Genomic DNA, 55,955 nt, shown 5'->3' on the forward strand with positions numbered 1-55,955 from the left:
GGCGCGGGCGGGCCGTCATGCCCAGCAGGACGGGGCCGCCGACGGCGGCCGGACGCTGGTGGCTGCTGCCCGAGATCGACGAGGGAACGACGCGGCGGGGGCACGCGCTCGCCGAGTCGCTGCTCGAGCGGTACGGCATCGTCATCCGGGGCGCGGTCGCCGCCGAGCACACGCCCGGCGGATTCGCCGCGGTCTATCCGGTCCTGCGGGCGTTCGAGGAGAACGGCCGATGCCGGCGCGGGTACTTCGTCGACGGGCTCGGGGCGGCGCAGTTCGCGCTGCCGGGGGCCGTCGACAGGCTGCGGTCCCTCCGCGACGCCGGTGAGGGCCACGCCGTGGTGCTGGCCGCCGCCGACCCCGCCAACGCCTACGGGGCGGCCCTGCCCTGGCCCGAGACCGAGGGCGGCCACCGGCCGGGACGCAAGGCGGGAGCACTGGTCGTCCTGGTCGACGGTGAGCTGACCCTGTACGCCGAACGCGGCGGCAAGACCTTCCTGACCTGGAACGCCGAGCGGACACAGCCGGCCGTCGAGGCGCTCGCCCGGGCCGTCCGCGAGGGCTCGCTCGGCCAGGTGACCGTCGAGCGCGTCAACGGGACGACCGTCGCGGAGTCACCCCTGGCCGAAGTGCTGGAAAACGCCGGATTCCACCCCACCCCGAAGGGATTCCGCCTGCGCCGGTAGAGAAAGTACGAGAAGCGAGGCAACGTCGGGCGCCATCTGAGGCGTCATCAGGGAGAAGGCTTTGGGCCTGTCTCGAAGTCGGCGCCCGTGGCGAGCGGCGTCCAGGTGCGCCCTGGAGGTGCGGAGGAGGGCAGTTGACTTCGAGACAGGCCCTAGTCCGGACGGCGGAGACGGGATCGTTCTCACGGCCGATGATCTGGCCGCCGCCTTCTGACAGGCTTGTGATCACAACGGGGAATCGGCGGTTTCGCGACCGCCCGTCAACTGGGGAGTTGGCATGACATCGACAGCAAGGTGGGTGATGGCCCAGCGCCGCAAGCGCTTGATCATCAGCCAGACCCTCCGCGACCGCGCCCAGACGGACCCGCGCCGCACCGGCTTCACCGTCCCTGAACCCGCCGACGCGGAGTAGCGACGCCGAGCGGCACTGAGCGGAGGCTCCGGCGTCCGCCCTGCGCTCGTCCGGGTCCCCGCACCCACGCCCGCGCCCGGACCCCGGGATCAGTCGGCGGTGGTGGAGAAGACCTCTTCGCGGGCCTGGGAGAGGGCGGCGTGGAGGGCGCCCCGGAGGACCGGGTTGCCTTCGACCTGGCCGAGGACGATCTGGGGGCGGGTCGGGGAGATGCGGCCGACGGCCCGTTCGATGCGCTGGGCCAGGCCCTCGCCGCCGGCGGTGCCCAGTTCTCCGGTGATGACGACGAGACCGGGGTCCAGGACGATGTTGACCGAGGCCACGCCGTAGGACAGGCGGGTGGCGAGCTCGTCGAGGAAGGCGCCGCCGCGCTCCTCGTCGGCGGCCGCCAGCCGGACGGCCTCGATGGCCGACACGTCGGAGAAGCCGTGGGCGACGGCCAGCTCACGGACGGCGTCCGCGCCGACGAGCGAGCCGAAACCGCCGGCCAGCGCGGGCTGCCCGTAAGTGAGGGATTCGGTCACGCCCTCGGGGAGCGGCACCCCGGGGACGGGCAGATAGCCGATCTCGCCGGCGCCACCCGAGATGCCGCGGTGGAGACGGTCGCCGATCATGACGGCCAGGCCGATGCCCCGGTCGATCCAGATCAGGGCGAAGTCCTCGGCCTCGCGGGCGGCCCCGTAGGCGCGCTCGGCGACGGCCACGAGGTTCACGTCGTTCTCGATCACCACCGGACGCCGCAGATCGCGGCGCAGCCCCTCCAGGACGCCCTCGTGCCAGGCCGGAAGGTCGAAGGCGAACCGGACGTCCCCCGTCCGCGGATCGACGACACCGGGCGTCCCGATCACGAAGGCGTGCAGCCGGGAGGCGGCCACCTTCGCCGAGCGGCAGGCCTTCGCCACCGCCGAGTGGACGACCGCGACCGGGTCCTCGGCGCCGTCCAGCGAAACCGTGATCTCCGCGACGACCGCGCCGGTGATGTCGGCGATCCCTGCCGTCACCCCGCTCGGACCGACCTCGAGACCGGCGACGAAGGCGCTGGCGGGCACGACCCCGTAGAGCGCGGCGTTGGGTCCGCGGCCCCCGGCCTGCTCGCCCACGACCTCGACGAGGCCTCGTTCTTCCAGCCTGGCCAGCAGCTGGGAGGCCGTCACCTTCGACAGTCCCGTGCGCTCACCGATCTGCGCGCGGGTCAGCGGCCCCTCGGAGATCAGGAGCTCGAGAGCGGCGCGGTCGTTGAGCTCACGCAGCAGGCGGGGCGTCCCCGGACGTCTGGCCATGCTCGGTCTCCTGTCGGTCAATCCGGCTGAACGGGTTTTGTATAGGAAAGTTTCTTGTTAGTTTACTGTCCACAACTCCGCGCGAGCCAGAGCTCGGGTGGAGCCCACGCCAGTGAGCACGGGGCGCGCCGCGATCAGGGCCTGACGCCGGGACATGTTGGGAACTTTAAAGGTTCTTGACGGCTCCGGGAGGCCACACCAGCTGATCACTGCGCGAAGAAAGCCTGAGAGGGGATCCCTGACCATGACCGACGCGCTGCACCGACTCGCCCGGGCGACCCTGCTCGCCCCCTTCGAAGGGGCGACGCCGCCGGGATGGCTTCTGGAAGAGCTGAAGAACGGCCTCGGCGGGGTGACCCTCTTCGCCCTCAACGGCAACGTCCCCGACGTCGAGGGGCTGGCCGCGCTGACCGCCGCCCTCCGCGAGGCCGGTGACCCGATCATCACGATCGACGAGGAGGGCGGCGACGTCACCCGCCTCGACCACACGACCGGCAGCCGCTACCCCGGCAACGCCGCCCTCGGCGTGGTCGACGACCTCGAGCTGACCCGCCGGGTGTTCCGCTCGATCGGCGCCGAGCTGGTCCGGGCCGGGGTCAACATGGACTTCGCGCCGTCGGTGGACGTCAACAGCGCCACCGAGAACCCGATCATCGGCACCCGCGCCTTCGGGGCGACCGCCGACGTGGTCGCCCGGCACGCCGCCGCGTCCGTCGCGGGGCTTCAGGAGGCGGGCGTCGCGGCGTGCGTCAAGCACTTCCCCGGCCACGGCGACACCCGCGACGACTCCCATCTGTCGGTTCCCGTCGTCGACGCGGACCTGGCTCTGCTGCACGAACGCGAGCTCGCCCCGTTCAAGGCCGCGATCGCCGCCGGGACCCAGGCGCTGATGACCGCGCACCTGATCGTCCCCGAGCTGACCGGCGAGACCCCGGCGACCCTCTCCCCCGCCGCGATCACCGGGCTGCTCCGCGACGAGCTGGGCTACCAGGGCGTCGTCGTCACCGACGCGCTCGACATGAAGGGCGCCAGCGGGGAGATCGGCATCCCCGAGGCGGCCGTCCAGGCGCTGATCGCGGGCGCCGACCTGCTCTGCCTCGGCTCCCAGGAGTTCGCCGACTCCATCCGCGAGATCACCGCGGCGATCGTCGCCGCGGTCCACGAGGGCCGGCTGCCCGAGGCGCGCCTGGAGGAGGCGGCCCAGCGCGTCCGGCGGCTGAAGACCTGGCTGGCGACCCCGCGCACCGTCGAGCTCGACCGCGCCACCGGGCTCGAGGCGGCCCGCAGGGCCGTCCGCGCCCAGGGCCGGATCAGGCTGGCCGACCCGCTGGTGATCAGGCTCGAGGCCCCCGGCAACATCGCCGTCGGGCCGGTCCCGTGGGGCCTGGCGCCGTGGACCGAGGAGATCCAGCTCGACCCCGCGACCACGACCCGCGAGGACCTCCTGGAGCGCGCGGGCGACCGCCCGCTGGTCCTGGTCGTCCGCGACGCCCACCGCCACGAGGCCCAGCGCGCCCTCGCCGAGTCCCTGACCGCCGCCCGGCCGGACACGGTCGTCGTCGAGATGGGCCTGCCGGTCTGGCGCCCCGAGACGCCCCACCTGGCGACCTTCGGCGCCGCCTACGTCAACGCCTGGGCCGCCGCAGAGCGCCTCGGCCTCACCTGATCCCACCCCAGACCGGCGCCGGTTCCCGCCACTCCCTTCGAGCGGGACACCGCCGCCCTCCCCGGCCGGTCGGCCGCTCCCGGACGGCGCGCGTCCAGGGGCGGCCACCGGCCGGATCCACGTCGCCCCGCTGACGCTCCGTGTCCTCCCGCTCCCTCATCCATGCTTCCCGATCAGAAAAAGGGAGAATTTCATCGCGGGCCCCCGGGCCCAGCCCCTCAGTTCCGACCCATGACCTGTCTGAACGGTCAGAGCCCGGTCGGACGGTGGCCGGGGGTGGACAGCCTTGGAACGGGCCATTTCATGATCTTGAGGAGAATTCCGGGTTCTCCGAGGGGGTAAATCGGGGCAGTGGTGAAATGTGGCTCCAGAGAGAGGGATACTTACAGCATGCGATTGTCTGCTCGGGTTGATTACGCACTGCGCGCGGCGGCCGAACTCGCCGCCGCCGCGGCTTCGGGGGCGGCGGGGCACCCGGTGACCGCGGTGCAGCTGGCGGAGGCACAGCAGATCCCGCCCAAGTTCCTGGAGAACATCCTCGGGCAGCTGCGGCGGTCCGGCATCATCCGGAGCCAGCGCGGCCCCGACGGCGGCTACTGGCTGGCCAAGCCGGCCGACCAGATCACCCTCGCCGACATCATCCGCGCGATCGACGGCCCCCTGCTGGGCGTCCGGGGCGAGCGCCCCGAGCACGTCGGGTACAACGGCGCCGCCCAGTCGCTCCAGGAGGTGTGGATCGCACTGCGCGCCAGCGAGCGCTCCATCCTCGAAGAGGTCACCCTCGCCCACATCGCCGCGGGCGAACTTCCCCCCACGGTCCAGCGCCTCACCTCCGACCCGAAGGCCTGGGACAGCCCCGCCTACTCCTGAGCCCATCTCCGGCAAGCCCCTCCGCCCTCAGGCCGAGGGGCTTTTCCGTCCCCGCCTTTGAACGCGTTCATATGGTGCGCTACGGTCTCACCGGAGCGCTTCTTGAACGCGTTCAGAAAGTGGTGACACCGCATGATCCCCCTGGTGAACCTCCTGATAGCCGTCGGCATGCTCGCCGTCGTCCCGCTCGGACTCGCGCTCATCGAGGACGGCGGACGCCTGCGGCCCCTCTGGTACGCCGGGGCGCTGCCCGGGGCCCTGGCCCTCTGGCTGCCCCGTGGCGCCCTCGCCGTGGCCCTGGCCGCCCTCTACGCCGCCGCGACGGCGGTCCTGGCCTCCCGGGCGCTCCCCCGGGCCATCGCGGCCCTCAGCAGCCGTGAGGACGCCGCACGGGAGGCCGCCGTCGCCACGGCGCTCGCCGCGCCCGTCGTCGCGGGCGTGGCCCTGGTGGCCGAGCGCGGCGGGTACGCGCTGTTCGGCTACGACCCGGTCATCCTGCGGCTGACGGTCGCCCACTTCCACTTCGCGGGATTCGCCGCGGCGCTCGTGGCCGGCCTGGTGGCGCGGGCCGACGGCGGGCGGCTCGGCACGTTCGCGGCCTGGAGCGTCCCGGCGGGCACCCTGGCGGTCCTGTCCGGATACTTCGTCTCCCAGTGGGCCGAGTTCGCCGGGGCCGTGGTCCTGACCTGCGGGATGTGGGCTGTGGCCGCGGTCAGCCTGCGCGGCGGGGTGTGGCTGCGGGTCTCGGGGGCAGTGCTCGCCGGGGCCATGGTGCCGGCGCTCTGGTACGCCCTCGGGGAGGCGAGCGGGCTGCCGCATCCGGGGCTCGCCTGGACGGCCGCCACCCACGGCGTCGCGAACGCCCTCGGGTTCGGCCTGTGCGGAATGATCGGATGGCGGATGACGAAGGAGCCGGTGCTGTGAGCTTCACCTACGCCGAGGTCGGTGCGACCAGGACCGGAGACCTCCCCGACGGCTACCAGAAGCTGCGCGTCAGCCGGGTCGTGGGCCACGGGCCCGAGGCCTACCGCAAGGCCGGCGAGGCGCTGATGACCTTCCGGATGCACCGGCGGATCCCCGTCGGCCTCGTCCTGGACCGGCCCCGCGCCGCACCCGACGGCCTGGTCACCGTCCGGCTCGCCGGGGTGATCAAGGCCCCCTGCCGGATCATCTGGACCGTCGAGGACGAGACGGAGACCGGCTGGGCCTACGGCACCCTCGAAGGCCATCCGGAGCGGGGCGAGGAGAGTTTCCTCCTCGAACTGAGGCCCGACGGGGCCGTCACCCTGACGGTCACCGCCTTCAGCCGCGCCGCCCACCCCCTGGCCCGCCTGGCCGAACCGCTCATCCCGGCGATGCAGCGCCTCTACGCGCTCCGCTGCTGCGCCGTCCTCAGGCGACTCGCCCGCTGAACGCCACGGCCCCGGAAACCGAAGAGCCGCGCCCCGCGGCGGTGCGGGGCGCGGCCGTCCCCGAAGGCGTCTGCGTTCACCTTCGGTGTGGGGCTCCAGGGTGGTCCTTGATCGGGGCTACTGCTGCACGGAGAACATCCAGTGCTGCTTCTCCAGCCCGGCGGTGATGCCGATGAGCAGGTCCTGCGTCACCGGGTCGGGCTCGGTCTCGGCGATCCGCACCCGCATCCGCCCGATGACGGCGGCGAGCTGCTGGGTGATCGCGGCGATGACCTTGTCCTCGGGGAGGTAGCCGGGCTCCAGGGCCGGGAGGCTCGTGGACCTCGCCACGGTCTCGACCCGTCCGTCCGGGTTCAGCCCGATCATCACGGCGCGCTCGGCCACGGAGTCCGAGGACTCACGCGTCTCGGCGATGAGCTCGTCCAGGTGCTCGTGCACCTGCTTGAACGTGCGGCCCGTGACGTTCCAGTGCGCCTGCTTACCGGTCAGCGACAGGTCGATCAGGTCGACCAGCGCTCCCTGCAGGGCCGAACCGGTGACCTGCTGGACGTCGTCGGCCAGCACGCTCTTCACGGTCCCCATGGGTGATCCCCTCCATGTCGCTCAGAATTTCTCGGTCACCCTGAACAACACGGAAGGAACCCGGCCTATGCCCCGTAAGGGATAAGAAAGATCCCCGGACGGGTCAAGCCGCGACCATGTCCCCCCGTACGATCGCTTCCGGAGAATCCGGCACCGAGGCCGCGGGAACGGCGATGCGCTCGTGCTGCGGGGGCGGACCGGCGAGAACCGGTTCGGCCTGCAGTTCGGCGAGCGCCAGTAGATCGGAGACTTCTCGGAGGACGTGCGACAGCGGCACGCCCAATGCCTTGCAGATCGCCGCGAGCAGTTCAGAAGACGCTTCCTTCTGACCGCGTTCCACCTCAGAGAGATATCCCAGCGACACCCGGGCCGCGGCGGACACCTCGCGGAGGGTGCGACCCTGGCGCAGCCGGAGCTGCCGCAGAACGTCACCCAGCAGCTGACGAAGCAGGACCATCGCTCGCTCCCTCCCCTTCGTGCGGACCATCTGACTGTTCCACCGTACCCGTCCCGGCCGTGGCCTTGGCAGAGCCGGGAAATCGTGTTCGCTGCGAACGTAACGCTGTAATCAGGTCAAACCTTCCCGATCTTCCTGATCCTCTTCCCAGTCTCGAACCATTGCAACCCCCAATATTTCATGTCTTAGCAGGTCCAGTGCATGGACAACGGTCATCCGCCGGACCAGTGGACGTGCCCTGCCGCCGTCGGACGGCAGCGGCAGCACGGGGGTCACCGATCGGTTTCCCGACGGCCCGGAGATGCCGATATGGACGGTTCCGACGGGTTTCGCGTCCTGAGGGTCGGGTCCGGCCACCCCGGTGACCGCGAGGCCGTAGGTGGCCCCGAGCCGTTCGCGCACCCCTGCGGCCATCTCCACGGCCACCTGAGGGTCGACGGCCCCCCGCTCCTCCAGCAGCGCCTCCGGGACGCCCAGGAGGCTTCCCTTGAGCTCGGTGGCGTAGGCCGTCACCCCGCCCCGGAACGCGGCGGACGACCCGGCGGTGGAGGTCAGCTCCGCGCCCAGGAGGCCGCCGGTGAGGCTCTCGGCGACCGCGACGCTCTCCCCCCGGGCGATCAGCAGCCGGTTGACGGCCAGCGCCAGGGTCTCGTCCCCGATCCCGAAGACCGTCGGCCCCAGAAGATCGCGCACCCGCTCCTCGGCGGCGGCCAGCACCGCCTCCCCGGAGGCGGTGATCCGCACCTTCACCTCGGCGGGCGAGGGCAGGTAGGCCAGATCCACGCCCTCCATCGCCTCGACGGACGCCAGCCGGCTCGCGATCACCGACTCCCACACCCCGGCGGTCCGCAGCGTGAGCTGCGCGCTCGAGGCACCGGAGTCGAGCTCGGGGAGGACCGACCCCGTCATGATCGCCTGCATCTCGTACGGGACGCCCGGCAGCGCGAAGACCGGCCTGCCGCCCAGGACCAGCCGCAGCCCCGGCGCGGATCCCGCCGGATTGTCCAGCACGGCCGCCCCCGCGGGCACCTCGGCCATCCGCAGGGCCATCGGGCGCAGCGGCACCCCGTACCGCTCGGCGCGTTCCCGCAGCCGCTTCTCGATCATGGGATCCCGCTCGAGGGCCACCCCGGCCATCTCCGCGAGCACGTCGCGGGTCCTGTCGTCGTAGGTCGGCCCGAGACCGCCGGTGATGATCACGGCGTCGGCGTCGGCGTGGGCGAGGGCGTCGTTCACTGCCCCGGTGATCGCCTCGGGGGTGTCTCCCACGACCACGCTCCGCGAGACGGCCACCCCGATCCGGGTGAGCGCCTGACCCATCCAGGCGGCGTTCCCGTTGACGATGTCGCCGATCAGCAGTTCGTCTCCGACGGTCACCAGTTCGACTCGCACGGGTGCCACCCTAGTACCGATGGACGGACCGCCGCCGGGACTCTTGTTCCTAGGGACGCGGCTCGCGGAGCCTGGGCAGGGCGTCGCGGAGGTAGAGCAGGCCGCTCCAGACCGTCGCGAACAGGGCCGCGCCCATCATCAGCGGCAGCAGGGTCTCGCGCGGGCTGATGAAGATCGTCAGGGCGACCATCTGGAGGGCGGTCTTGGCCTTGCCCGCCAGACCCGCGGAGACGTCGACGCCCCGCTTGTCGAGCGGGATCCGCAGCAGGGTGATGCCGATCTCCCGCACCAGGATGACGATGGTCACCCACCACCACAGCTCGCCGAGGATCGACAGGCAGATGAAGGCCGCCCCGGTCAGCGCCTTGTCGGCGATGGGGTCCCACAGGGCGCCGAACTTGGTGCTGAGGCTCCAGGTGCGGGCCAGGTGGCCGTCCAGCCAGTCGGAGACGGCGGCGATCAGGAAGACCGCCAGGGCGGCGTTGCGCCAGCCGAGGCTGTCGTCCGGCAGCAGCATCAGCAGGACGAACGGCGGCACCAGGACCAGCCGCAGGACGGTCAGGGCGTTCGCGAAGTTCAGGTTGGAGACCACACGTGGCTCCACCTGGGTCACTGGGCTTCGCCCATGAGATCGACTCCCTCGCTGCCGGTGATCTCCACCGTAACAAGGGCTCCCACGGACAGCCCACTCCCCCTCACGGTCATGCTGCCGTCCACTTCGGGCGCCTGGTGGAATCCGCGGCCCTCCCAGGTGCCGTCGCCGAGGTCCTTCTCGACCAGCATCTCGATCCGGGTGCCGATGCGCTCCTCGGCCCGCTGGTCGGTGAGCTCCTCGGCCAGGGCGGACACCTCGGCGAGCCGGGCGTCGATCTCGTCCTGGTCGATCTTGCCGGACAGGGTCGCGGCCTCGGTGCCGTCCTCGTCGGAGTAGCCGAACACACCGATGGCGTCCATCCGGGCCTCCTCGAGGAAACCGGTCAGGTCGGCGAGCTCGGAGACGGTCTCGCCGGGGAACCCGACGATGAAGTTCGACCGCACGCCGGCCTCCGGCGACAGCTTCCGGACCGAGGCGAGCAGGTCGAGGAAGCGCTCGGGGTCGCCGAACCGGCGCATCCGGCGCAGGACGGGACCGCTGGCGTGCTGGAAGGACAGGTCGAAGTAGGGGACGACGCCGGGCGTCGTGGCGATCACTTCCAGCAGTCCCGGACGCAGCTCGGCGGGCTGCAGGTAACTCACCCGCACCCGCTCCACCACCTGGGTCAGCCGCGGCAGCAGCTTCTCCAGGGAGCGCAGGTCGCCCAGGTCCTTGCCGTAGGAGGTCGAGTTCTCGCTGACCAGGACGATCTCCCGGACGTCGTGCCGGGCCAGCCACTCGGCCTCGGCCAGCACCTCCTCGGGCCTGCGGGACACGTACGAGCCGCGGAAGGCGGGGATGGCGCAGAAGGTGCAGCGCCGGTCACAGCCGGAGGCCAGCTTCAGCGGCGCCACGGGCCCGCCGCCCAGGCGCTTGCGCAGCACCCGGGGGCCGCCGAGCCCGCCCACGGCGGCCGGGAGGTCGGTGCCGTGCCCGGGGACGTGGACGTGCGCCGCGGACCGCTCGACGGGCGTGATGGGCAGCAGCGTGCGCCGGTCGCGGGGGACGTGGGTCTCGCGCTTGCGCCCGGCCAGGACGTCGTCGAGCCGTTCCCCGATGGTCGCGTAGTCGTCGAAGCTGAGGACGGCCTCGGTCTCGGGCAGCGCCTCGGCCAGCTCCGCCCCGTACCGCTCGGCCATGCACCCCGCCGCGACGACCTTGGCGCCGGTGTCCTGGGCGGCCAGGAGGGTGTCGATCGAGTCCTTCTTGGCGGCGTCGATGAATCCGCAGGTGTTGACGACGACCACGTCGGCGCCCTCGGACTCCTCCTGGAGCTGCCAGCCCGACGCTTCGAGGCGGGCGGCGAGCTCTTCGGAGTCGGTCTCGTTGCGAGCGCAACCGAGCGTGACGAGGGAAACCTTAGGCATGCTCCCACGGTAGTGGCCGTTGGGGACAGCCCAGGACTTCAGGAGATCTTCGTGGTGTCCGGAACGCCGGGTTCGAAGGTGATCCGGACCACCTGGCCGTCCTTGCCGATCGCCCCGAGCTTCTTGCCGTTGACCGTCAGGAGGGCCGCCGCGCCGTTACCGATAATCACGCGCAGCCGCTTCCTGCCCTTGAACTCCTTGGCGGCGCTTCGGGGGATCATGCCGCTGAACAGGACCTTGCCGGCGTTGTCGCGGATGTTGACCCAGCAGGCCTTGGTCGCCTTGATCTCGACGACGACCTCGTCCTTCTTGCCGGCCAGCGCGACCGCGTCCTTGTGCGGGGTCGGCGGCGCGGTCTTCGGCTGGACGGCCGGGGCGGTCACGGGCGGCTTCTCGGCGAGGTTGACCGGCTCGGCGCGGCGGGTGTGGTCCTGGCTGAACACCTGGACGACCCCGTAGAGCACGACCAGGACCAGCGCGGTCGCCATCGCCGCGCTCCAGTTCGGCGTGCGCCGCTCCCGGAACCGCAGGGGACGCTCGGGCTCGAACGCCGTGGCCACCGAGATCGCCGCGGGGGCGCCGCCGTGCGCCTCGTCGTACTCCCTGACGAGCGGATCGGAGTCGAGGCCGAGCGTGCGGGCGATGCTGCGGATGTGGCCGCGGGCGTAGAAGTTGCCGCCGCACAGCGAATAGTCGTCGGACTCGATGCACCGGATCACGGTCTCCCGGATCCTCGTCCGCTCGCTCACCTGCGCGAGGGACAGGCCCGAAACACGGCGCGCCTCAGCCAGAGTCTCGCCGATGCTCATCCTTGAACCTCCGCCGTACCGCCGTGCTTTTCACCAGTGTAGAAAGGACGACCTACCTAGGCGATACGCAACGCCGTACTAAGAAGTCACGAATTGAGGTCGGCCAGAACTCCCGGAAGCTCGTCGGGCTTCACCAGCACGTCACGGGCCTTGGAGCCCTCGGACGGCCCGACGATGTTCCGCGACTCCATCAGGTCCATGAGCCGTCCGGCCTTGGCGAAACCGACGCGCAGCTTGCGCTGGAGCATCGAGGTCGACCCGAACTGGGTCGTGACGACCAGCTCGATCGCCTGGACGAGCAGCTGGAGGTCGTCGCCGATCTCCTCGTCGATCTCCTTGCGCGGACCGGCCTCGGGCGCGACGTCCTCGGCGTACAGCGCCTCCATCTGCCCCTTGCAGTGCTCGACGATCGCCCCGATCTCCTTCTCGGAGACGTAGGCGTTCTGCAGCCGCATCGGCTTGGACGCGCCCATCGGCAGGAACAGGGCGTCACCCTGGCCGACGAGCTTCTCCGCGCCGGGCTGGTCGAGGATGACCCGGCTGTCGGCGAGCGACGAGGTCGCGAACGCCAGCCGGGACGGCACGTTGGCCTTGATCAGCCCGGTGACGACGTCGACCGAGGGCCGCTGGGTGGCGAGCACGAGGTGGATGCCGGCGGCGCGGGCGAGCTGGGTGATCCGGACGACGTGGTCCTCGACGTCGCGCGGGGCGACCATCATCAGGTCGGCGAGCTCGTCGACGATCACCAGCAGGTAGGGGTAGGGCGAGTAGACCCGCTCGCTGCCCGGCGGGGCGACGAGCTTGCCGGCCCGCACGGCCTTGTTGAAGTCGTCGATGTGCCGGAACCCGGACGCCGCGAGGTCGTCGTAGCGGCGGTCCATCTCCCCGACGACCCAGCCGAGGGCCTCGGCGGCCTTCTTCGGGTTGGTGATGATCGGGGTGATCAGGTGCGGGATGCCCTCGTACATCGTCAGCTCGACCCGCTTGGGGTCGACCAGGATCATCCGGACCTCGTCGGGGGTGGCCCGCATGAGGATCGAGGTGATCAGGCCGTTGATGCAGGTCGACTTGCCCGCGCCGGTGGCGCCCGCGATGAGGATGTGCGGCATCTTGGCGAGGTTGGCGACGACGGTGCGGCCCTCGACGTCCTTGCCGAGGCCCACGAGCATCGGATGCTGGTCGGAGGCCGCGACCTGCGAGCGCAGGACGTCGCCGAGGGAGACCAGGTCCTTGTCGACGTTGGGGATCTCGACGCCGATCGCGGACTTGCCGGGGATCGGGGAGATGATCCGGACGTCCTGGGACTTGACCGCGTAGGAGATGTTCTTGGAGAGGGTGATGACCTTCTCGACCTTGACCGCGGGGCCGAGCTCGATCTCGTACCGGGTGATGGTCGGGCCGCGGGTGAACCCGGTGACCTGGGCGTCGACGTCGAACTGCTCCAGCACCCCGGTGAGCGCGTTCACGACGACGTCGTTGGCCTTGGTGCGGGGCTTGAGCGCCGATCCGGCCTTGAGCAGCACCGGCTCGGGCAGCTCGTAGATCTCACCGGTGGAGTTCAGCGGAAGCTGCTCGGAGCGGGCGGGCGCCGGGGTCGGGTCCGGGACGTGCGGCGGCTCGGGCTCGGGCGTGAAGTCCTGGAGCACCGGCGGTCCCGGGTCGCCGAGGATCTCGTCGACGAGGGGGCGTTCGGGCTCCGGCGGGACGTGCGGTCCCTCTCCCGCGGGCTCGACGATCGGCGTGTCGTAGGGCTTGGTGCGCTCCTCGACCTCCGGCCCGTCGTCGTCCTTCTTCCTGCGCTCGCGCTTGGCCTTGGGCTCGGGCCGCTCACGGAGCATGACCACGTGCATGAAGTCGTTGACCCGGTCGGGGATGCGGTGGACCGGGGTCTTGGTGACGACCAGGATCCCGAAGAACGCCACGAGCAGCAGCAGCGGCACCGCGACCCAGGCCGAGAGGATCGTCTCGAGCGGCGCGGAGACGATCCAGCCGATCACGCCGCCTGCGTCCCGGACGGCCTTCATCTCGTCGCGCGGAGCGGGCGACCCGCAGGCGATGTGGACGATCCCGGCGATGCTGAGGAACAGGGCGCTCGCGCCGATGGAGATCCGGCCGGTGTCCTCGTTGCGCTCGGGGTGGCGGAGCATCCCCCAGGCGAGGCCGACGAGCGCGACGGGCAGCACCATCGCGAACTTTCCGAAGCCGCCGCGGGACAGGGCCTCGAGCAGCTCGGTGAACCATCCGTGCGGGGTCCACCAGGTCACGGAGGCCAGCACGATCGCCGCGCCGAGCAGGGCGAGGCCCGCTCCGTCGCGGCGGTGCTCCTCCTCCAGCTCACGGGCGCCGTCTCCGTAGGCGCGGAACACCGAGCCGACGGCCTTGGCGAGCAGCATCCACAGGCCGGCGACGACCTTGAAGAACCCGAGGAGCAGCTGGCTGATCGGGTCGGGCCTGCGCGGGGCGGGGCCCTTGGCCGCGGGCTTGCGGGCCGGGGCCCGCTTGCGCGGAGAAGGTGGCTTCGCGGGGGGTTTGGACCCACCACGCGAGGAGTTCTGTGTACCTCCGGTCGCACGTGTGGCCATGATGACGAGCGTAACCCGCGCTCAGGGAAAGGCCAGGAGATATCGGGCGGCGTGTCGCCCGATCATTTCTACAGCGCGAGACCGAGGGTCAGCAGGGCGCCGAAGACGAGCTGGAGCCTGCCGGTCTCGCCCAGGACCTTGATCAGCGCGGGGCCCTGGGCGCCCGCCAGGACCGTCCGGCTGGGGCCGATGGTGAGGGGCGCGGCGAACAGGGCCAGCAGCGCCCACGGGCGGGCGATGGCGATGCCGAGGACGACCGTGAAAGGCAGCGACAGGCAGAGGGTGAACAGCACCCGGGTGATCGGGTCGCCGAGCACCACGGCGAGGGTCCTCTTGCCGGTCATGGCGTCGGTGTCGAGGTCGCGGAGGTTGTTGACCACGAGCATCGCGCAGGCCAGCAGCCCGACCGGGACCGCGGCGGCCCACGCCACCCACGGCAGCGCCTCGATCTGCACATAGGCCGTGCCGACCACGGCGACGAGGCCGAAGAACACGAAGACCGACAGCTCGCCCAGCGCCCGGTAGCCGTAGGGCGTCTTGCCGCCGGTGTAGAACCAGGCGGCGGCGATGGCGGCGGCGCCGACCAGCAGGATCCACCAGCTCGACACGGCGGCGAGCACGAGGCCGGCGACCCCGGCGAGCGCGAAGCAGATCAGCGCGGCCGCCAGGACCTGCTTGGCGGGCTTGGTGCCGGAGCCGACGAGGCGCAGCGGCCCGACCCGGTTCTCGTCGGTCCCCTTGACCCCGTCGCTGTAGTCGTTGGCGTAGTTGACGCCCACCTGGAGCGACAGGCCCACGAACAGCGCGACCAGCGCCCGCCATCCCACGAAGGAGTCCGAGCCGATCGCCACACCGGTGCCGACGGCGACCGGGACGACGGCTGCGGGAAGTGTTCTGGGGCGCGCCCCGGCGATCCAAGGGTTCATGTGTCTTTTCTGCGCAGGCGGAGGGTCATGATCAGGCCGACGCCGAGGATACCGGCCGTCACCAGGGCCGCTCGACCCGTGGCCACCGCCAGCGATTCGACCGCGGCGTCCGCCTGGACGGGCGACAGGTCGGCGATCGTGGTGCCGACGTTGCTCTGGAGCTCGCGGGCCACCTCGGCGTCGCCCGTCCTGGCCTGCATGGCGTGGCCGAGGCTGGTGGCGAACACGGTCCCGATGAGGGCGATGCCGAGCGCGGAGCCGACCTGGCGGGCGGTCGACTGGGTGCCGGAGGCCTGCCCCGACTGGCCCGGCGGCACCTCGGCCAGCGCGACGTTCGACAGCTGGGCCGAGGTCATGCCGAGGCCGATGCCGTACATGAGCATCCAGGGGGCCAGCCCGTAGCCGGTCGTCCCGGCGTGGGTGGTCAGGCCGATCGCCAGGACCGCGGCGACCTCGGCGGCCATGCCGTACTGGACGACCCGGGCGGGGCCCGCGCGCTGGGCGAGCCGGGCGGCGAGGCCGCCGGAGAAGAACGCGCCGATGGCCAGCGGCAGGATCGCCACGACGATCTGGAGCGGGGAGTCGCCGTGGGCGCCCTGGAGGAACAGCGGCAGCACGAACAGCAGTCCGAGCTCCCCGACGCTGATGAGCGAGGCGGCGATGTTGCCGCGCCGGAAGCTGGCGATCTCGAAGAGGGTCAGGTCGAGCATGACGGCCTTGCCGGCCCTGGCGCGCCGGCGCTCCAGCACGACGAGCAGGCTCAGCAGGACGACGGAGCCGCCCAGCGCGAACGGGACGGGCGTCAGCGGCCAGCCGTCCTTCTGGGAGGTCCACCAGCCGAAGGTCTGGCCCTCGATCAGCGCGAACACCAGGGCGCCGAGCCCGAGGGCCGACAGCACCCCGCCGCCCCAGTCGATCCCGGGACGGCCGTCGGGGTCGCGGGTCTCGGGGATGTAGCGCAGCACCCCGAGGACCAGCAGGACGCCCAGCGGCAGGTTGATCGTGAACGCCCAGCGCCAGCCGTGCGAGGTGGCCAGCCAGCCGCCGAGCAGCGGCCCGACCGCGGCCATTCCGGCGATCATGGAGCCCCAGATGCCGAAGGCGACCGCCCGGTCCCTGCCCGAGAACAGGGTGTTGATGGTCGAGAGCGTCGCGGGCATGATCATCGCCGCGCCGACGCCCTGGAGCGCGCGGGCCCCGACCAGGGCCCCGCCGGTGGCGGCCATCGCCGCGAGGAGGCTGGCGACCACGAAGACGCCGGTGCCGATGACGAACATCCGCCGCCGCCCGACGAGATCGGCGATCCGCCCGCAGGAGATCATCAGTGCGGCGAAGACGAGTGAGTAGACCGAGGTCAGCCACTCGGCGTCGGTGGCCCGCAGCCCCAGTTCCTCGACGATGCTCGGCAGCAGGACGTTCACCACGGTGGCGTCGACCACGATCAGGGACACGCCCAGGCTGATCACCGCCAGCCCGAGCCAGCGCCGGTTCCCGGCGTCGCGCGCCTGGTCCTGCGGTTCAGCGGTCACCGGCGCACGCATCATCATCCTGATCGAAAGGGGTTCGAGAGCTTCGCTGAAACGATAACCCCGCCTCGTGACCGCCCCGCACCGCCCCGTGTGACCCACGCGACCCGGCGGCGTCGCGCGGACGGGCCCGGATCAGCGCGGGACGGCCAGCGGGGCGGGGGCCGCGGGGCGCGCCGGGGCGCTCGTGCGGGAGCGCTGGGTCCACGCCACGCACGCCACGACCGCGACGGCCGTCAGCCCGGTGGCCCAGTCGAGGCGCTCGTGCAGGAGCCATGCCGACCAGACCAGGGTCAGCAGCGGCTGGAGGAGCTGGATCTGGCTGGCGCGGGCGATCCCGGCCCTGGCCAACCCCGCGTACCAGGCGAAGAAGCCGAGGAACATCGAGAACGCCGAGACGTAGAGGAAGCCGGCGGCGGCCCTGCCCGTCCAGTGCGGGTCCGTGGTCGCCAGCAGCCAGAGGGTGGCGGGGACGGTGACCGGCGTCCACAGCACCAGCGCCCAGCAGATCACCTGCCAGGCGGGCATCTCACGGGCCAGGGCCCCGCCCTCCGCGTAGCCGACGGCCGCCAGCAGCAGCGCCCCCACCAGCAGCAGGTCCTGCGCGCCGAATCCGCCGTCGCCGCGCGTCACGGTGAACAGGGTCACGCACAGGGCCCCGCAGGCGGCGGCCAGCCAGAACCGCCACGGCGCCCGCTCCCCCGCCCGCACGACCCCGGCGATCGCGGTCGCGGCGGGGAGGAGCCCGATCACCACCGCGGCGTGCGCCGACGAGGCTCCGAAGTCCAGGGCGAGCGTGGACAGCACGGGGAAGCCGAACACCACGCCGACCCCGACGATCGCCAGGCCGCGCCACTGCCGCCCGCGCGGCACCGTCAGGCGCGACCCGGACGGCGACCGCCTCGACCCCAGGTGGACGGCCGTCAGCGCCGTGGCGGCGAAGGCCGCGGCGAGGACGGCCCGGCCGATCGCGACCAGGTACGGGCCGAGGCCGTCGAGGGCCCAGAGAGTGCCGGGAAAGGTGAAGGAGAAGGACAGGACGCCGAGGAAGGCCAGGAGGAGCGCTCTTCGCATTTCACCAGTAGCGCTATCGTTATCTCTCATGTCCAACGATAGCAGTGTGGCCTCTCTCGCCCGGAACCTGAGGGCCGAGGCCGCCGGGATGCGGGGTGGGGAGCGGCTGTCGTCGAGCCGGATGCTGGTCGAGCGCTACCGCGTGAGCCCGGTGACCGTCTCACGTGCCCTCGCGCTGCTGGCGGCGGAGGGCGTCGTGGTGACCCGGCCGGGGAGCGGCACCTTCGTCGCCGAGCGCAGGAGCGGTAGCGGTCCGGTGGACTTCGGCTGGCAGTCGGTGCCGCTCGGGCACCGCGCCCTGGACGTGGACGGGCTCTCGCAGCTGCTGGCTCCCGCCCCGGCGGGGGCGATCGCGCTGATCGGCGGCTATCTGCCGGACGAGGCGCAGCCGCTGCGGGCGCTGGCCGCAGCGAGCGCCCGCGCGGCCCGGCGGCCGAACGCCTGGGGGGTGCCGCCGCTCAGCGGCATCCCCGAGCTGCGCGCCTGGTTCGGCTCACTGGTCGGCGCCGATCCCGGCGACGTGCTGATCGCCGACGGCGGCCAGGCCGCGCTCTGGACGATCCTGCGGTCGGTGCTGCAGCCCGGCGCGCCGCTGCTGATGGAGTCGCCGACCTACCACGGGGCGATCTCCGCGGCCAGGGCGGCGGGGCTGAGCCCGGTGCCGGTGCCGATGGACGGTGACGGGGTCAGGCCGGGCCTGCTCGCCGAGGCGTTCGCGATGACCGGGGCGCGGGCGTTCTACACGCAGCCCACCTTCCAGAACCCGACGGGCGTCGTGCTCTCGCCCGAGCGCCGCCGCGAGGTCGTCGAGGTCGCCAGGGCGGCGGGAGCGTTCGTGATCGAGGACGACTACGCCCGCCACCTCGCGATCACCTCTCCCCCGCCGCCCCTGGTCACCGGCGACCGGGACGGGACGGTCATCCACATCGCCTCGCTGACCAAGGCGACCGCTCCGTCGCTGCGGATCGCGGGGGTCGTCGCCCGCGGCCCGGTAGCGGAGCGGCTGCGGGCGACCCAGCTCGTGGAGTCCTTCTTCCCCGCCCGGCCGCTCCAGGAGACCGCGCTGGAGCTGGTGACCTCGCCCGCCTGGCCGCGCCATCTGCGCGCGGTCTCGGCCGACCTGCGCCGCCGCCGCGACGTGCTCGCCGCGGCGCTCGCCGAGCATCTGCCGGAGGCCCATCTCACCCGGCTCCCGCAGGGCGGCCTGCACCTGTGGGTGCGGCTGCCCGACGGGCGGGACGACCTGCTGGTGCGCGACGCCGCCCGGGCGAACGGGGTCCTGGTCGGTCCCGGCCGGCCCTACTTCCCGGCCGAGCCGCCCGCGCCGCATCTGCGCCTCAGCTACAGCACCGCCACGGACGAAGCGCTGTCCGAGGGCGTGCGGCGGCTGGCGGCGGCGCTGCGGGACTGAGCCTCGGGCGCGAGCCGGGTCCTCCGGTCCTCTTCCGCGGCACGGGCCCGGTCGAGGGCCAGCTTGGCGAGGTAGGGCAGGGCGTTCATCGTGCACCTCCGGCAGTTCGACACCACCTATGACGCTACGCCGGTGTCGCCTTCCTCGCAACCGGCTAAACGGTTACACTGGTGTCGATGAACGAGAACGCCGCGCTCCTGCTGAGGGACTTCGCGAACACCCTGGACGTCGAGGAATCGGCCGACGCGCTCGGCTCCCCCGCCGATCTCGCCGCCTGGCTGGACGAGCGGGACCTGAACGCCCCGGACCCGGACGCCCCGGACCCGGACACCCCGGACCCGGGCACCCCGGGCCCGGCCGCGGAACCCGACCTCGGGAACGCTCTCGCGCTGCGAGAGGCGCTGCGCGCGGCGATGGCCGCCCACCACGACGGCGGCGAGGGCGACCCCGCCGCGCTGGACGCCGCCCTGCGGCCCTATCCGCTGCGCGTCGGCCACGGGCCCGGCGGCCCCCGGCTCCTGCCCGCGGCCGGAGACCCCGCCGCCTGGCTGGCCGCGGCCCTCGTGGAGGCGAGGTCCGACGGCACCTGGATCCGGCTCAAGATCTGTCCCGCCGAGGACTGCCGCTGGTCGTTCCTCGACACGTCCAGGAACCGTTCCCGCACCTGGTGCGACATGAAGGTCTGCGGAAACCGCACCAAGACCAGGGCCTACCGGGCCCGCCGGACGCCCGGCCCCGGGCCGACCCAGTAGCGTTGCGGCTCATGAAGGCGGATGTGGGCGTACGGGAAGCGCGGCGCGGCGACGCCGCGGCGGTGGCGGAGATCCAGGTCAGGGCCTGGCAGTCGGCCTACCGGGGGTTCATGCCCGCCGAGACCCTCGCCGCCCTGCCCGAGGGCGTCGGGCGGTTCCGCGAGCAGTGGGCCGAGGCCGCCGCGGCGCCCGCCCGGCACCGGCTGCTCGTCGCGGTCGCCGAGGGGATCGTCACCGGCTTCGCCGCCTACTCCCCCGCCACCGACCCCGACCAGGACGAGACGGCCGCCGAGCTGATCGCCCTGCACGTCGACCCGTTGCGGGCCCGCGAGGGCCACGGCAGCCGCCTGCTCGCCGCCGCCGTCGACCTGCTGCGCGAGGACTCCTACGCGACGGTCGTCACCTGGGTCTTCACCGAGGACGCCGCCCTGCGCGGCTTCCTCGAGCCCGCCGGATGGGCGCCCGACGAGGCCACCAGGACCCTCGAACTGGACGAACCCGTCCACATGATCCGGCTCCACACGAACCTTTCGGCGGAACCGGCCGTCTAGGGGCTGTTTCAAAGTCAACTGCCCTACTGCGCGGCGCCCAGGCACGCACCTCGCGAGGTTGTCGTCGGTCGCCGACCCAACCAGGTCGACTCCCTCCTCCGCCCCCGCGAGGCACGCACCTGGACGCCGCTCGCCACGGGCGCCGACTTTGAAACAGCCCCTAAGCCCTGCATGAAATGGGTCTGGCGAATACTCGCGTTCGGGACGGGCCTGATCCTGCTGTTCGGCGTCCAGACCTGGGTCTGGTGGCAGGGCGACCCCGAGGCGGGCGGCACGGAGACCAACGCCCTGTGGGCCCGCCACCAGTGGGTCGGCGAGGCGCACACCGAGGCCGAGTACGCGGGCTTCGTCCGGCTGCTCCGGCAGAACAAGATCACTGACGTCTACTTCCACGCGGGCCCGTTCGAGCCGGACGGGACGATCCCGCCGGGCAAGTACGCCCACGCCCGCGAGCTCACCGCAGCGATGCGCCGTCTCGCCCCCGACGTGCGGATCCAGGCCTACCTCGGGCAGATCCGCGTGGTCGAGGGCCACGGCGTCCTCGACCTGGACGACCCCGCGAACCGCCGGCGGATGGTCGCGAGCGCACAGATCATGATCGGCCTCGGGTTCGACGGCATCCACTACGACCTCGAGCCGATCTACCCCGGCGACACCGCCTTCCTCGGCCTGCTCGACGCCACCAGGAAGATCGCCCCGCTGCTGTCGGTGGCCCTGGAGCAGCAGACGCTCGTCGACGCCGCCCAGCCCGTCCTCGACGCCCTCCTGCCCCGCTCCGGCCGCTTCAAGTACCCCGCCCGCCCCACCGACGGCTACCTGCGCGAGGTCGCCCGCAGGGTCGACCAGGTCGCGATCATGGCCTACGACACGGAGATGCCGACGGAGAGCCTGGTCGGACGGCACTTCGCCTGGCACACCGAGCACACCCTCCGGGTGATCGGCGACCGGGTCACCGTCTTCATCGGCGTGCCGACCTATCCGGCCCTCTTCGACTGGTCGGAAACCCTTCCGGTCGCCGTCCGCGGGGTCCGCAAGGGCCTCGACGCGCTGGGCCGCGCCCCCGCCAAGCCGTTCGGCCTGGGCGTCTACGCCGACTGGACGACCTCCGAGGCGGACTGGGCAGATTACCGACGGGTATGGCCACCCCACGCAAGGTGACATAACTCACTCCTTCCCGATACCCCCGTTGCAACGTTCCCGTTTCCACGTCTTCGCAGGTCAACAAGGGTGTTGCCGAACGCCCCGCACGGGGTAAACATCGGTGCGGCGGCCCCGGTAAGCCGCGGGAAGAGGGCGATGAGCATGGAGTACAGCGCGCAGCAGACGCTGGCCGAACTCACCGACGAGTTCGCGGGCTGGCGTATCGGCCGGGGCGGTTCCGGTCACTGGTGGGCGGTGCGCGAGAACGACCTGATCCGGACGCCGCACGTGGAGGAGCTCCGCGCCACGCTGACGTCCCTGGCCGAATCCCTCACCCACGGAAGGACGGGCGAACTGGCCGACATGGTGGGCTGAAAGTAACGTTTCGGAATCTCGCCAGAAAACCACCGTAACGCGGGAAATGCATGTCACGATGACGGAGGTAGACGCCGTCGATCTGCGTACCCCCGAGCGTAGATCGGCGGCGTCTGCCGTCCTCCGGTACGGTTCATGCCATGGCACCCAGCACTACACCCGACGCCCCGTTCGGCCGGATGCTGACCGCTATGGTCACCCCGATCAACCCGGACGGCTCCGTGGACTTCGACGCGGCGGCAGCCCTGGCGACCTACCTGGTCGAGGAGCAGCGCCACGACGGACTGGTGATCAACGGCACCACCGGAGAGTCGCCCACCACCAACGACGACGAGAAAGAGCGCGTCCTGCGCGCCGTCGTCGAGGCGGTCGGGGACCGGGCGTCGATCGTGTTCGGCGCGGGCAGCAACGACACCCAGCACAGCATCAAGCTGGCCCGCATGGCCCAGGACGCCGGCGCCGACGGCCTGCTGACGGTCACGCCGTACTACAACAAGCCCCCGCAGGAGGGCGTGTTCCGGCACATGACGGCCATCGCCGACTCCACTGACCTGCCGGTCATGCTGTACGACATCCCCGGCCGCGCGGGCATCCCGATCGAGGTCGACACCCTCATCCGGCTCGGCGCGCATGAGAAGATCGTCGCGGTGAAGGACGCCAAGGCCGACCTCTTCGCCTCCTCCCGGGTCATGGCGGCGACGGACCTGGCCTTCTACTCCGGGGACGACCCGCTGAACCTCGCCTGGCTGTCCCAGGGGGCCGTCGGCTTCGTCTCGGTCGTGGGGCACGTGGCGGGCGCCGACCTGCATGAGATGATTGACCTATACAAGTGCGGTGACACCGCCGGAGCGCTCGCGATCCACCGCAGGCTGCTCCCGGTGATCACCGCGATCATGACGCGCACCCAGGGCGTCATCGCGGTCAAGGCCGCGCTGAGGCTCCTGGGCAAGCCCGGCGGGAGCGTACGCCTCCCTCTGGTGGACGCCACGCCTGAATTCGTGGCACAGCTACGTGAAGACCTGATCGCAGGGGGAATCAAAGTGGAGGCTACTGAGTGAGCTGCATGAGCGGGGTGGGCCGATGAGCCACCCGCATCCCGAGCTGAGCAGACCGCCGAAGCCGGCGGCCGGAGCCCTGCGCATCGTCGCGCTGGGCGGGCTCGGCGAGATCGGCCGCAACATGGCCGTGTTCGAGTACGACAAGCGGCTGCTGATCGTCGACTGCGGGGTGCTCTTCCCGGAGGAGGAGCAGCCCGGCGTCGACCTGATCCTGCCGGACTTCGACTACATCCGGGACCGCCTGGACGACATCGAGGCCGTGGTCCTCACCCACGGGCACGAGGACCACATCGGAGCGGTGCCGTACCTGCTGCGTGAGCGCGGGGACATTCCGCTCATCGGCTCGCGGCTGACGCTGGCCCTGATCGAGGCCAAGCTGCAGGAACACCGGATCAAGCCGATCCTGCAGGTCGTCGCGGACGGCGAGCGCCGCACGGTCGGCCCGTTCGACTGCGAGTTCCTGTCGGTCACGCACTCGATCCCGGACGCCCTGGCGGTCGCCATCCGCACACCCGCCGGGCTCGTCGTCCACACCGGCGACTTCAAGATGGACCAGCTTCCGCTCGACGGCCGGCTCACCGACCTGCCGTCGTTCGCGCGGCTCGGGTCCGAGGGCATCGACCTTCTGATGTCGGACTCGACCAACGCCGAGGTGCCGGGGTTCGTCACGGCGGAGCGCGACATCTCCGCGGCCATCAACAACGTGTTCCGCACGGCCGAGGAGCGCGTCATCGTCGCCTCCTTCGCCTCGCACGTCCACCGGGTCCAGCAGGTGCTGAACGCGGCGGCCGCGGCGAACCGCAAGGTCGCCTTCGTGGGCCGTTCGATGGTCCGCAACATGGGCGTCGCCAAGGACCTGGGCTACCTCGACGTGCCCGACGGCCTGCTGGTCGAGCTCAAGCAGCTCGACGAGCTGCCGCCGGAGCGGGTCGTGCTGGTGTGCACGGGGTCGCAGGGCGAGCCGATGTCGGCGCTGTCCCGGATGGCCAACCGCGACCACCACCAGATCCGGATCACCGAGCGCGACACGGTCATGCTGGCCTCGTCGCTGATCCCCGGCAACGAGAACTCGGTCAACCGGGTGATCAACGGGCTGACCCGCTGGGGCGCCCGCGTCGTGCACAAGGGCAACGCCCTGGTCCACGTGTCGGGTCACTCCTCGGCCGGTGAGCTGGTGTTCCTGCTCAACCTGACCAAGCCGTCGAACTTCATGCCGGTGCACGGCGAGTGGCGGCACCTGCGGGCGCACGCCAAGCTGGCCGCGCTCACGGGCGTCCCGGACGAGAACATCGTCATCGCCGAGGACGGCGTGGTCGTCGACCTCGTCGACGGCCAGGCGAAGATCGTCGGCGCGGTTCCGGCCGGCTACGTCTACGTGGACGGCAGCAGCGTCGGGGAGATCACCGAGACGTCGCTCAAGGACCGCCGGATCCTCGGCGAGGAGGGCTTCGTCTCCGTCGTGGTCGTGGTCGACTCGACGTCGGGCAAGGTCGTGGCCGGTCCCGAGATCCACGCCCGCGGCGCGGGTATCGGCGACCAGGACTTCAACGAGATCATCGACCGTATCCGGGCGACCCTCCAGGAAGCCGCGGACGACGGGGTCTCCGACACCCACCAGATCCGGCAGCGCATGCGCCGGGTCGTCGGCAAGTGGGTCAGCGAGTCCTACCGCAGGCGTCCGATGATCGTTCCGGTCGTCGTCGAGGTCTGACGGGCATCATCGCGATGAGAAGGGGCAGGGCGACCTGCCCCTTCTTTCTTTTCTCTCGTACCGGGCGATCCCGTTACCAGGCGATCCCGTTACCAGGCGATCCCGTTACCAGGCGATCCCGTTACCAGGCGATCTCGGTCTGGCCGGCGTCGGCGAGCGCCTTGTTGACGGCGCTGAACGGCTGGGTGCCGAAGAAGAGCTTGGCGCTCAGCGGACTCGGGTGCGCGGACTCGTGCACGTAGTGCAGCGGGTTGGTGATGAGCGCGGCCTTCTTGCGCGCGTACGCCCCCCACAGCACGAACACCACCCGCTCCTGCTTGTCGTTGAGCGCGCGGATCGCGGCGTCGGTGAAGACCTCCCAGCCCTTCTTGGCGTGCGAGGCGGCCTCTCCGGCGCGGACGGTCAGCACCGCGTTGAGCAGCAGGACGCCCTGGTCGGCCCAGCGCGTCAGATCTCCGTTCTTGGTGGGCTCGACGGCCAGGTCCGTGGCGAGCTCCTTGTAGATGTTGCGCAGCGACGGGGGCAGCTTCACGCCCTCGCGGACGCTGAAGCTCAGCCCGTGGGCCTGGCCGGGACCGTGGTAGGGGTCCTGGCCGAGGATGAGGACGCGCGCGTCGGCGTACCTCGTGTGCCGGAACGCGTTGAAGAGGTCCTCGCGCGGCGGGTACACCGTCTGTGTCTCGTACTCCTCGCTCACGTACGCGCTGAGCGCCGACATCGCCAGGGGGTCGAGGTCCAGCCGGTCACGCCAGTCCTCGGGAAGCAGCTCGGTCAGATCCATGCGCCAACCCTAGCCACGGGCACCGACACTCGCCCGATAGGTTCTGATTCATGCGCCGAGTCCTCCCCTTTCTTTTCGTGCTGCTCGGCACCACGGCCTGCGGCGGCGGGCCGGACGGCGACGTGGAGCTGGCGGTCCTGGCCGACTCCTCCCTCAGCGACGCCATGACCGAGATCTCCGACGCCTACGCGCAGTCGCATCCGGGCGTCACCCTGGAGGTGACGGTCGGCGGCTCGCAGGAACTGTCCGCGCAGGTCAGGAAGGGCCGTCCGGGCGCCGACGTCATCGCGGTCGCCGACACCAGGACCCTCGACGACATCGGCAAGTACGTCGAGGGCAGGACCGTCATCGCCCGCAACTACCTCACGATCGCGGTGGCACCCGGAAATCCCCGGAGGGTGCGGGGGCTGTCCTCGCTCGCCGGGCGCAGGCTCCGGGTCGTGCTCGGCACCGACGCGGGCCCGATCGGCCGCGACTCCCTCCTCGCGCTGCGGAAGGCGGGCGTCACGGTGAAGCCGTCGTCGGAGGAGATCGACGTGCGCTCCGTGCTCGGCCGGGTCCGCAACGGCGAGGCCGACGCCGGGCTGGTCTACATCACCGACATGAAGTCGGCCGGCGCGGCGGCCAGCAGCGTGGCCATCCCCGCGGCGCAGAACGTCACGGCGGTCTATCCGGCCGCGACGGTCCGCAAGAGCGAGCACCGGAAGGAGGCCGCCGCGTTCGTCACGTGGCTGGCCTCCCCCGAGGGCACCGCCCTGCTGCGCAAGTACGGCCTCCAGTCTCCCTAGGCCTCGCGGGGGCGGAGCAGGAGGATCGCGATGAGGACGGCGGGCAGGGCGAAGGCGAAGGCCGCGACCCGGAACACCTCCGGCAGGCCCGCGGCCATGCCGTGGTCGGCGCTGTAGACCGACAGCAGGACTGCCGAGCCGAGGGCGCCGCCCGTCCAGGTGGCGCTCTGGGAGATCGCCGAGGCCGCGCCCGCCTCCTCCGGCCTGACCCCGAGCAGAACCGTGTTGTTGAGCGGCATGATGCTGAAGGCGCCGCCGATGCCGAACAGCAGCAGCGGCCCGAACACCGCCTCGAGGTAGCCGTCGCCCTCGCCGATGAGGGAGAACCACAGCAGCGCGCCGAACACCAGCAGCGAACCGAGGATCATGATCGGGCGGGCGCCGAAGCGGGCCAGCAACCGCGGTGCCAGCCGCACGAACACGAACTGGGCGAGCGCGAGCGGCAGGAACGCCAGCCCCGCCCGCATCGGCCCGTAGTGCAACTGCTGCTGGAGGTACTGGGTGGTGAAGAAGAACATCCCGAACAGCGCGGACGGCACGAGCAGCAGGTTGACGTAGGCGAACGCGCGGGTCCTGTCGGCGAGCAGGCGCAGCGGCAGGACGGGCTGGAGCGCGGAGCGCTGGGTGAGGACGAACAGCGTGTAGCCCGCGGCCGCCAGGCCGAACATGACCAGCGTGACGGCGTCCGGCCAGCCGCGGTCGGCGGCGGTGATGAAGCCGTAGACGAGGGCGAGCGCGCTGCCCGTCGCCAGGAACGCCCCCGCGAAGTCGAACCTGACCTCGCGGCGCGGCGTCTCGGGCAGGGTGCGGGGCGCGGCGGCCAGCACCACGATCCCGATCGGCAGGTTGATGAACATGACCCACCGCCAGGACGCGGCGTCGGTGAGGAACCCGCCGAGCAGCAGCCCGGCGGCGGCGCCCGCGCCGACGACGGCGGAGAACATGCTGAGGGCGCGGACCCGGGCGGGCCCCTGGAAGATCTCGACGATCAGCGCCAGCATCGCGGGTGAGGCCAGGGCAGCCCCCGCGCCCTGGGCCGACCGGGCGGCGACGAGCTGCCAGGGTTCCATCGCGACGCCCCCGAGCAGGGACGCGATGGTGAAGACGCCGACCCCGGCGACCAGGGTCCTGCGGCGGCCGAACAGGTCGCCGATCCGGCCGCCGAGCAGCAGCAGCCCGCCGAAGGCCAGCATGTAGCCGTTCTGCACCCAGGACAGGCCGGTGGCGGAGAAGCCGAGATCCCCCTGGAGCTCGGGCAGGGCGACGGTGACGACGGTCGTGTCCAGGGCGACCATCAGATAGCCCGTGACGATCACTGCCAGGGCGAGCTGGGGGCGGCGGACGAGGGGGGTTGTGGGTACGGTCTGAGTTGCGGTCGTCATACGGACGAGACTCCCCGAATAAGGAACGGAAACGTTCACTATCTACGGGGACGCTAACACGTAAGGAACGCTCGCGTACACTATTTTCCACGAGGAGGTCCGGGCGTGAACACGCGGCGCAGAGGCGACGAACTCCTGAACGCCATCTACGAGGCCGCACTGGACGAGGCCGTCACCGTGGGGTACGCCAAGACCACCATGGAGGGCGTCGCCGCCGCCGCGGGCACCGGCAAGGCCGCCCTCTACCGGCGCTGGCCCGACAAGGACGCCCTGCTCGCCGACGCGCTGAACCACGTCCTGCCGTCGATGGAGGCCCTCACCCTCACCGACGACCTGCGGACCGATCTTCTGGCCGTCTACCGGCACGTCCGGGCCGCGATGGACTCGCTCAAGGGCGGCCGCTTCACGAACATGAAGGCCGACGGGGGCGACGTCCTGATCCATGCGGTGTTCGCCGAGCGCGTGAAGGAGCCCAGCAAGCTGCTCGTCCTGGAGATCCTGCGGCGCGGGGCGGAGCGCGGCGCCGTGCGGCCGGGCGCGGTGACCGAGCTGGCCGCCGACACCGGGTACGCGCTGTTCTTCGACTACTGCCGCTCGCACAAGATGGTCGTGGAGGACGAGTTCCTGGTGCGGCTGGTCGACGAGATCATGATTCCGCTCGTCCGGGCCTGACGGCCGCGGACGCGGACGGCGAACGACCTGCTCCCCGGGCAGGGGTGGAGCCCGGGGCGCACGTTTGTTAACGCGCCGTCAACTTAGGACAGTGATTCGCATCACCACAATCCCCTGATATCCGCTTGTAACTCACCCGAGATCGGACGGAAGCGGATTTTCCGGGGACTCCAGGGCGGCGAGCACCGCGGGATGCGGTTCCGCGTAGATCTCGGGGTAGTCCAGGACGTCGGAGCCGGGTCCCGGCCGGTAGGCGGGGATGTCCTCGTCGGTGGCGAACCAGGTGCGCACGCCCGGACGGTCGCCGCGCGGGTCGAGCCGCACCCAGTGGTCCTCGAACTGGACGGCCACGAGCCCGTGCACGACGGCCTCGTCGCCGGCGCCCACCCGCTGGTAGCAGAAGCCGGACGGGATGCCCGCCAGGCGCAGGAAGGCCACGTACAGGTGCGACTTGGCGTAACAGAGGCCGACGCCCTGCTCCAGGACGTCCGAGGCGCGCCAGGGACGCCGCGGGTCGCCGGCGTCCATGGAGTGCCTGATCTCGTCGCGGACGAACTCGAACGCGGCCTTGGCGTAGGGGATCTCCCCGTCGGGGAACTTCGACGACCGGGCCTGGATCCGCTCGTCATCGAAGTCGACGGCCTCTGACGCGCCGAGGTAGTCCCACGGCTCGTCGGTGAAGTTCACAGCCCGAGCAGGGGGTCGAGGCCGACGACGAGGTCGTCGCCGAGGCCGGCCACCTTGCGGACGCCGAGCAGGACGCCCGGCATGAACGACTCGCGGTTCATCGAGTCGTGCCGGATCGTCAGCACCTCGCCGGAGCCGCCCAGGAGCACCTCCTGGTGGGCGATGAGCCCCGACAGCCGCACCGAGTGCACCCGGACGCCCTCGACGTTCGCGCCGCGCGCCCCGTCGAGTTCCTGGACGGTCGCGTCGGGCGAGGGGCCGGTCCCTGCCTTGGCACGGGCCTCGGAGATCAGCTCGGCGGTGTGGTAGCTGGTGCCGCTGACCGCGTCGAGCTTGTTCGGGTGGTGCAGCTCCACGACCTCGACCGACTCGAAGAACGGGGCGGCCTGCTGCGCGAAGTGCATCATCAGCACGGCGCCGATGGCGAAGTTCGGGGCGATGAGGATCTTCGAGCCGGGCGTGGCGGCCTGCCACTCGCGCAGCTGAGCGACCCGGTCGGGCTCGAATCCGGAGGTGCCGACGACGGCGTGGACGCCGTGCTCGATGAGGAACCTCAGGTTCTCCATCACGACGCCGGGGTTGGTGAAGTCGACGACGACGTCGGCCGCGGCCAGCGGGGCGAGGGACTCCTCCGCGTCGACGCTCGCGACCAGTTCCATGTCGGCCGCGGCCTCGACGGCGCGGCACACCTCGGTACCGACCCGGCCCCTGCCGCCCAGCACTCCGACCTTGATCACTTGCATCCCTCCAGCGCGGAAACCGACCGGCTGGCAGCCTATCGCCAACTCCCCGGCGGGCTACTCGGCGACGACCAGGGACAGGCCGGTCGCGCCCACCGGGACGGCCACCAGGCCGGGGGCGCCGCGGAACACGCTGCCGCCGGACCAGCGGGCGGTGTTGGAGGCGATGACCCGGCCCGCGGCGTTGGTGACGAAGGCGGTCGAGGGGGCGTCCTTGAGCGCGGGCAGCAGATGGTTCTCGAAGGAGCGGACGAAGACGTCGGCGGCGACCACCCCGACGAACGCTCCCCCGGCGTGGACGGGCATCGAGAACGTCAGGCTGTACTCGTCGGTGCAGAGGTAGTCGACGTAGGGCCCGCACAGGGAGCGTTCGACGCCCTCGCGCGGCGCGGCGAACCAGTCCCACCGCGTGTAGTCGTAGAAGGCGGGATGGGCGGGGTCGAGCTCGACGCGGAACTGGCCGGGCGGGCCTTCGGGGTCGTACTGCCACCACTCCAGGTACCAGGGGGCGTCGGGGAGCAGGCCGGGCAGGGCGACGAAGCCGAGGCCGACGACGAGGGGCCCGAGGTTGCGGTAGAGCAGCGGGCGGAGGCGGGCGAGGTCGGCGGCGCGCAGGTCGCGTCCCTCGGCGGAGACGGTGGCGGCGAGGGCGACGGTGGCGGCGCGGACCTCCGCGAGCGTGGCGAAGACGCGGTCGGCGAGACCGGTCACCCGGTCGATGATCAGCATGGTTCCGGCCCGGGGGTCAGGGTTCGAGCAGGCGCAGCTCGACGAGCCGCTCCACGGCCTCCTGGATGTGCCGTTCGGCAAGGGTACGGGCTGTTTCGGAGTCTCCGGTACCGATCGCGTTAACGATGTCGCGATGGGCGCAGGCGACGCCGTGACCGTCCGCGGGCCCATAGGGGAGCCACAGGAGCAGCCCCACATCGGCCTGGAGCGCGATCTCCTCGCGGGTGAGGCGGGCCGACTGCGAGGCGGCGGCGACCTCGATGTGGAAGCGGCCGTCGAGGCGGCGCAGCTCGGCGGGGGTGTCGGCGGCGGCCATGTCGGCCAGGGTGCGGCGCAGCGGGACGAGTTCGGCGTCGAGGGCGCGCTCGGCGGCCAGCCGGGCGGCGGCGCCGGAGATCGCGGCGTAGTGGTCGCCGAAGTCGCGCAGCTCCTGCGGGGACAGGCCGTGCAGCCGGGCACCGGCCTCGGTGGGCTTGGGGGTGCGGACGAACGAGCCGCCGCCCCTGCCGCGCCGGGTCTCGACCAGGCCGAGATGGCGCAGGCTGACCAGCGCCTCCCGCAGCGTGACGGTCGAGACGCCGAGCTGCGAGGCCAGTTCCAGCTCGCTGGGGAGCTGCTCGCCGTCCGCGAGGAGCTCCAGGGCGATCGCGTCGGCCAGCCGGCGGATCACGACGTCGACCCTGGCGGTGTTGTCGACGGGCGAGAAGACCGCGAGCCGGGAATCGGCCAGCCCCATCGCGCCCTCCCGAGATTACGTGCGGGGATCCACGTTATAAGACCGTGTCTTGAAATTAAACATATGAATCCATAGTTTTCATTTCATGGCTGATCAGACGGCCGTTCGGTTGAGCGGCGTGCGCAAGAGCTTCGGGTCCGTGGACGCGGTCGCCGGGGTCGATCTGGAGATCTCCGACGGGGAGTTCTTCTCGATGCTCGGGCCGTCGGGGTCGGGCAAGACGACCGTGCTGCGGATGATCGCCGGATTCGAGCGGCCCACCGCCGGGACCATCGAGCTGGCCGGGCGCGACGTCACCGCGCTGCCGCCGTTCGACCGGGACGTCAACACCGTCTTCCAGGACTACGCGCTGTTCCCCCACCTGAGCGTCCGGCGGAACGTCGAGTACGGGCTGCTGGTCAAGAAGGTCGGCAAGAAGGAGCGGCGGGCCCGGGCGGAGGAGGCGCTGGCCTCGGTCCGGCTGGAGGGGTACGGCGAGCGCAGCCCGTCCCAGCTGTCGGGAGGGCAGCGGCAGCGCGTCGCGCTGGCCCGCGCCCTGGTCAACGAGCCCCGCGTGCTGCTGCTCGACGAGCCGCTCGGCGCCCTCGACCTGAAGCTCCGCGAGGAGATGCAGGTGGAGCTGAAGGCGATCCAGCGCCGCGCCGGGATCACGTTCGTGTTCGTCACCCACGACCAGGACGAGGCGCTGACCATGTCCGACCGGATCGCGGTGTTCAACAGCGGCCGGATCGAGCAGGTCGGCACCCCCGCGGAGGTCTACGAGCGTCCGGCGACGGACTTCGTGGCCTCGTTCGTCGGCACGTCCAACCGGATCGGCGACGTCCACGTCCGCCCCGAGAAGATCCATCTCAGCCTCGACCCCGCCGCCGACGGCGCCCTCGGGACCATCGCCGAGGTCGTCTACGCCGGCGCCCACACCCGGTTCGTGATCGACCTCGCCGACGGCGGCCGGGTCGTCGCGCTCCAGCAGAACCTGCAGACCTCGTCCATGGACGTCATGAAACTCCGGGACGCCGAGGTCCGGCTGTCCTGGCAGCCCGAGCACGAATACTGAGGAGATCCCCCATGTGGTCCAAGCGTCTCGGGGTCGCCGCCGCGGCCCTCTCCCTGGTCACCCTCTCCGCCTGCGGCGACGACGGCGGCAAGGGCACCGTCACCGCCGAGCAGGGGTTCAAGGTCCCGAACATCCCCGCGCTGAGCTCGCTCGGCGCCGGCGAGGGCCAGGTCAACATCGTCAACTGGGCGGGCTACGCCGAGAACGGCTCGACCGACAAGGCCGTCGACTGGGTGACCCCGTTCGAGAAGGAGAGCGGCTGCAAGGTCAACTCCAAGGTCGCGGGGACGTCCGACGAGATGGTCACGCTGATGAAGACCGGCGAGTACGACGCGGTCTCCGCCTCCGGCGACGCCTCGCTGCGGCTCATCGCCTCCGGTGACGTCGCCCCGGTCAACACCGCGCTCATCCCGAACTACGCCGACGTGTTCGCCGGTCTCAAGAACCAGCTCTGGAACTCGGTGAAGGGCGTGCCCTACGGCGTCCCGCACGGGCGCGGCGCGAACCTGCTGATGTGGCGGACCGACAAGGTCACCCCCGCCCCCGACTCCTGGGGTGCGGTCTTCGACCCGGCCTCCCCCTACAAGGGGAAGGTCACCGCCTACGACTCCCCCATCTACATCGCCGACGCCGCCCTCTACCTGTCGGCGACCAAGCCCGAGCTCGGCATCAAGAACCCCTACGCGCTCGACCAGAAGCAGTTCGACGCCGCCGTCGCCCTGCTCAAGCAGCAGAACACGATCGTCGGGGAGTACTGGTCGGACTACACCAAGGAGGTGCAGTCCTTCAAGAGCGGCGACTCCGTCATCGGCACGACCTGGCAGGTCATCGCCAACCTCGCCAAGGCCGACAAGACCCAGGTCGAGGTGACGCTGCCCAAGGAGGGCGCGACCGGCTGGTCGGACACCTGGATGGTCGCCGCCAAGGCCAAGCACCCGAACTGCGCCTACAAGTGGATGGACTGGATCATCTCACCGAAGGCCAACGCCCAGGTCGCCGAGTGGTTCGGTGAGGCGCCCTCCAACAGCAAGTCCTGTGCGGAGACCGCCGACAAGGACCACTGCACGACCTTCCACGCCTCCGACGAGGACTACTTCTCCAAGGTCCGCTACTGGACGACCCCGATCGCCCAGTGCCTCGACGGCCGCACCGACGTCAAGTGCGTCGACTACTCCGAGTGGACCCGCGCCTGGACGGCGATCAAGGGATGACGACCGTTCCACGTCCGGCGCTCCGGCGCCGGACGGCCGCTCTCCTGCACCGCCGGCCGCGGCTGCGGCTCGGGCTGTTCCTGTCGGCGCCGATGCTGTGGCTGGTCGTCGCCTACCTCGGCGCCCTGTTCGCGATGCTGCTGTCGGCGTTCTGGTCGAACGACGTGTTCACCGGTGAGGTCGACCGGACCTTCACCCTCGCCAACTTCCAGGACGTCCTGAGCGAGCCGGTCTACCGGACCATCGCCCTGCGCAGCGTCCTGGTCGCGGCGATCGTGACGGTGCTGTGCCTGGCGATCGCCCTCCCGATGGCGTTCTTCATGGCGAAGGTGGCCCGGCCGCGGATCCGCCCGTTCCTGGTGATCGCGGTGCTGACCCCGCTGTGGGCCGCCTATCTGGTGAAGGCCTACGCCTGGCGGGTCATGCTCGCCGAGGACGGCCTGCTCAACTGGGTGATCGGCCCGCTCGGCATGAAGGGGCCCGGCTACGGCCTGACCGCGACCGTCCTGGTCCTCACCTACCTGTGGCTGCCGTACATGATCCTGCCGATCTACGCGGGGCTCGACCGGCTGCCCGACAGCCTCCTGGACGCCTCGGGCGACCTGGGCGCGAAGGCGTTCCCGACCTTCCGGCGGGTGGTCGTCCCGCTGCTGTTCCCGTCGATCGCGGCGGGCTCGCTGTTCACCTTCTCGCTCTCGCTGGGCGACTACATCACCGTGAAGATCGTCGGCGGGAAGAGCCAGCTCATCGGCAACGTCGTCTACGACAACATCGGCGCGGCCAACAACCTGCCGTTCGCGGCGGCCGTCGCGACCATCCCGGTGCTCGTCATGCTCGTCTACATCGCGGCGATCCGCCGCACCGGCGCCCTGGAGGAACTGTGACCCTCTCGCGTGGGGCCCGCCTCGCCCTGCGGGTCTTCATGGGCCTGGGGCTGGCCTTCGTGTACGTCCCGCTGATGCTGGTCCTGCTGAACAGCTTCAACGCCGACCGCTCGTTCGGCTGGCCCCCCAGCGGCCTCACCACGAAGTGGTGGACCAGCGCCCTGGACAACGAGGGCGCCCGGCTGGCGGTCCTGACCAGCCTGAAGGCCGGTCTCGGCGCGACGGCCATCGCCCTCGTGCTGGGCACGATGGTCGCGTTCGCGGTGCAGCGGTTCGCCTTCTTCGGCCGCGACACCGTCTCCCTGCTGGTGATCCTGCCGATCGCCCTGCCGGGCATCGTCACGGGCATCGCGCTGAGCAACGCCTTCCAGGTCGTCCTCCAGCCCCTGGGCATCGGCCTCGGCCTGTTCACGGTGATCGTCGGCCACGCCACCTTCTGCGTCGTGACGGTCTACAACAACGTCCTCGCCCGCCTGCGCCGCACCGGCACCAGCTTCGAGGAGGCCTCCGCGGACCTGGGCGCCGACACCTTCACGACCTTCCGCCGGGTCACCTTCCCCCTCCTGCGCCCGGCCCTCCTGGCGGGCGGCCTGCTGTCCTTCGCCCTCTCCTTCGACGAGATCATCGTGACCACCTTCACCGCGGGCCCCGGCGTCACGACCCTCCCCATCTGGATCTTCAACAACCTCTTCCGCCCGAACCAGGCCCCGGTCGTCAACGTCATCGCCGCCGTCCTGATCCTCGCCTCGATCGTCCCGGTCTGGCTCGCCCAGCGCCTCTCCGACGGAACCGCCTCCCACTGACGGCAAGGGCTCTGACCAGGATCTAAACAATCGCTGAGATAAAGAATCAGTACTGGGACAGAAGAAGACCTGTGAGACCGCCGGAGCGTCGCTAGCATTCCCCGGTGGGAATCAAGCGATGAGGTTCGTGGCCGGACCTGGCATCACGAAACCCGGCGGGAACTTCGCGCTGCTCTGGTCGGGGTCCGCGACGTCCATGATCGGTGCGGTCACCACCACGGCCGTGGTCCCGCTCATGGCGCTGGCGCTCACCCACTCTCCGTTCTACGCCGGTGCCGCCGCCTTCGCGAGCGCCTTCGCGAAACTGCTCATGCAGATTCCGGCCGGGCTCATGGCCGACCGGTGGGATCGGCGCCGGGTGATGCTCTGGTCCCAGTCCGGGCGTCTGCTCATCGCGATCGTGCTCGGCCTGACGATGTGGTTCGATCTGTGCTCGATCGGGCTTCTGCTCGCGGGCATCGCCCTCGAGGGCGTCTTCGCCGCGGCCTTCGAGATCGCGGAGTTCTCGATCGTCCCGCAGATCGTTCCGTCGCACGATCTTCCCGAAGCGATCGCACGGAACGAGAGCCGGAACTTCGCCGCCACTCTGGCGGGGCGTCCGCTGGGCGGCCTGCTGTACTCGGCGGGCGCCGGGCTGCCGTTCCTCGCCTCGGCGCTGGCGACCCTGGTCTCCCTGTTCACGCTGGGCGTTCTCGGCCGCCGGCTCTGCCTGGTGCCCGCCCCCCGCGACGCCCCCTCCGTGAAGGCTCTCGAACGGGTCAAAGAGGGGATGACGGTCCTGCGGCACGATCTCCTGCTGCGGAGGACCGTGGTGGTCTCCGGGATCACCAACTTCCTGTTCCAGGTGACGGGCCTGAACCTGGTCGTCATGGCCTACCAGCACCATGTGCCGCCCGAGATCATCGGCGTGATGCTCGCCGCTTCGGGCGCGGGCGGGTTCCTCGGCGCCCTTCTCGCCCCCTGGCTGCTCGACAGGGGCAAGCGGCAGCCGGGGAGCACGGTGCTGGCCTGCGTCATCAGCTGGTGCGTGGCCCTGTGGCTGCTCGTCTTCGTGACCTCTCCGCTCGTGTGGTCCCTCGCCTGGGCGCTGGTCGGTTTCACCGGCTCCCAGATCAGCGTGATGCGGGCTCGCCACCAGGCCGCCTCCGTCCCGGCCGGGCAGCTCGGCCGGGTCGCGGGGTTCTACCAGTTCCTGACCCAGGGTGCGGTCCTGCCGGTCGCGGTCCTTTTCGGCGGCGGTGCCATCGAGGCCAGCAGCGCCCGGACGATCGCGGCGGCCGCCGCGTTCGTCACCCTCTTCCTCCTCCTCATCATCGTGGCCCGCCGGTGGGACGAGATGCGGTGGGACGACATCGAGCGGCACCGGCAGGGGACGAAATCCGCCTCCAAGCCGGAAAAGACGGTTGCGGCCTCAAGCGTCCCCGGTGACCATGAGAAGCATGACCGTCACGCCAACGACCCAGTCGGCTCTCGTCACGGGAGTGTGTCTCGTGCTGACGGTGGCCCTGACCCAATGGGGCTCCAGCCGGCGGGACTCGGGGACCGCTCGTAGGCAGTCCAGGGAGGACGCCGCCCGGGAGCGCAGGCAGACGCACTGGCACATGATCGACGCGGCCTCGAAGCTCCGGACCTGCCTGGAGTTCACGGGTACCAAGAGGTGGCCCGATCTGAACGTCCGGCTCCAGAACATCCAGGATCTCGCCTCGGAGGTCACCGTCGGCGCCTGGCGGACGGCGCTGCTCGGCGAGGCCGTCCTGGCGGCCGCGGCCAGGGATCTCGCCTCCGCCGCGAGCGTCCTCGCCTCGACGGCGGCGAAGGACGCCCAGCTGGAGGACGGCGGCTTCTCGGCGGAGGTCTACCAGGCCGGTCAGATCGTCCAGCCTCCCGATTTCGCCGAGTTCGACCGGCGGCTCGACGCGTTCCTGGCGGTCGCCGGAAGCTGACTCAGGGGCGGAGCGGATCGGTGCCCTCGCCCAGAAGCGCGTACGCGCGCTCGCGCTGCTGGTCGGACAGGCGCGGCTCGGTCGCCTTGACGGCCATCCGCACCAGGCCCGCCGCGGCGGCGGGATCGCCGTTCAGGGTCTCCACCCGCGCGGCGTAGTAGAGCGCGGGTCCGTTCGACGGAGCCTGCTCCCTGACGGCACCGACCTCCTCGTCGGCCTCCCGGGGGCCGAGCCTCTCGAGCGTGGCGAGCGCCAGCGCCCGTGCGGCTCGCGCCGCGGGCCAGGCGCCGCTGCCGGCCCTCATGAGGTCGCGCAGGGCTTCTTCGGCCCGGCCCTGGTCGGCGTTGAACTCCCCGCGGGCCCGCAGCGCGGTCGGCTCGTCGCCCTCGGCCCGCAGGACGTCGTCGATTTCGGCCATGGCCCGGCGGTGGCTGCCGACCGACCAGAGCACCCGGGCGAGCTGTGTGCGGATCGCCGGGTCGCGCGGCAGGAGCGTCACCGCTTCCTCGAGCCTTCGCACCGCGGCGGCGAAATCGCCCTTGCTCAGGGCGGCCTGGCCGATGGCGGTCAGCATCCTGGCCGCCGCAGTCGAGTCGTTCAGGTCGGCGTACTGCTGGAGTGCCGCCTCGTACTGTTCGAGAGCCCTGTCGAAGCCCTCGGCCGCTTCCGGTTCCCTGCCGTCCGCCTGGTCGAAGCGCGCCCGTTCGATCATGATGTCGCCCAGGATCGCGCACGCTTCCGCGGCGTACCCGCGTCCGGACGGCCGCAGCGCCTCCTCCGCGTGCGCCGCCGCCAGATCCGGGTCCCCGGCGGCCAGTGCCGCCTTCGCCGCCCGCAGATGCGAGATCTCGTGCCCTCGGACGGCAGGGGCGGGGCGGTCGAGGGCCGGGCGGAGGCTCTCGTTCAGCAGGCGGATGCGGTGGCCCGGCTCGGAGCGGAGCAGATGCCGGTCCTCCAGGGCCTGGACGATCGCGTTGCTCATCCCGTCGGTGTCGTGGACGCCCTGTTTCACGGGGACCCCGTCGGTGAGCGTCGCCTTCGCCCAGGCGCGCAGTTCCTCGGGATCGCATCCGAAGGCGTCGGCGACTCCGCCCAGGGCGGCGGCGACGAAGGCGGCCAGAGCGCCGGGGACGTCCGCCCAGAGGAAGGCCTCCTCCCGGCCGATCAGCTGGAGCGTTCTCGGGAGCCTCTCCCACAGGTGCGCGCACACCGCCTGGAGCATCACCGGTTCGATCGGCTCTCCGCCGAGCTCGTCGAAGATCATCATTGCCGCGTCGCGGCCGAGCCGCCGGTGGGTGCCCTCCAGCGGACCGGTCACCGCGTCGAAGGCGCGAGGTCCGGCCAGGGGGCCGAGGCCCATCCACTCGGCCCGCCGGAACAGCTCGTCGTGGTCGCCGAGATCGTCACGGCGGCTGTCCCTGACGACGACCAGCAGCCGGAGGCCGGGGTGCCGGTCCAGGGCCTCGACGAGCTGCCGCACGAATCCGTCGCGGTGGAGCGCCCGGTGCGGACCGCCCTGGAAGAGGTCCTCGAACTGGTCGATGGCGACGAGCATGGCGCCCTCGTGTCTTCGCCGGTGCCGGGCCACGAAGTCGGTGACGCTCATCCCCGCGAGGGTGCCCGGCCGCTCCGACGGCGCCCAGGACGCGAGCAGCGCGAGGGTCCAGGGGTTGTGGTCGAGAGGCAGCGCCGTCGTCGGCGTGGCGAAGGTGCCGTTGATCCTGCCGACCGGCAGGGGGGCGCGGCCGGACAGCGCTCCCGCCTGGAGCAGGGAGGTCTTGCCGCAGCCGGTGACTCCGTAGAGCACCGTCAGCGGCTGTTCCGCCCACAGCCGCCCGAGCCGGGCGGCCTCGGTGGACCGTCCGAAGAATCGCGGCGACTCCTCGGGGCGGAAGGGCCTCGCTCCGGGGTACGGGTTCGCGGATTCATCAAAGGTCATCGGGCGGGGTGGCCGGACCCGGTTCGGCCGCGCCGATAACGGCCGAGAAACCCGAAACGGGCGCCTCATGGTGTGTCTCGGTGATGATGCGGCGCAGCGCGGAGAACAGCGCCGAGTCGTCGCCCTCCTCCAGGGACGCCAGATCCGTCCTGGGCAGGGGAATGAGTCCATCGCCGGGGTGACCAGTCTGTTCTTTCAACGATCCGCACTCCCGACGACTTAGTCCGGCTGAGGGAAAAGACTCCGTTGTCGCAGACGCACTATCGCACCTTTCGCACGGCGTGTCGAGAGATGTGTCACGAGGCACTAATCGCGCAGAGGACTGCCCGAAAACAAGCAAACTGCCGCCCGCAACAAAAGATCTTTAATCGCATTGAAGGCAGTGTCACGGTCCGGGACATAATGGAGTCAATGAGTCTTCGCTGAGTACGGGAGGACGTTGTGACAGTGCCCGGGAGCCCCGGTCCCGAACCTCGGGTCTGGGGCAGTCGAATACCACTTCGCAACGGCAACTTCACCGGCCGCCAGGAAGCACTGCGGGAGCTGCGCCGGCAGATGTCCGAGGGGACCACCGCGATCCTCCCGCAGGCGCTGCGCGGCATGGGCGGCGTGGGCAAGACCCAGTTGGTCATCGAGTACGCCCATCGGTTCAAGGGCGAGTACGACGTGGTCTGGTGGGTCGCCTCGGACATCCCTCTGCTCGTCCCGGGAGCGCTGGGTGCCATGGCCGAACGGCTCGGACTCCCCTCAGCCCGGTCGGTCGGCATCGACGAGGCCTGCCGCTCGGTCCTCGACGCGCTCCGCCGCGGAGACCCCTACCCGCGCTGGCTGCTGATCTTCGACAACGCCAACAAGCCCTCCGACATCGAGGCGCACATTCCGGAACCGCGGGCCGGACAGGGGCACGTCCTCATCACCTCGAGGAATCCGGAGTGGAGTTCCGTCGCGAGCACCGTCGTCGTCGACGTCTTCGACCGGTCGGAGAGCGTCGAGTTCCTGGGCAAGCGCGTCAGGGACCGGATCACCGACGCGGAGGCGGGCCAGCTCGCGGAGCGGCTGGGAGACCTTCCCCTCGCCCTGGAGCAGGCGGGCGCTCTCCAGCTCCAGACGGGCATCTCCTCCGAGGAGTACCTCGAACTGCTGGACCAGCAGCCGGTCGAGACGCTGAGCGCGAACCAGCCGACCGCCTACCCGAGCTCGATGAGTTCGGCCTGGCGTCTGTCGATCACCAAGCTCGAGGAGTACCTGCCCCCGTCGTTGCAGCTGCTGCGCTGCATGGCGTTCTTCGGGCCCGAGCCGATTCCGATCGACCTGTTCCGCTGGAGCGGCCGGTCCGCCGGGCCGATCCTGTCCCCCACGCTGTCGAACCCGGTCCTGCGCACCCGGGCGATCGGGGCGATCGGCAACTTCGCCCTCGGGAAGATCGACGACCGGGCCATCCAGATCCACCGGCTGGTGCAGATGCTGCTGCGCGCCGACCTCGACCCGAAGGAGCAGGAGGAGTACCAGGAGGAGGCGATGCTGCTCCTCACCACCGGGGCGCCCGCCAACCCCGAGGACGACGAGCTCTGGGGCCGCTTCAGCAGGCTCGTTCCGCACGTGGTTCCCGTCGGCGCCGTCGAGAGCGAGGACCCGAGGCTCCGTGACTTCGCCCTGAACCTCGTGCGCTACCTCTACAACATCGGCGACCTCGGCTCCGCCCGGAGCTTCGTCACCCAGTTCCGGGACCGGTGGCGCGAGCTGTCCGGCCCGGACGACTTCCACGTCCTGTCGGCCGAGCGGCACCTCGGGAACATCCTGCGGCAGTCGGGCCGGTACCAGGAGGCGTTCGACATCGACAGCTCAGCGCTGGAGCGCGCCCGCCGGGTCCTCGGCGCGGACGACGAGCTCGTGCACCTTCTCATCAACTCCTACGGCGCCGACTACCGCAGCATGGGCCGCTTCTCCGAGGCCCAGCGGCACGACGAGGAGTCCCGGGACCTGCATGTCGCGAAGTACGGCGACACCGCGCCGCAGACCCTGCGAGCGCTGAACAACCTGGCGCTCGACTACGCGCTGATGAGCCGGTACGCCGAGGCCGTCGAGCTGCAGAACTTCGTGGTCGCCGCCCGGAGCACTTCCAGCGAGGCCAAGGTGGAGGTCCTCATCTCGATGGGCGGCCTCGGCCAGGCGGTGCGGCTCAGCGGCGACTACCGCTCGGCCTTCGACCTGGGTGTCGAGGCCTACGAGTACGGGAAGGCCGAGCTCGGCCCCGACCACTTCCGCACCCTGCGCGCGGGCATCGACCTCGCGATCGTCCAGCGCCGTCTCGGAACGGTCGAGGAGGCACTGGACCTGGCGCGCGACGTCCATTCCCGGTACCTCTCGCTGTTCGGCCCCGCTCATGCCGACACCGTTGCGGCCGTGACCTGCCTCGCCAACGCCCTGCGCACCTCCGGCGACGTCGAAGGATCCCACGCGCTGGCCGACGAGGTCGTGCGCCGCCTACCGGTGATCTTCAACCCGGACCATCCCTTCACCCTCGCCTCCCGCGGCAACCTCGCCCTGCTCGAACGGGCGAGGGGGAACGTCGACCTCGCCCTGGCGATGAACGAGGAGGTCCTGGCCAGGCTCTCCGACGTCCTGAACCGCGATCACCACTACGCCCTCACCGTCGCCGTCAACCTGGCCAACGACCTGTTCGAGCTCGGCCGCTTCGAGGAGTCCGCCGAGCTCGACCGCGACACGCTCTCCAGGCTGAAGACCCTGCTGGGCGACGATCACCCGATGACCCTCGGCTCCGCCGCCAACCTCGTCAGCAGCCTGCGGTCGATCGGCGGGAACGACGAGGCCGACGCCCTGTCGCAAGCCACCCTCGCCGCCTACGACCGGATCCTCACCAACCGTCACCCGGACGCCGTCCTGGCCGCCGAGGGAGGGCGTCTGGACTTCGACTTCGACCCTCCGCGCTACTGAGATCAGCCGCCGTGACGGATCTTCCACTCACGAAGGTGCTCCTCCGCGCTGCGGCGGGCGGCGGCGACGGCCCCCGCCGGAACCTCGTCGCGGGCCCATGATTCGAGGATCCGGAGCATCACCGTGACGAAGGAGCGTCCCTGCTCGTTCAGGTCTCCGCCCTCGAGCAGGGTCGTGCAGACGAGTTCCGCGGCGTCGCGCCAGCGGGCGAACTCGGTGTGGGCCGTGTCGGCGGCGGTGCCCCGGTCGATGAGACGCTGCCGGCGCCAGAAGCCGCTGACGCCGAGGAAGGCGTAGCTGCCCTGGAGCAGGCCGTCGCTGGGCCGGGGATCATCCCGCCAGGGCGCGTAGAAGCGGCGCCCCCGGTCGGGACCGGTCAGCCGGACGATGTCGAGGATCGCGCACAGCTTGGTGTGCTGGATCTCGTGGACGAAGGTGAGGGCCGTGGCCCTTCCGTCAGGGGGGATCGACATCGCGACACAGCCGAAGGTCTCCCGCGAGCTGGCGCTCCTGATGCCGACCGATTCCGGCGGAACGAGGGGCGTCAGGGTGCCGGTCAGGGCCCTGACCTCGGTCGTCCTGCTCGGGTGGTGCGCGTTCAGCAGGGCCCAGCCGTCGTCGAGGCGGGTCGTCCAGCGGGCGATGTCCTTCTCGCTGAGGCGGTCCGCGAGGATCTCGCCCGGCATCCGGGACGGATGGAGGTCGTCGATGAGGAAGGTGATGTCCTCACCGGGTGCGCCGACGTGCGTCGTCCTCATGGGCAGCCAGCCCGACCCCTCCGCCGGAGCGGCGGTGATCCTGATCCGCTGGTCGCCGACCTCGACATGGGCGGCCTCCCCGCCGACGGTCACCCGCGCCACCTGGTCGGGCACGGCCGTCGCGGTGCTGCCCAGGGTGGGCAGGACGACGCGGCCGTCGAAGGTGGGGACTTCGACGACGCAGGTCCAGCGCGCCCGGATCGCCGCGGCCGCCGCCAGGGCGGCGAGCTGGCCCGGTCTCGCTCCGGCATCCTGGGCGCGCAGGAGGCGGAGCTCGGTCATGGACCAGGCGGAGACGGCCGGATTCGCCATGACGTACCGGGCGGCGGCCGGGTGGAGGCGCTGGAGGGTGCGGAGCAGGTCGAGGGCGCGGGCGGCCGCCGGGGCCTCCGGGTGCTCCACCGTGCGGGCCAGCCGGTCGACCCCCCACAGCAGCAGGGCCTGTTTGCTGCGCTGTGCCGAAGCGAGTTCACGCAGGGTCGGCCCGTCGGATCCGCCGGAGGCCAGGAGCGCCAGCGCTTCGCCGGACAGATGGTGATGGGGTCTCATCGCATCATCTCCACATCGCGTTCCATCGTCCGGCGGATGTGCCCGATCAGCGCGAAGAGGTCCGCGCAGTACACGCTCGGGTTACGGAAACCGGCTCCGGCGCGGTAGCGGTGGGCGTAGAGGCCTCCCCCGCACACGCTCACGACGGGGCAGGACAGGCACTCGTCCGCCAGGGCTGCGAGGCCGATCTGCCGGGCGGCGACGCCGGGAAGCTCCAGGGCGACGTCGAAAGGGTCGGACGCGACGTGGAGGCCCGTGAGGGGGGCTCCGTCGTAGGCGGCCTTGAGGAAGTCGGACTGCTCGATTCCGCCGTCGGTCTCGACGACCAGGACGCCGCAGGGCGACAGGCCGATGGTCTCGATCGTCGAGGCGCCGCCCAGCAGCAGGTGCATGATCTCGGCGAACAGCCTGATCGTGGTGCGCGGTGCGCGGTACCAGCGGTCGAAGACCGGGATCAGCCAGTCCGCGTAGGGGGTGGAGGCGTCGCCGGGGCGGCCCGGCGGCGGGTCGGTCCAGGTGCCGTGGGGCAGCAGGAAGTCGACCGCCGGCGGGCCGAACTCCAGGAGCGACTCGTAGGTGCCGATCGGGTCGTTCCTGAGATCGACGGTGCTGAGCAGGCCCGCGAAGAGGTGACGGTGGCCGTCCAGCATGCGGTGCAGGGACCGGGTGACCGCCCGGTGGCTGGGGCGGCCGTCGCGGAAGACCCGGTGGCGGTCGTTCGCGGACGCGTCGCCGTCGAGGCTGACCCCGACACGGACGCCCAGGGCGTCGAAGAGGTCCAGGTACTCCTCGTCGAGGCGCAGCCCGTTGGTCTGCACGGTGACGTCGACGCGGCAGCGGCAGGCGGCGCGCACGCCCTCGACGAGGTCGCGGATGAGCCCGGGCCCCGCGAGCAGCGGTTCGCCACCGTGCAGGACCACCTCGACCGAGGTCAGGCCGTGGGTCTCGGCATGCTCGGCGATGCGGCGGGCCGTCCAGGCCGCGGTCTCGGGTGACATCCGGGCGGGCTTGTCCGCCCAGCTCTGGTCGGCGAGCGTGTACATGTAGCAGTAACGGCAGGCCAGGTCGCATCTGCTGTGGATTTTGACGACGAAAACACGGAACGCGATCGGATTCCAGCCGGAACGGCGCAGCTCTCCGACGTCCAGTCCGGTCGGCCATTCGTCGTTCGGCCCGGTCGTTGTGAGGTCCACCGCCACCCACTCGAAACCATTGGTCCGTGCGCGCCCCGCGATATCAGGCCTATTCCTTTACGCCGCAAACCTTCCCGAAACCTCATCCCTGAGCCGAATCACCGCTTTGCCGCCTTCGGTCGAGCCGCACTCGTGCGGACCGGATGGGTCAGATGACGCCTTTCAGGTGGCTTTCGCGTGGCCCCGGCCGCCGGTGGGGGCGGCCGGGGTGTTCTGGGTCAGGGGGTGGCGGCGGCCGCGTCGTAGGCCTGCTTCTCCTGGGATTCGAAGTAGGTGGCGACGAGGTCGGGGCCCTCCGACCAGGCGGCGATGCCGCCGGCGGGGCTCTCGTTCTTGCTGGAGACGCCGGTCTGGACGCCCGCGCCCGTCGCGGGGTCGTACTGCTGGAACCAGGGGCCGCCGCTGGCGCCGGCGCCGAGGGCCGCCGCCATCCGGGGGTCGAGGTAGGGCCAGTTGCCCTGGCGGCTGGTGCCCACCGCCTGGAGCATCACCTTGCCGTCGTTCTCCCTGCGGTCACCCGCGGGGACGCCGTGGTCGGCCAGCGCGATCGTGGGGTCGGGCGGGTTCGGGACCACGCCGTTCCGGAAGGGGTGGTACCAGAAGCGCGTGTTGTCCTGGGGGTAGCCGATGGCCGTGGTCACCGCGGCGCGCGGCTGGTCGAACGCCACCTGCTGGCCCCCGGTGACGTCCTGGATCGGCAGGGGCCCGCCGGGCTTCACGACGGTCAGGGCGGACATGTCCTGCCCGAACGCGAAGTAGGGCGCGGTGTTCCACGTGTCGGTGACCCAGACCTTGGTGATGACCCACATGCCGTAGGGGGCGATCGCGGAGTCGACCTGCCCGTTGGGGTTGGCGGCGGCCTTCGCGTCGAGCGTCGAGCCGTCGAAGCCGGGGATGAAGACGCCGTTGAGGATGAACTCCTGGAGCGTCGCGGGCTGCCCGGAGCCGGAGTTGGGGTTGGGCACCTCGGTCTTGACGCAGTGCCCGGCCGAGAGCACGACGCTCTTGTTCGCGCTGTTCACCACGTTGCCCGAGCAGGTGGTGCGGAGCAGGTGGTCGGTGATCTCGGGGGCGTTGGTCGACTTGAGCGAGAAGATCTTGCCGACGGTCCTGCCGCTCAGCCCGGTCTTGGGCGTGGGCGAGCTGAGGGCGTCGTCGTGCCCCTGGGAGACGGCGGCCGGCTGGTGGCCGGCCGCGTTGGCGAACCTGAGGTTCTCCAGCGTCCAGAAGTCCGAGACCTCCTGCGGCGTGGCGGTGTGGCCGCCGACCTGCCAGGTGAGGGGGATGGCGACGGCGGCCGCGTGGGCCGGGGTGGAGAGTCCGAACGTGCCGAGCGCCAGCCCGGTCGCCAGCGCGGCGAGGCGGAGGGGGATGGGTCTCACGAGTGCTCCCTGGTCGAAGAGGAGGGGACCTTCGCGAGGGACGCTATGCAGCCGGGCTGGATCCGGCGTCGGCGGGAACGACGATAAGACGGAGAATCCTTGTACGAAATTCCAAGGTGACACGGAGGCCCGCGTGCTGTCAGTCAGGGTACGCCGAAGCGCGAAACGGGAGGCAGGACGTGGGATTCAGGCTTGAAGGACCGGTGCTCGAAGGGGAGCTCGTGCGGCTGGAGCCGCTGGAGCGCGGTCACGCGGCGGGGCTCGCGGCGGCCGCCGAGGAGGAGCGGGGCTCCTACGGGTTCACGTGGGTGCCGAGGGCCGGGGAGATCGAGGGCTACATCGACGCGCAGTTCGCCCGGGCCGAGGCCGGGATCCTGGCCCCTTATGTCCAGGTGGAACGTTCCTCGGGCCGGGTGGCAGGGGCGACCGCGTTCTGGGAGCCGCGCCTGTGGCCCGGCCGCGACGCCCTGTGCGCGGTCGAGGTCGGCTTCACCTGGCTGGCGGCCTCCGCACAGGGGACGGGCCTCAACACCGAGGCCAAGTACCTGCTGTTCCGGCATGCCTTCGAGGAGTTCGGCGTGGCCCGGGTCGACCTCAAGACCGACGCCCGCAACGCCCGTTCGAGGGCGGCCATCGAGAGCGTCGGCGCCACCTTCGAGGGCGTCTTGCGCAACTGGTCCCGCTCCTGGGCCCCCGGCGAGGACGGCCGCCTCCGCGACTCCGCCATCTTCTCGATCACCGACACCGAATGGCCCCACGTCCGGACCCTCCTGGAGAAGAAACTCGGTTCCCGATCCAAAAGATCGACTTCCTGAAGATTCAGGCCTCCGACGATTCCCCGAACTGAAAACACCTGGAGTGGAATTCACCCGTGGATTCACGACACTGAGTGACACCCTGTCACCATGGCGTCCCGCAACCCTCCTCTCGGCCGCAATCTGCTCATCGGCGCGGAGCTCCTCAAGCTGCGCGAGGAACAGAACATGACGATCAATGCGGTCGCTCGCAAACACCACCACTCCCCCACATGGCTCAGCACTGTGGAGAACGGCTTCACGACCGTTCGCGCCGACGACCTCGACGATCTCCTCACCCTCTACGACTGCGGTGACGCCCGAAGAGAGGCGCTCCTCTATCTGGCGCGCAGTGGCCGCCGCCGTGGCTGGTGGAACGACTTCGCCGACGAGATACCACCCGTCCAACGCGACCACGCCTCACTCGAGGCGGACGCGATGGCGATTTTCGAGTTCCACATGCAGTTGGTCCCCGGGCTGCTCCAGACCCGGGACTACACGCGCGAGATCTTCGAGGCATCGAGGCTGGTGGAGCCGGAGCGGTTCTCGGCCCTCTGCCGTTTCCGTGAAGAACGGAAGCGGCTGCTGCTCGACGGCACTCCGCCGCACTATCAGGCCATCATCTCCGAATCGGTCCTGGGGCTGGTGGTGGCCAGTCCCGCCGTCCTTCGCGCCCAGCTGACGCATCTCCTGGAGATGACCGAGCTCTCCCACGTCGACGTCCGGATCATTCCACGGAGCCATGGCTATCACTCGGGCACCGACGGCAACTTCGCCATCCTCGATTTCAAACCGGCAGGCCTGCTCCGCCATGTCAACAGGGGCGCCCTGGTCGCCATCCCGCCGATCGTCTCGGCTCCCGGCACTCACAAATACGGCCAGAACGCCGCAGCACTCGCCGAGTTCGCGCTCCCATCGACCGAGTCCCGGGAATTCCTGGGCCGGGTAATATCCGGAACATGACGGAGCCCGCCTTCTCTTGGCGTAAGAGCAGCTATACCGGCAGCGGCGAAGAGGATCAGTGCGTCGAGGTGACAGAGGTACGCGGCCATGTGGCCGCACGCGACTCCAAGCACCCCGAGCGTGACGGCCTCACGCTCGGACCCCGCGCCTGGAACGGGCTCCTTCACGGTCTCAAGCGGCGCTGACGTCCCGGGACGCCCGGCTCGGTCAGGAGAGCTGCTCGGCGAGGCCGATGACGAGGTTCTCGGGGCCGCGGACATAGCAGAGCAGGAAGAGGTCCTCGTAGCGGACGATCTCGCCGACCGGTTCGGCGCCGTGGGGGCGCAGGCGGGCGATCGTGTCGTCGAGGTCGTCGACGGCGAACATGATGCGGCGCAGGCCCAGGGTGTTGGCGGGAGGGTTCGCCGGATCGGGGGTGAGGGGGGACGGCTGGTGGAACTTCGCCAGCTCGACCTTGCCGTGGCCGTCGGGGGTGCGGAGCATCGCGTAGTCCTGGCGGACGTTCTCCAGGCCGATGACGCGTTCGGCCCAGGTTCCCTCCAGGGGGCCCTTGGCCTCCAGCTCCATGCCGAGTTCGACGAAGAACGCGATGACCGCGTCCAGGTCCTCGACCACGATGAGGACGTTGTCCATGCGCTGGATCGCCATGTCGTTTCCCTTCGGTGTGGACGGCGTCTGCGGCCGTGCCCGCACCTGGGACGGAGCGGGCACGGCGTTCTCGACACTCAGGCGAGATGACGGGCGAAGAACCTGAGGGCGCCGTCCGTCTCGAAGGGCGGGACGTCCTCGTGCTTCCCTGGATTGGCGTGGAGGGTCTTCTCCGCCGACGCCAGGGCGTCGAACAGGGTCAGGGCGTCCTCGCGGGGGACCCTCTCGTCGTCCCACTGCATGAGGAACCGGAGCGGGACCGTCACCCCGGCGGCGGCGCCCGGCGGGACCATCGCGGTGCCGCTGAGGCCCACGACGGCGGACCGGACGCGCGGCTCCGCGGCGAGCAGGGGCAGGCCGAGGGCGCAGCCCAGGGACAGGCCCCAGTACCCCGCGGGGCCGAGGCCGGCGAGGGCGTCCAGGACCGAACGCCACTCCGGGACGGACTGCGCCGCCAGCAGGGTGTGCAGTTCGGCCAGGACCGGCGCCGGATCGCCGCCGCCGGTCATGCGGGAGCGCATCTCGGTGATGAGGCGGTCGTGCTCCGGGCTCTTCGGGCGTCCGCCGTGGGCGGGGGCGTCGATGGCCACGGCCGCGAAGCCGTGCTCGGCCACCAGCCGCAGGGCACGCCCCGTGACTCCCGGCGCCTGCTTGTGCTGCCCGCCGCCGTGCCCGATGAGGACCAGGGCAAGGGGATCGGCGGCCTCCGGCGTCCACAGGACCCCGGGGATCTCGCCGAGAAGGAACGGCTGTTCGGTGACGCCGCCGGACGACGTCTGGGAAAGGAAGCGCATGCGCGTTTCAAGCCTTTCGGGTGCCTTCGTACGGGCGCTCCCTAGGCGATGAGCGAGAGGGAGCCCCGATCTGTCACAGCGTTGATCGGTCTCACCTCCTCGAGCTCGGCGCGGCGCCGATGCCGCTTCGCGAAACTACCACGGATGCTCGTCACAGGCGCGGCTCCGTCGTCGCCACGGTGACCTCCAGCAGCGAGGCCGTGCGCAGATGGGCCTCATGGGCGGCCTTCCCGCCCCGGACCCCGAACAGGCGCTTCGACCACACGAGGTACACGATCAGCAGGATGTTGATCACCAGGGCGCCCAGCCGCAGCGGCGTGATCCGCTCGGCGAGCTCGTACAGCTCCAGCGGCAGCCCGAAGCAGGTCGCGACGACCGCGAAGTACTCGCCCCAGCGGGCCAGCAGCCACAGGCCGACCGCCTCCACCAGCGCGACCAGGCCGTAGGCGACGAGCGCCAGCGACACCCACCGCAGGGCCTCGTCGTCGAGCGCGACGAGCGTGCGCAGTGACTCGGTGACCTTGGAATGGTCCAGGTCCCAGCCGACCTGCCCCGCCACCGGGCGCAGGATCGGCAGCTCCTTCTGGAGCACCGACTGGATCGACTCGCGATGCTGGGAGAAGCGCCACAGCCCGTACGCCGCCACCCAGACGATCACCACCCGGACCGCCCGCTCGATCGCCAGGGACCGCATGATGAACGCGTCGCGCAGCTCCCGGCCCCGCTTGACCAGCGGCGCCCGGTCGGCGGGCCCGTCACCGTGCGGCTCTCCGTGGACGTAGTCGCCGCACCGCAGGCACCGCCACGCCTCCCCCACCGGGGTCGGGGCGTGCAGCAGATCCCGCAGCTCCGCCTCGTCGGGCGCGTAGGTGACATGGCCCTGGCGGGCGCACACCAGCAGACTCCAGTCCACCCGCCAGAGCCTAGGTCACCGCATTCCGGACGTCCCCCGAAGTCGCGCCCCGCGAAGGGGCCGATGGCGGACACGGCGAACGGGATTCGGCGACCGGGGTCAGCGGGAAGGGGCCGGGGCGAGGCCCTTGGCCAGGATGAGACCGAAGGCGCTGAGGGTGTAGCCGTCGTCGATCTCGCCGTTCGCGATCATCGCGACGAACGCGTCCCACGCGAACGCCCGCACGCTCGTGATGCCCTCGGCCCTGGCCTCGTCGCTGAGGGTCCCGTCGAAGGTCTCGGCGTCGATGCGCACGAGGCACAGCCCGTCGGTGCCCCCGCCGGCCCCGCTGTCGGGGTTGGTGCCGCCCAGCGCGATGACCTCGGTGACCGGGCAGCCCAGCTCCTCCTCGGTCTCGCGGCGGGCCGTCTCGGTGACGTCGGCCCCCGGGCTGCCGAAGCCGCGCGGGATCTCCCAGTGCTCGGCGCGGGTCGCGTGCCGGAAGTGCTTGACCAGGACGACCCGGCCGTCGCTGAGCAGCGGGAAGCCGGCCGCGCCCGACGCCTCGTGGGACCCGAGGGCCCGGATGTAGGAGCCCACCCGGCCGTCGGCGAAACGGACGGCGTCCTTCACGACGACGACGAACGCGTCCCGGTAGACGACACCGATCTCGGCCGAGTCTTCCGGAAGGTCGAGCAGCTTCGCGAGTTCGATTCCGTTGGATTCAGCCTCTTCCTGCCCCTCTTTGTCGAAGAGGATTTCAATGGGAGCGCCAGGCGGATTGACGAACAATTTCGGACGTTCGGCAATCAATCTCTCATATGCCTCCAGGCGGAGCGCTCTTCGTCCTGTCGCCTCATCCAAGGAAATCTCCCCTTCGCTATGCTCTGACCCGTCGGTTGTACCAAGCAGGATTCTCGCGCACGCAAATGCCCGGCCATGCGATCCGTATCGGGGACTGTTCCGTGACCCTGTTCCTCGGCTGTCTGGTCTTCGGCGCCGTCCTCGGCTGGGGCGCGGCGTCCGGACCGCGGCGCTGGAGCCGTCCGGCCCCGCCGCTGCTGGGCGTGCTGCTCGCGGGCGCCGTCGCCGGGCCCGGGGCGGCCGCCGTCGCGGTGGCGGGCGCCGTCCTCGGCTGGGCCGGGCAGCGGATCCTCCTGACCAACGTCCTTCCGGGACGCTTCGACAGATAGGGACACAGAGTGACGTTCGTGCAGTTCGGAGCGCTGGCCTTCGGCATGGTCATCGGCTGGTTCACCTATTTCGTCAACCGCTACCGCCAGACGGTCGGCCTCGCCGACGTCGCGACCATCATCGGCGCCCTGGGCGGCGGCGCGATCCTCACGCTCTTCCCCGAGGAATCGGAGCTGTTCGCCGCCTACGGCATCGGCCTCGCCCTCGGCTTCTTCGGCTATTTCGGGCTGCTGCTGCTTCTCGTCCGCAAGACCGACGGCTTCACCACGGCCTGGTTCCTCGACGGCCGCGCCCCGAAGCTGGGCGACGACGAGCGCGACGGCACCGGCACCAACCGGGCCATGCGCGGCACGCCCGCCGACGCCCCCAAGCCCAGGGTCAGCCGCCCGCCCGCATGACGAGCTGCGGCGGCGCGTAGGCGACATAGGCGAGGCCGAGCGGATTCCCGGACGCCAGCAGGCCCAGCCGCGTCGCCAGCAGGGCCTCGCCGAGGCTCCGCCCCTCCGTCACGAACTCCGTGAGCAGCCGCTCGGCCACCGGCGCCGCCAGCGACGTGAACACGGTGATCTCCGTGCCGATGACCCCGGCCGCCCCCGCGTGCTGGACGAACGATCGGAGGAAGCCCATGACGTTCGCGGGCTGGACGGCCGTCGTCTCGCACCCGTTGAGGAACACCAGGGGCGTGCAGTCCGACCAGTCGGTGTCGGGGTCGCCGACGTTGTCCGGCGAGATCCCCATCTCGTGCAGCGGCCCGACCTGGAGCAGCGGGATCCGCCCGTCCATCATCCCGTGGCAGTAGAAGTACACCAGGTGCGGACGGAGATCCGGCGCCCCCAGGGCGTCGATCAGGGGCCGCTGCCGCTCGTGGTACTCCGACAGGCTCGGGTCGCCCAGGCCGTACGCCCACGCGGGATGGCGGGGGTCGAAGTCCGTGCTCGCCCCGACCACGACCGTCGGACGCTCCCCCGGGTGCCGGATCACCCTGACGCCGCCGACCGCCGCCGAGGGACCCCAGCCCGAGACCGCGGGCAGGCGCGACTGGGGCAGGCCGATCTGGTGCCGGAACCCCCAGAAACCGCCCGGGCACACCACCGTCCTGTCCTCGTAGCGGGAGCAGGCTCCGAGGAAGCAGCGGTGGCCGCGGAGGTCCTCGCCCCTGCTGATCGCGCCGAAGGAGTCGGGGCAGAGCGACAGCTCCTCGGAGGTGGTCGTCAGCGGATGGTCGTAGAGGAGCCCGGCGGGCACGACCTGGCCGTGGTCGAGACGTCCGGCGATCTCCACGATGCCCGGCGCCCGCATGAGGTCGCGCAGCGCCTTGGCCCTCCGGCCGCCGGACAGGGAGGTGTTGATCGCGTCCCACAGCCGGTATCCGGCGATCGCGAGCGTGACGAGATCGTCCGCGGTGCGGTCGAGGTCGGGGACGGCGTAGCGGTAGCGGAACGCGTCGGTGTACTCCTGCGGGCTGCCGTAGGCGACCGTCCGCAGCTTCTCGCGGGCCTCGGTGATCGCCTCCTGGACGGGGTTCTCCGCCAGGAGGGTCTCGGCGACCAGCCCGCTGTCGCCGCCGAAGAACCCGAAGGTGCCCGCGCCCGCGCGCGGAAGGTCGAAGTGGAGGGAGGCCGTGCTCGCGGGCTGGGCCGCGAGGTCCCCGGTCCGCAGCGTGGAGTCGGAGACGTAGGTCAGTTCCGAGCGCAGGGCGCCGGTCAGCTCGGTCCGCTCGTCGTCGACCGTCAGCGTGACCTGCCGGGTCTGCAGGAGGGTCTGGCGGCAGTACAGCCGGCACACGATCCGGTGCTCGCCGGGCCGGTCGGGGGTGCGCAGGGGGAACCACAGCCGGGGGCCGCCCGCCGGGCCGCCGCCGGGCCGCGGCCCCGCCTCCGCCGAGCCGCCGGGCAGGACGGTGAAGCGCCCCACATCGGCGCCGGGGACGACCATCGCGCCGTCGGCCGAGCTCAGGGTGACGACCAGCTCGGTGCCGGGCAGGATCGTCACCGGGGCGCCGGGTTCGAAGGAGTCCGGGGCCGTCTCGGCGGCGATCTCGAGCCAGTAGCGGTAGTCCGTCGCGGTGGACAGGCACCGGCCGGGGTTCAGCGGCGTCCCGTCCGCGTCGCTCAGCCCGGTGCTGACGACCCGCTCGGCCGGGACCGGAAGGCGTTCCGGCGCGGACTCGGGGAAGTCGGAGCCCAGGTAGACCTGCTCCTCCGACTCCTGGAGGTCGTCCTCGAACCCGACGTCCCTGGGATCGCCGGTGCGGGGGGTGCGGTCCGAGGGCTCCCAGGTCTCGAACCGCACGCGGCCCACGGCCACGGCACAGAGGCCGGCGACCGTCCCGGGGTCGGTGAGCCCGGCGAGCCTGGTCAGCTCGGGGACGTCGGGATGGGCGGCGGCCAGTTCGGCCTCCGGCGACGCCCACGGGCCGGGGGCCGCCTCGACGATGTCGAGGCAGCCGTCGAACCAGGGATCGGGGACCGCGCTGATCAGGCCGGGCAGCCGGTCGCGCTGCGCCTCCGACAGGTACGGCGCGATCCTGGCGCACATGGCCGCGCTGTACCAGCCGGAGTGCCCGGCCAGGTTGCCGAGCGTGGTGAGGGCGGTCTCCGTCTCCTCCGCGCCGGGGGCGCGCTCCCGGAGCCAGGGCAGCAGATAGAGCGTCTCCGCTCCCCCGGGCGGCGTCTTCGCCGCGTCGGCGAGCACGGACCGCAGGAACGCGCCGGACGGACCGGACCTCCCCGCCACCGCGGGGAACACCGCCTCGACCCGCGCCGCGAACGCCGTGCCCGCGACGCGTTCGGCGAGGACGTCGGCGACCGCGTCGGCGACGACAGGCCAGGAGTCCGGCACGTCGATCTCGGTCATGCCCGCGGCCACCGCCGCCACCGCCAGCAGGGCCTCCGCGCCCCGCACCCGGCGGGCCAGCCACGGCAGCAGCGACGGCGCGGGGTCCCCCAGGAGGTCTTCCAGAGAGGAGGCCATCACTCTCCCGGGCCGGCGATGCCGTCGAGGTACTCTCCCGTCGTGATCGACTCGTCGATCTGGGCCTCGGTGAGCGGCTCGGTCTGGTTGACCGCCGTGTAGGTCGTCCCGTGGTGGTCGAGGGCCACCGCCAGACGGTCCCCGGCCACGAGGTGCGGCAGGTTCGTGTGCAGGATCCTGACGTGCTCGTGCCACTCTTCGGCCAGCCTGGGGCCGTCGCCGGCGAACTTCAGCACGTCGTGGAGCTTGGCGGCCGAGTCGAGCCAGGTGCGCGACAGGCCGGCGTCGGCGAGCATCTCCCAGTAGGTCGTGAACAGGGTCCGCAGCGGGGCGGGTTCGAGGTCGGGGAGGTCCGAGGCCTTGGCGAACAGGCCGGACATCGCCGCCGTGAGCCCCTCGCGCTGCCGGGCCTCGCGCGCCGTCCGGCCGCCCTCCATCCTCTGCCGGTAGCGGATGACGCCGAGGGCCAGGGCGTTGGCGTGCTTCAGCTCGGGCCTGTCGTCGGAGCGGGGCACCGAGGACAGGTACTCGCTGTTCGCCTCCGCCGAGTCGGCGAGCACGGCGTTGTAGAAGGTGTCGATGAGCTCCACCAGCAGCTCCCATCCGAACACCTCCTCGGCGCCCGCCCCCTCGTCCCGCTCCTTCCGGGTCCTGACGTGCACCCACCCGCGAGCCCCCCACAGCTCCTCCTCGGTCGTCAGGAGCCGCGCGCGCAGGGACTCGGCCAGATCGACCGGGCAGCGCACGCTCCCGGCCACCTCGGCGAGCGTCTCCTTGTCGAGACGGGCGAAGGTCTCCAGGAGCGTCTTCAGGGGGAATCTCGCGTCACGCGTCTTCCCGCCCCTGTCCGGATCGGCCGCGATGTAGTCGTTGAAGCGCAGCACGGTCGCGTAGTGGCGGTCCAGGCCCAGCTCCGCGAGCCAGGCGGGAGGGGACGCCGCCCGGCGCTCCAGCAGGTCGGCCAGCTCCAGCCTGCGCGGGGTGTCGAGATCGATCGGCTTCCACGCCGACATCATGAACCGGGGGCCCGGCCCGACCAGGCGGAGCTGCTTGACGCAGGCGTCGATGAAGTCGTCCGCGTTGAACCAGCGGAGCTGGAACGGCCCCGCCGCCAGCAACCGCCCCTTGTCGTCGCCGGAGGTACGGCCGATGACCTCGGCGCGGGTCTCCATCGCCACGTCGAGGATCTCCAGGACGGCCCGGGAGTCGAAGGCGTAGGTGTTGTTGAGCATGATCGGCCTGCCCAGCAGCAGGCTGATGACGGTCTCGGCCTGCGACTGCGCGAGGTTGGCGTGCTCGGGACGGTCCAGGGCCGTGACCCGGGTCGAGTCGTAGGACTCCTGGAAGACCGGATGGTTCAGCATGGAGGCTCTCCTTGCACGGTCGGATCGGGGGATGTGCGCCTTGCCAGGTAGAGCAGCGGCACCGCGGCGGCGCCCGGCTGCCCGGTGAGGACGTAGCGCCGCAGCGCCCGCCCGAAGGCCTGGTCGACGGGGAGATCCGCCAGGACCAGGGAGGTCAGTTCGTCGACGAGCGAGGTGATCGTGTGGCTCATCACCTCGACGCGCATCGCGACGACCGCCCCCGCCCCCGCCTCGACGAGCCTGCGGCCCAGGCCGCCCGACCGGCAGCCGACCAGGACGACCACGGCCGGGAGCGGCGCCGGGAGCGCCTCGATGAACCGCTCGTGGGATACCGGGGGATGGTCGGCGGAGAACCGGAGGTCGGTGTCGGAGCAGTGCGCCCAGACCTGGAGGATGTCGGCCCGGGGAAGGGCTCCGGGGGCCAGATCGTCGGCCGACGCGATCCGCCGGAGCTCCTCCACGTGCACCGATCGGAGC

The 55,955-nt window shown here is 71.2% G+C and carries 55 protein-coding genes (1 of these 55 running past the window's edge); 27 read left to right on the forward strand and 28 right to left on the reverse strand.

What is annotated here, in order from left to right; genetic code table 11:
- Together ABD785_RS36050 and ABD785_RS36055 are read left to right on the forward strand one after the other, a co-directional pair.
- Window positions 1-683 (forward strand): Lhr family helicase (locus ABD785_RS36050; RefSeq protein ID WP_425547864.1); only part of this gene is annotated, 683 nt, incomplete at its 5' end.
- 277 nt (window positions 684-960) lie between these two features.
- Window positions 961-1,095: a hypothetical protein gene (locus tag ABD785_RS36055; RefSeq protein WP_344837775.1), complete on the forward strand. Its 135-nt coding sequence runs from the start codon at window positions 961-963 to the stop codon at window positions 1,093-1,095.
- 89 nt (window positions 1,096-1,184) lie between these two features.
- Here ABD785_RS36055 and ABD785_RS36060 read toward each other — a convergent pair whose 3' ends face one another.
- The gene (locus ABD785_RS36060; protein WP_344837778.1) at window positions 1,185-2,375 is read right to left on the reverse strand and encodes an ROK family transcriptional regulator; all 1,191 of its coding nucleotides are present in this window, start codon (window positions 2,373-2,375) and stop codon (window positions 1,185-1,187) included.
- 244 nt (window positions 2,376-2,619) lie between these two features.
- Between ABD785_RS36060 and ABD785_RS36065 the strand changes: the two genes are divergently transcribed.
- The 4 genes from ABD785_RS36065 (at window position 2,620) to ABD785_RS36080 (ending at window position 6,323) form a co-directional block, all read left to right on the forward strand.
- Window positions 2,620-4,041: a glycoside hydrolase family 3 protein gene (locus ABD785_RS36065; RefSeq protein ID WP_344837780.1), complete on the forward strand. Its 1,422-nt coding sequence runs from the start codon at window positions 2,620-2,622 to the stop codon at window positions 4,039-4,041.
- A 390-nt stretch (window positions 4,042-4,431) separates the two neighbouring features.
- Window positions 4,432-4,911 (forward strand): RrF2 family transcriptional regulator, encoded by a 480-nt coding sequence (locus ABD785_RS36070; RefSeq protein WP_344837782.1) that lies wholly within the window; start codon window positions 4,432-4,434, stop codon window positions 4,909-4,911.
- Window positions 4,912-5,055: 144 nt separating this feature from the next.
- Entirely contained in the window at window positions 5,056-5,835 is a 780-nt protein-coding gene (locus tag ABD785_RS36075) for a YndJ family protein (protein WP_344837785.1), read from the forward strand.
- On the forward strand, window positions 5,832-6,323 hold the full coding sequence (locus tag ABD785_RS36080; protein ID WP_344837787.1) for a DUF1990 domain-containing protein: 492 nt from the start codon (window positions 5,832-5,834) through the stop codon (window positions 6,321-6,323). Before ABD785_RS36075 ends, ABD785_RS36080 begins: the two co-directional genes overlap by 4 nt.
- A 117-nt stretch (window positions 6,324-6,440) precedes the next feature.
- Here ABD785_RS36080 and ABD785_RS36085 read toward each other — a convergent pair whose 3' ends face one another.
- The 10 genes from ABD785_RS36085 to ABD785_RS36130 all read right to left on the reverse strand — a co-directional run bounded on the left by ABD785_RS36085 (window position 6,441) and on the right by ABD785_RS36130 (window position 17,672).
- Window positions 6,441-6,905 carry a Dps family protein gene (locus tag ABD785_RS36085; RefSeq protein WP_344837788.1) on the reverse strand — a complete coding sequence of 155 codons (465 nt, stop codon included), beginning with the start codon at window positions 6,903-6,905 and terminating at the stop codon, window positions 6,441-6,443.
- A 103-nt stretch (window positions 6,906-7,008) separates the two neighbouring features.
- Complete coding sequence (locus tag ABD785_RS36090; protein WP_344837791.1) at window positions 7,009-7,362, reverse strand: helix-turn-helix domain-containing protein; 354 nt, start codon at window positions 7,360-7,362, stop codon at window positions 7,009-7,011.
- 111 nt (window positions 7,363-7,473) lie between these two features.
- Window positions 7,474-8,754: a CinA family nicotinamide mononucleotide deamidase-related protein gene (locus ABD785_RS36095; RefSeq protein ID WP_344837794.1), complete on the reverse strand. Its 1,281-nt coding sequence runs from the start codon at window positions 8,752-8,754 to the stop codon at window positions 7,474-7,476.
- A gap of 49 nt (window positions 8,755-8,803) precedes the next feature.
- A complete protein-coding gene (pgsA, locus tag ABD785_RS36100; protein WP_344837797.1) occupies window positions 8,804-9,346 on the reverse strand; it encodes a CDP-diacylglycerol--glycerol-3-phosphate 3-phosphatidyltransferase in 543 nt (180 codons plus the stop codon).
- A 17-nt stretch (window positions 9,347-9,363) separates the two neighbouring features.
- The gene (gene rimO, locus ABD785_RS36105; protein ID WP_344837800.1) at window positions 9,364-10,755 is read right to left on the reverse strand and encodes a 30S ribosomal protein S12 methylthiotransferase RimO; all 1,392 of its coding nucleotides are present in this window, start codon (window positions 10,753-10,755) and stop codon (window positions 9,364-9,366) included.
- Between the two features lie 38 nt (window positions 10,756-10,793).
- Entirely contained in the window at window positions 10,794-11,564 is a 771-nt protein-coding gene (locus ABD785_RS36110; protein ID WP_344837803.1) for a helix-turn-helix domain-containing protein, read from the reverse strand.
- Window positions 11,565-11,650: 86 nt separating this feature from the next.
- A complete protein-coding gene (locus tag ABD785_RS36115; RefSeq protein WP_344837806.1) occupies window positions 11,651-14,146 on the reverse strand; it encodes a DNA translocase FtsK 4TM domain-containing protein in 2,496 nt (831 codons plus the stop codon).
- Between the two features lie 68 nt (window positions 14,147-14,214).
- Complete coding sequence (locus tag ABD785_RS36120; protein WP_344837808.1) at window positions 14,215-15,072, reverse strand: 1,4-dihydroxy-2-naphthoate polyprenyltransferase; 858 nt, start codon at window positions 15,070-15,072, stop codon at window positions 14,215-14,217.
- The gene (locus ABD785_RS36125) at window positions 15,069-16,601 is read right to left on the reverse strand and encodes an MFS transporter (protein WP_344837810.1); all 1,533 of its coding nucleotides are present in this window, start codon (window positions 16,599-16,601) and stop codon (window positions 15,069-15,071) included. Before ABD785_RS36125 ends, ABD785_RS36120 begins: the two co-directional genes overlap by 4 nt.
- A gap of 132 nt (window positions 16,602-16,733) precedes the next feature.
- Window positions 16,734-17,672 (reverse strand): DMT family transporter, encoded by a 939-nt coding sequence (locus tag ABD785_RS36130; protein WP_344837813.1) that lies wholly within the window; start codon window positions 17,670-17,672, stop codon window positions 16,734-16,736.
- Window positions 17,673-17,718: 46 nt separating this feature from the next.
- On the opposite strand from ABD785_RS36130, the gene ABD785_RS36135 reads away from it, so the two are divergent.
- The 7 genes from ABD785_RS36135 to ABD785_RS36165 all read left to right on the forward strand — a co-directional run bounded on the left by ABD785_RS36135 (window position 17,719) and on the right by ABD785_RS36165 (window position 24,670).
- Entirely contained in the window at window positions 17,719-19,083 is a 1,365-nt protein-coding gene (locus ABD785_RS36135; RefSeq protein ID WP_425547865.1) for an aminotransferase-like domain-containing protein, read from the forward strand.
- A 176-nt stretch (window positions 19,084-19,259) separates the two neighbouring features.
- Complete coding sequence (locus tag ABD785_RS36140) at window positions 19,260-19,835, forward strand: CGNR zinc finger domain-containing protein (protein WP_344837816.1); 576 nt, start codon at window positions 19,260-19,262, stop codon at window positions 19,833-19,835.
- An 11-nt stretch (window positions 19,836-19,846) separates the two neighbouring features.
- The gene (locus tag ABD785_RS36145; RefSeq protein WP_344837819.1) at window positions 19,847-20,386 is read left to right on the forward strand and encodes a GNAT family N-acetyltransferase; all 540 of its coding nucleotides are present in this window, start codon (window positions 19,847-19,849) and stop codon (window positions 20,384-20,386) included.
- A gap of 171 nt (window positions 20,387-20,557) precedes the next feature.
- Complete coding sequence (locus ABD785_RS36150) at window positions 20,558-21,544, forward strand: glycoside hydrolase family 18 protein (RefSeq protein ID WP_344837820.1); 987 nt, start codon at window positions 20,558-20,560, stop codon at window positions 21,542-21,544.
- 138 nt (window positions 21,545-21,682) lie between these two features.
- Complete coding sequence (locus ABD785_RS36155; RefSeq protein ID WP_344837822.1) at window positions 21,683-21,901, forward strand: hypothetical protein; 219 nt, start codon at window positions 21,683-21,685, stop codon at window positions 21,899-21,901.
- Window positions 21,902-22,041: 140 nt separating this feature from the next.
- Entirely contained in the window at window positions 22,042-22,959 is a 918-nt protein-coding gene (gene dapA / locus ABD785_RS36160) for a 4-hydroxy-tetrahydrodipicolinate synthase (RefSeq protein WP_344837825.1), read from the forward strand.
- 22 nt (window positions 22,960-22,981) lie between these two features.
- A complete protein-coding gene (locus tag ABD785_RS36165) occupies window positions 22,982-24,670 on the forward strand; it encodes a ribonuclease J (protein ID WP_344837827.1) in 1,689 nt (562 codons plus the stop codon).
- A 121-nt stretch (window positions 24,671-24,791) separates the two neighbouring features.
- Here ABD785_RS36165 and ABD785_RS36170 read toward each other — a convergent pair whose 3' ends face one another.
- The gene (locus tag ABD785_RS36170; protein ID WP_344837830.1) at window positions 24,792-25,451 is read right to left on the reverse strand and encodes a uracil-DNA glycosylase; all 660 of its coding nucleotides are present in this window, start codon (window positions 25,449-25,451) and stop codon (window positions 24,792-24,794) included.
- 50 nt (window positions 25,452-25,501) lie between these two features.
- Between ABD785_RS36170 and modA the strand changes: the two genes are divergently transcribed.
- Complete coding sequence (gene modA / locus ABD785_RS36175; RefSeq protein ID WP_344837832.1) at window positions 25,502-26,239, forward strand: molybdate ABC transporter substrate-binding protein; 738 nt, start codon at window positions 25,502-25,504, stop codon at window positions 26,237-26,239.
- Here modA and ABD785_RS36180 read toward each other — a convergent pair.
- Window positions 26,236-27,621 carry an MFS transporter gene (locus ABD785_RS36180; RefSeq protein WP_344837834.1) on the reverse strand — a complete coding sequence of 462 codons (1,386 nt, stop codon included), beginning with the start codon at window positions 27,619-27,621 and terminating at the stop codon, window positions 26,236-26,238. The two genes, modA and ABD785_RS36180, sit on opposite strands and share 4 nt — an antisense overlap.
- Before the next feature lie 105 nt (window positions 27,622-27,726).
- Between ABD785_RS36180 and ABD785_RS36185 the strand changes: the two genes are divergently transcribed.
- Window positions 27,727-28,293 carry a TetR family transcriptional regulator gene (locus tag ABD785_RS36185; RefSeq protein ID WP_344837835.1) on the forward strand — a complete coding sequence of 189 codons (567 nt, stop codon included), beginning with the start codon at window positions 27,727-27,729 and terminating at the stop codon, window positions 28,291-28,293.
- 132 nt (window positions 28,294-28,425) lie between these two features.
- Here ABD785_RS36185 and ABD785_RS36190 read toward each other — a convergent pair whose 3' ends face one another.
- Genes ABD785_RS36190 through ABD785_RS36205 form a run of 4 tightly spaced genes read right to left on the reverse strand, consistent with a single transcriptional unit; the run spans window position 28,426 to window position 31,185 of the window.
- On the reverse strand, window positions 28,426-28,980 hold the full coding sequence (locus tag ABD785_RS36190) for a transglutaminase-like domain-containing protein (protein WP_344837837.1): 555 nt from the start codon (window positions 28,978-28,980) through the stop codon (window positions 28,426-28,428).
- Window positions 28,977-29,717, reverse strand: a complete 741-nt coding sequence (gene dapB / locus ABD785_RS36195) for a 4-hydroxy-tetrahydrodipicolinate reductase (RefSeq protein ID WP_344837839.1) — start codon at window positions 29,715-29,717, stop codon at window positions 28,977-28,979. Before dapB ends, ABD785_RS36190 begins: the two co-directional genes overlap by 4 nt.
- Window positions 29,718-29,777: 60 nt before the next feature.
- The gene (locus tag ABD785_RS36200; protein ID WP_344837840.1) at window positions 29,778-30,449 is read right to left on the reverse strand and encodes a cache domain-containing protein; all 672 of its coding nucleotides are present in this window, start codon (window positions 30,447-30,449) and stop codon (window positions 29,778-29,780) included.
- A gap of 16 nt (window positions 30,450-30,465) precedes the next feature.
- Window positions 30,466-31,185 carry a FadR/GntR family transcriptional regulator gene (locus ABD785_RS36205; protein WP_344837842.1) on the reverse strand — a complete coding sequence of 240 codons (720 nt, stop codon included), beginning with the start codon at window positions 31,183-31,185 and terminating at the stop codon, window positions 30,466-30,468.
- Between the two features lie 85 nt (window positions 31,186-31,270).
- On the opposite strand from ABD785_RS36205, the gene ABD785_RS36210 reads away from it, so the two are divergent.
- The 6 genes from ABD785_RS36210 to ABD785_RS36235 all read left to right on the forward strand — a co-directional run bounded on the left by ABD785_RS36210 (window position 31,271) and on the right by ABD785_RS36235 (window position 37,080).
- Window positions 31,271-32,239, forward strand: a complete 969-nt coding sequence (locus tag ABD785_RS36210; RefSeq protein ID WP_344837844.1) for an ABC transporter ATP-binding protein — start codon at window positions 31,271-31,273, stop codon at window positions 32,237-32,239.
- Window positions 32,240-32,250: 11 nt separating this feature from the next.
- A complete protein-coding gene (locus tag ABD785_RS36215) occupies window positions 32,251-33,450 on the forward strand; it encodes an ABC transporter substrate-binding protein (RefSeq protein ID WP_344837846.1) in 1,200 nt (399 codons plus the stop codon).
- Window positions 33,447-34,334: an ABC transporter permease gene (locus ABD785_RS36220; protein ID WP_344837848.1), complete on the forward strand. Its 888-nt coding sequence runs from the start codon at window positions 33,447-33,449 to the stop codon at window positions 34,332-34,334. The genes ABD785_RS36215 and ABD785_RS36220 overlap by 4 nt, the downstream gene beginning before the upstream one ends.
- Entirely contained in the window at window positions 34,331-35,137 is an 807-nt protein-coding gene (locus tag ABD785_RS36225) for an ABC transporter permease (protein WP_344837850.1), read from the forward strand. The genes ABD785_RS36220 and ABD785_RS36225 overlap by 4 nt, the downstream gene beginning before the upstream one ends.
- 127 nt (window positions 35,138-35,264) lie before the next feature.
- Window positions 35,265-36,689 carry an MFS transporter gene (locus tag ABD785_RS36230; protein WP_344837853.1) on the forward strand — a complete coding sequence of 475 codons (1,425 nt, stop codon included), beginning with the start codon at window positions 35,265-35,267 and terminating at the stop codon, window positions 36,687-36,689.
- Window positions 36,690-36,738: 49 nt separating this feature from the next.
- On the forward strand, window positions 36,739-37,080 hold the full coding sequence (locus ABD785_RS36235; protein WP_344837855.1) for a hypothetical protein: 342 nt from the start codon (window positions 36,739-36,741) through the stop codon (window positions 37,078-37,080).
- Between the two features lies 1 nt (window position 37,081).
- On the opposite strand, the gene ABD785_RS36240 is transcribed toward ABD785_RS36235, so the two are convergent.
- On the reverse strand, window positions 37,082-39,019 hold the full coding sequence (locus ABD785_RS36240) for an nSTAND1 domain-containing NTPase (RefSeq protein WP_344837857.1): 1,938 nt from the start codon (window positions 39,017-39,019) through the stop codon (window positions 37,082-37,084).
- A 447-nt stretch (window positions 39,020-39,466) separates the two neighbouring features.
- On the opposite strand from ABD785_RS36240, the gene fxsT reads away from it, so the two are divergent.
- Window positions 39,467-41,974: an FxSxx-COOH system tetratricopeptide repeat protein gene (gene fxsT / locus ABD785_RS36245; protein WP_344837924.1), complete on the forward strand. Its 2,508-nt coding sequence runs from the start codon at window positions 39,467-39,469 to the stop codon at window positions 41,972-41,974.
- 2 nt (window positions 41,975-41,976) lie between these two features.
- On the opposite strand, the gene ABD785_RS36250 is transcribed toward fxsT, so the two are convergent.
- The 3 genes from ABD785_RS36250 to ABD785_RS36260 all read right to left on the reverse strand — a co-directional run bounded on the left by ABD785_RS36250 (window position 41,977) and on the right by ABD785_RS36260 (window position 45,856).
- A complete protein-coding gene (locus ABD785_RS36250; protein WP_344837859.1) occupies window positions 41,977-43,281 on the reverse strand; it encodes an HEXXH motif domain-containing protein in 1,305 nt (434 codons plus the stop codon).
- Window positions 43,278-44,474, reverse strand: coding sequence for an FxsB family cyclophane-forming radical SAM/SPASM peptide maturase (locus ABD785_RS36255; protein ID WP_344837861.1), 1,197 nt, complete (start codon window positions 44,472-44,474; stop codon window positions 43,278-43,280). The genes ABD785_RS36250 and ABD785_RS36255 overlap by 4 nt, the downstream gene beginning before the upstream one ends.
- Before the next feature lie 218 nt (window positions 44,475-44,692).
- Window positions 44,693-45,856 carry a trypsin-like serine peptidase gene (locus ABD785_RS36260; RefSeq protein WP_344837863.1) on the reverse strand — a complete coding sequence of 388 codons (1,164 nt, stop codon included), beginning with the start codon at window positions 45,854-45,856 and terminating at the stop codon, window positions 44,693-44,695.
- A gap of 179 nt (window positions 45,857-46,035) precedes the next feature.
- On the opposite strand from ABD785_RS36260, the gene ABD785_RS36265 reads away from it, so the two are divergent.
- The 3 genes from ABD785_RS36265 to ABD785_RS36275 all read left to right on the forward strand — a co-directional run bounded on the left by ABD785_RS36265 (window position 46,036) and on the right by ABD785_RS36275 (window position 47,798).
- Window positions 46,036-46,671: a GNAT family N-acetyltransferase gene (locus ABD785_RS36265; protein ID WP_344837866.1), complete on the forward strand. Its 636-nt coding sequence runs from the start codon at window positions 46,036-46,038 to the stop codon at window positions 46,669-46,671.
- Window positions 46,672-46,761: 90 nt separating this feature from the next.
- Window positions 46,762-47,613, forward strand: coding sequence for a DUF5753 domain-containing protein (locus tag ABD785_RS36270; RefSeq protein WP_344837869.1), 852 nt, complete (start codon window positions 46,762-46,764; stop codon window positions 47,611-47,613).
- Window positions 47,610-47,798 carry a DUF397 domain-containing protein gene (locus ABD785_RS36275; protein WP_344837871.1) on the forward strand — a complete coding sequence of 63 codons (189 nt, stop codon included), beginning with the start codon at window positions 47,610-47,612 and terminating at the stop codon, window positions 47,796-47,798. Before ABD785_RS36270 ends, ABD785_RS36275 begins: the two co-directional genes overlap by 4 nt.
- 22 nt (window positions 47,799-47,820) lie before the next feature.
- Here ABD785_RS36275 and ABD785_RS36280 read toward each other — a convergent pair whose 3' ends face one another.
- The 4 genes from ABD785_RS36280 to ABD785_RS36295 form a co-directional block, all read right to left on the reverse strand.
- On the reverse strand, window positions 47,821-48,261 hold the full coding sequence (locus tag ABD785_RS36280; protein WP_344837874.1) for a VOC family protein: 441 nt from the start codon (window positions 48,259-48,261) through the stop codon (window positions 47,821-47,823).
- A 77-nt stretch (window positions 48,262-48,338) separates the two neighbouring features.
- Window positions 48,339-49,055 (reverse strand): dienelactone hydrolase family protein, encoded by a 717-nt coding sequence (locus ABD785_RS36285; protein WP_344837875.1) that lies wholly within the window; start codon window positions 49,053-49,055, stop codon window positions 48,339-48,341.
- Window positions 49,056-49,206: 151 nt separating this feature from the next.
- Window positions 49,207-49,968 (reverse strand): DUF2127 domain-containing protein, encoded by a 762-nt coding sequence (locus ABD785_RS36290; RefSeq protein ID WP_344837877.1) that lies wholly within the window; start codon window positions 49,966-49,968, stop codon window positions 49,207-49,209.
- Window positions 49,969-50,067: 99 nt separating this feature from the next.
- Entirely contained in the window at window positions 50,068-50,739 is a 672-nt protein-coding gene (locus tag ABD785_RS36295; RefSeq protein ID WP_344837880.1) for an NUDIX domain-containing protein, read from the reverse strand.
- 173 nt (window positions 50,740-50,912) lie between these two features.
- Here ABD785_RS36295 and ABD785_RS36300 point away from each other — a divergent pair, with 173 nt between their 5' ends.
- Both ABD785_RS36300 and ABD785_RS36305 read left to right on the forward strand, forming a co-directional pair.
- Complete coding sequence (locus tag ABD785_RS36300) at window positions 50,913-51,140, forward strand: hypothetical protein (RefSeq protein WP_344837882.1); 228 nt, start codon at window positions 50,913-50,915, stop codon at window positions 51,138-51,140.
- A 9-nt stretch (window positions 51,141-51,149) separates the two neighbouring features.
- Window positions 51,150-51,539, forward strand: a complete 390-nt coding sequence (locus ABD785_RS36305; protein WP_344837885.1) for a hypothetical protein — start codon at window positions 51,150-51,152, stop codon at window positions 51,537-51,539.
- Here the strand turns inward: ABD785_RS36305 and ABD785_RS36310 are convergent.
- The 3 genes in view from ABD785_RS36310 to ABD785_RS36320 are tightly spaced (each overlapping or abutting the next) and all read right to left on the reverse strand, a layout consistent with a single transcriptional unit that may run on beyond the window.
- Complete coding sequence (locus ABD785_RS36310; RefSeq protein ID WP_344837888.1) at window positions 51,520-54,114, reverse strand: hypothetical protein; 2,595 nt, start codon at window positions 54,112-54,114, stop codon at window positions 51,520-51,522. The two genes, ABD785_RS36305 and ABD785_RS36310, sit on opposite strands and share 20 nt — an antisense overlap.
- A complete protein-coding gene (locus ABD785_RS36315; protein WP_344837891.1) occupies window positions 54,114-55,478 on the reverse strand; it encodes a hypothetical protein in 1,365 nt (454 codons plus the stop codon). The genes ABD785_RS36310 and ABD785_RS36315 overlap by 1 nt, the downstream gene beginning before the upstream one ends.
- A protein-coding gene (locus tag ABD785_RS36320; protein WP_344837894.1) for a CHAT domain-containing protein crosses the window boundary here: on the reverse strand, window positions 55,472-55,955 show its final stretch. 2,399 nt of this gene lie beyond the right edge of the window; 484 of the gene's 2,883 nt are visible here — the last part of the coding sequence; its start codon lies beyond the right edge, outside the window — the gene reads right to left on this strand; it ends in the stop codon at window positions 55,472-55,474. The genes ABD785_RS36315 and ABD785_RS36320 overlap by 7 nt, the downstream gene beginning before the upstream one ends.

The organism is Actinocorallia longicatena, from assembly GCF_039534125.1.
GTDB lineage: Bacteria > Actinomycetota > Actinomycetes > Streptosporangiales > Streptosporangiaceae > Actinocorallia > Actinocorallia longicatena.

Bases quoted from the DNA above. Each gene is read 5' to 3' on its own strand.
- ABD785_RS36315 (WP_344837891.1), bottom strand. From the start codon at position 55,478: ATGCTGAACCATCCGGTCTTCCAGGAGTCCTACGACTCGACCCGGGTC.
- ABD785_RS36215 (WP_344837846.1), top strand. From the start codon at position 32,251: ATGTGGTCCAAGCGTCTCGGGGTCGCCGCCGCGGCCCTCTCCCTGGTC.
- ABD785_RS36110 (WP_344837803.1), bottom strand. From the start codon at position 11,564: ATGAGCATCGGCGAGACTCTGGCTGAGGCGCGCCGTGTTTCGGGCCTG.
- ABD785_RS36085 (WP_344837788.1), bottom strand. From the start codon at position 6,905: ATGGGGACCGTGAAGAGCGTGCTGGCCGACGACGTCCAGCAGGTCACC.
- ABD785_RS36155 (WP_344837822.1), top strand. From the start codon at position 21,683: ATGAGCATGGAGTACAGCGCGCAGCAGACGCTGGCCGAACTCACCGAC.
- ABD785_RS36285 (WP_344837875.1), bottom strand. From the start codon at position 49,055: ATGCGCTTCCTTTCCCAGACGTCGTCCGGCGGCGTCACCGAACAGCCG.
- ABD785_RS36120 (WP_344837808.1), bottom strand. From the start codon at position 15,072: ATGAACCCTTGGATCGCCGGGGCGCGCCCCAGAACACTTCCCGCAGCC.
- dapA (WP_344837825.1), top strand. From the start codon at position 22,042: ATGGCACCCAGCACTACACCCGACGCCCCGTTCGGCCGGATGCTGACC.
- ABD785_RS36055 (WP_344837775.1), top strand. From the start codon at position 961: ATGACATCGACAGCAAGGTGGGTGATGGCCCAGCGCCGCAAGCGCTTG.
- ABD785_RS36200 (WP_344837840.1), bottom strand. From the start codon at position 30,449: ATGCTGATCATCGACCGGGTGACCGGTCTCGCCGACCGCGTCTTCGCC.
- ABD785_RS36165 (WP_344837827.1), top strand. From the start codon at position 22,982: ATGAGCCACCCGCATCCCGAGCTGAGCAGACCGCCGAAGCCGGCGGCC.
- ABD785_RS36065 (WP_344837780.1), top strand. From the start codon at position 2,620: ATGACCGACGCGCTGCACCGACTCGCCCGGGCGACCCTGCTCGCCCCC.
- ABD785_RS36150 (WP_344837820.1), top strand. From the start codon at position 20,558: ATGAAATGGGTCTGGCGAATACTCGCGTTCGGGACGGGCCTGATCCTG.
- ABD785_RS36235 (WP_344837855.1), top strand. From the start codon at position 36,739: ATGATCGACGCGGCCTCGAAGCTCCGGACCTGCCTGGAGTTCACGGGT.
- ABD785_RS36280 (WP_344837874.1), bottom strand. From the start codon at position 48,261: ATGGCGATCCAGCGCATGGACAACGTCCTCATCGTGGTCGAGGACCTG.
- ABD785_RS36145 (WP_344837819.1), top strand. From the start codon at position 19,847: ATGAAGGCGGATGTGGGCGTACGGGAAGCGCGGCGCGGCGACGCCGCG.
- ABD785_RS36275 (WP_344837871.1), top strand. From the start codon at position 47,610: ATGACGGAGCCCGCCTTCTCTTGGCGTAAGAGCAGCTATACCGGCAGC.
- ABD785_RS36240 (WP_344837857.1), bottom strand. From the start codon at position 39,019: ATGACCTTTGATGAATCCGCGAACCCGTACCCCGGAGCGAGGCCCTTC.
- ABD785_RS36310 (WP_344837888.1), bottom strand. From the start codon at position 54,114: ATGGCCTCCTCTCTGGAAGACCTCCTGGGGGACCCCGCGCCGTCGCTG.
- ABD785_RS36205 (WP_344837842.1), bottom strand. From the start codon at position 31,185: ATGGGGCTGGCCGATTCCCGGCTCGCGGTCTTCTCGCCCGTCGACAAC.
- ABD785_RS36060 (WP_344837778.1), bottom strand. From the start codon at position 2,375: ATGGCCAGACGTCCGGGGACGCCCCGCCTGCTGCGTGAGCTCAACGAC.
- rimO (WP_344837800.1), bottom strand. From the start codon at position 10,755: ATGCCTAAGGTTTCCCTCGTCACGCTCGGTTGCGCTCGCAACGAGACC.
- ABD785_RS36090 (WP_344837791.1), bottom strand. From the start codon at position 7,362: ATGGTCCTGCTTCGTCAGCTGCTGGGTGACGTTCTGCGGCAGCTCCGG.
- modA (WP_344837832.1), top strand. From the start codon at position 25,502: ATGCGCCGAGTCCTCCCCTTTCTTTTCGTGCTGCTCGGCACCACGGCC.
- ABD785_RS36210 (WP_344837844.1), top strand. From the start codon at position 31,271: ATGGCTGATCAGACGGCCGTTCGGTTGAGCGGCGTGCGCAAGAGCTTC.
- ABD785_RS36250 (WP_344837859.1), bottom strand. From the start codon at position 43,281: ATGAGACCCCATCACCATCTGTCCGGCGAAGCGCTGGCGCTCCTGGCC.
- ABD785_RS36140 (WP_344837816.1), top strand. From the start codon at position 19,260: ATGAACGAGAACGCCGCGCTCCTGCTGAGGGACTTCGCGAACACCCTG.
- ABD785_RS36130 (WP_344837813.1), bottom strand. From the start codon at position 17,672: ATGCGAAGAGCGCTCCTCCTGGCCTTCCTCGGCGTCCTGTCCTTCTCC.
- ABD785_RS36115 (WP_344837806.1), bottom strand. From the start codon at position 14,146: ATGGCCACACGTGCGACCGGAGGTACACAGAACTCCTCGCGTGGTGGG.
- ABD785_RS36180 (WP_344837834.1), bottom strand. From the start codon at position 27,621: ATGACGACCGCAACTCAGACCGTACCCACAACCCCCCTCGTCCGCCGC.
- ABD785_RS36070 (WP_344837782.1), top strand. From the start codon at position 4,432: ATGCGATTGTCTGCTCGGGTTGATTACGCACTGCGCGCGGCGGCCGAA.
- ABD785_RS36220 (WP_344837848.1), top strand. From the start codon at position 33,447: ATGACGACCGTTCCACGTCCGGCGCTCCGGCGCCGGACGGCCGCTCTC.
- ABD785_RS36270 (WP_344837869.1), top strand. From the start codon at position 46,762: ATGGCGTCCCGCAACCCTCCTCTCGGCCGCAATCTGCTCATCGGCGCG.
- ABD785_RS36170 (WP_344837830.1), bottom strand. From the start codon at position 25,451: ATGGATCTGACCGAGCTGCTTCCCGAGGACTGGCGTGACCGGCTGGAC.